The following is a 57,671-nucleotide window of genomic DNA, read 5'->3' on the forward strand; positions in this document are numbered from 1 at the left end:
TGATCCGTATTCTGCCGATCGAGTCACAGCTCTAGGAAGGCGGCGCCGCCGATACACGATTTGCCGTTCGTTTACCGACGTCATCGAACCCTGTGTGAAATGCTCGGTCGCGGCGGCTTGCGGCGCGCATGTCGGCGAAAAAAGGTTCTATTGACAACCATGTGTGGAGGAGCGCCGAACTTCGCAGCAAAGGGCGCTTCGATTAAGCTTATCGAAGCTTCGCGACTTGAAGTGAAGGGTGTTGACACTCTATGTAGGGACAGAAGGCAAATCCCGTGATTCCCGGCTCGCAAAGGTTTTGCGAGCCCGATTGATGAAGGTTCGATATGAGAAATCCCGTTGATACCGCCCTGGCACTGGTGCCGATGGTTGTTGAACAGACCAACCGCGGTGAACGTTCCTACGATATCTTTTCGCGCCTTCTGAAGGAGCGCATCATCTTCGTCACCGGTCCGGTCGAAGATCAGATGGCGACGCTCGTCTGCGCCCAGCTCCTTTTCCTCGAGGCGGAAAACCCGAAGAAGGAAATTGCGCTCTACATCAATTCCCCGGGTGGCGTCGTCACCTCCGGTATGGCGATCTACGACACGATGCAGTTCATCAAGCCGGCGGTCTCGACGCTTTGCGTCGGCCAGGCGGCCTCGATGGGTTCGCTGCTCCTGGCGGCCGGCCACAAGGACATGCGCTTCGCCACGCCGAATGCGCGCATCATGGTTCATCAGCCCTCCGGCGGTTTCCAGGGCCAGGCTTCCGATATCGAACGCCATGCCCGCGACATCCTCAAGATGAAGCGCCGCCTCAACGAGGTCTATGTCAAGCATTGCGGCCGTACCTACGAGGAAGTCGAGCAGACGCTCGATCGCGACCATTTCATGAGCGCGGACGAAGCTCTGGAGTGGGGTATCGTCGACAAGGTACTGACCTCGCGCGAAGAGATCGAAGGCACCGAGCAGGCCTGATAACGCGCTTTTGTGTCGCGATAGATGTAATTGTGACACAATTGTAATGGCTCAAGGGCTTTATCGTCAGGGTAAAGCCGGTAATATGGACCGTTAATGCTATGTTGGATTCTGAGGGCATAGTGTTCGGATGAGTTGGGAGAGTCGTTGCAGCCGCATCGGGCATGGTCGCCCAGGTGCGGTAAGTACTCCCGGAAGCCCTGCGTGAGGATAGGCTACAGGGCGAATTGAGTGGTCCGCGATACTTCGCTTGAAGTGTCCGGCGTGCTGGAAGGAAGTGGAAATGAGCAAGGTCAGCGGAAGCAACGGCGGTGACTCGAAGAATACGCTTTATTGTTCGTTCTGCGGCAAAAGCCAGCACGAAGTCCGTAAGCTGATTGCCGGACCGACCGTCTTCATCTGCGATGAATGCGTCGAACTGTGCATGGACATCATTCGCGAAGAGAACAAGACCTCGATGGTCAAGTCCCGCGACGGTGTGCCGACCCCTCAGGAAATCATCAAGGTCCTCGACGAATACGTCATCGGCCAGCAGCAGGCGAAGCGCATCCTCTCGGTGGCCGTGCACAACCACTACAAGCGCCTGGCGCATGCCGCCAAGGGCAGCGACGTCGAACTGGCGAAGTCCAACATCATGCTCGTCGGCCCGACCGGCTGCGGCAAAACCTATCTCGCCCAGACGCTCGCCCGCATCATCGACGTGCCGTTTACCATGGCCGACGCCACGACGCTGACCGAAGCCGGTTACGTCGGTGAAGACGTCGAAAACATCATCCTCAAGCTGCTCCAGGCCGCCGACTACAACGTCGAGCGCGCGCAGCGCGGCATCGTCTACATCGACGAAGTCGACAAGATTTCCCGCAAGTCCGACAACCCGTCGATCACCCGCGATGTTTCGGGCGAGGGCGTGCAGCAGGCGCTGCTCAAGATCATGGAAGGCACTGTTGCTTCGGTTCCGCCACAGGGTGGTCGCAAGCATCCGCAGCAGGAATTCCTGCAGGTCGACACCACCAACATCCTGTTCATCTGCGGCGGCGCATTCGCCGGCCTCGACAAGATCATCTCCGCCCGTGGCGAGAAGACCTCGATCGGTTTCGGCGCGACGGTCCGCTCGCCGGAAGATCGCCGCGTCGGCGAGGTTCTGCGCGAACTCGAGCCGGAAGATCTGGTCAAGTTCGGTCTCATTCCGGAATTCATTGGCCGCCTGCCGGTTCTGGCGACGCTCGAAGATCTCGATGAAGATGCGCTGATCCAGATCCTGTCCGAGCCGAAGAACGCTCTGATCAAGCAGTATCAGCGCCTGTTCGAGATGGAAGACGTCGAGTTGACCTTCCACGAGGACGCGCTGCGCGAGATTGCCCGCCGGGCGATCGTGCGCAAGACCGGCGCCCGCGGCCTCCGTTCGATCATGGAGAAGATCCTGCTCGACACGATGTTCGAGCTGCCAACGCTCGAAGGCGTGCGCGAAGTGGTCATCTCCGACGAGGTGGTCAAGGGCGCGGCGCGGCCGCTCTACATCTACTCCGAGCGGTCGGACGAAAAGACCAACGTTTCGGCCTGATAACGCCGAATTATCGTTTGAGAAGCCCGCCTTGTGCGGGCTTTTTCATGTTCGCGCACTTAGCTGTTGAGACAAAGGCGCCCGAGCGCAGATTTCACAATTCGATTGTTGCTAAAGTGTCTCAAACAACGCAATGATGTCACGATTCAATGAAGGACCTTTATCGTTGCGCGTCCTTGAGCCTCGTTCTCCGTCGCAAGGCCCGCAACAGAAATGATGCGTAGTCAGAAGGACCCGGCCACGGTTGGTGGGTGTCGCGTCCAGCCTTGAAATGGACGCGGTGGCACTCCACTTTGATGTGGAAAATATGACAACCGGGAGTGCCTGCGGGGCTCCCGGGAACGGGCCCGAAATCGGGACGGAAAGGAAATGACATGACGAACAAAACGTCACCGGCGACTGAAAGCGCGACCTACCCGGTCCTGCCGCTCCGCGACATCGTAGTCTTCCCGCACATGATCGTGCCGCTCTTCGTCGGCCGCGAAAAGTCGATCCGTGCGCTTGAGGAAGTCATGGGCACCGACAAGCAGATCATGCTTGCCACCCAGATCAACGCCACCGACGACGATCCGGAACCGTCCGCGATCTATGAAGTCGGCACCATCGCCAATGTCCTCCAACTGCTGAAGCTGCCCGACGGCACCGTCAAGGTGCTGGTCGAAGGCCGCGCGCGCGCCAAGATTGACGGCTACACGCCGCGCGACGAATTCTATGAGGCATCAGCGCACACGCTGAGCGAGCCGGAAGAAGATCCGGTCGAAATCGAAGCGCTGAGCCGCTCGGTCGTTTCCGAGTTCGAGAGCTATGTGAAGCTCAACAAGAAGATCTCCCCCGAGGTCGTCGGTGTCGCCAGCCAGATCGAAGACTATTCGAAGCTGGCCGATACGGTCGCCTCGCACCTGTCGATCAAGATCGTCGAGAAGCAGGAAATGCTGGAGACCACCAGCGTGAAGATGCGTCTGGAAAAGGCGCTCGGCTTCATGGAAGGTGAGATTTCCGTCCTGCAGGTCGAAAAGCGCATCCGCTCGCGCGTCAAGCGCCAGATGGAAAAGACCCAGCGCGAGTACTACCTCAACGAACAGATGAAGGCGATCCAGAAGGAACTCGGCGACGGCGAGGATGGCCGTGACGAGATGGCCGAGATCGAGGAGCGCATCGCCAAGACGAAGCTCTCCAAGGAAGCGCGCGAAAAGGCTGACGCTGAACTGAAGAAGCTGCGCCAGATGAGCCCGATGTCCGCGGAAGCGACCGTGGTTCGCAACTATCTGGATTGGCTGCTCGGTCTGCCCTGGGGCAAGAAGTCGAAGATCAAGACCGACCTGAACCATGCCGAAAACGTGCTCAACACGGATCATTTCGGTCTCGATAAGGTCAAGGAACGCATCGTCGAGTATCTCGCCGTGCAGGCGCGTTCGTCGAAGATCAAGGGCCCGATCCTGTGCCTCGTCGGCCCTCCGGGCGTCGGCAAGACCTCGCTCGCCAAGTCGATCGCCAAGGCGACCGGCCGCGAATATGTGCGCATGGCGCTCGGCGGCGTTCGTGACGAAGCCGAGATCCGCGGTCACCGCCGCACTTATATCGGCTCCATGCCGGGCAAGGTGGTGCAGTCGATGAAGAAGGCGAAGCGGTCCAACCCGCTGTTCCTGCTCGACGAAATCGACAAGATGGGCCAGGACTTCCGCGGCGATCCGTCGTCGGCTCTGCTCGAGGTGCTGGATCCGGAACAGAACTCGACCTTCATGGACCACTACCTGGAAGTCGAATACGACCTGTCCAACGTGATGTTCATCACCACGGCCAACACGCTGAACATTCCGGCGCCGTTGATGGACCGTATGGAAGTGATCCGCATCGCCGGCTACACCGAAGAGGAAAAGCTGGAGATCGCCAAGCGGCATCTGCTGCCGAAGGCGATCCGCGACCACGCGCTGCAGCCGAAGGAGTTCTCCGTGACTGACGGAGCCCTGATGGCGGTCATCCAGACCTACACGCGGGAAGCCGGTGTTCGTAACTTCGAGCGCGAATTGATGAAGCTCGCCCGCAAGGCGGTGACCGAGATCATCAAGGGCAAGACGAAGACGGTCGAAGTCACGGCGGACAACATCAACGACTACCTTGGTGTTCCGCGCTTCCGTCACGGCGAAGCCGAACGCGACGATCAGATCGGCGTGGTCACGGGTCTTGCCTGGACCGAGGTCGGCGGCGAACTGCTGACGATCGAAGGCGTCATGATGCCCGGCAAGGGCCGCATGACGGTCACCGGCAACCTGCGTGACGTGATGAAGGAATCGATTTCGGCGGCGGCGTCCTATGTCCGCTCGCGGGCGATCGATTTCGGCATCGAGCCTCCGATGTTCGACAAGAGCGACATCCACGTGCACGTGCCGGAAGGTGCGACGCCGAAGGATGGTCCGTCGGCCGGTGTCGCCATGGCAACCGCGATCGTGTCGATCATGACCGGCATCCCGATCTCCAAGGACGTCGCGATGACCGGCGAGATCACGCTGCGCGGCCGCGTGCTGCCGATCGGCGGTCTCAAGGAGAAGCTGCTGGCAGCGCTCCGGGGAGGCATCAAGAAGGTGCTGATCCCCGAAGAGAACGCGAAGGATCTCGCCGAGATCCCGGATAACGTGAAGAACGCGCTCGAAATCATCCCGGTTTCGCGGATGGGCGAGGTGCTTGTACACGCCCTGGCGCGCATGCCGGAACCGATCGAATGGGACCCGGCAAGGGAGCCGGCAACCGTCGCAGTGGTTGATTCGCAGGACGAAGCAGGCACCTCGATCGCCCACTAAAAAGTGCCGGTGAATGGGCGCAGCGACCTCACGCGGCGCCCATTCTGCAGAAAAATTGGGAAGACCGGCCTCTGGCCGGTCTTTTTTGTTGTAAAAGCGCCCTGCAAGCCTTGCATTCCAAGGGATTAGGCGCAATTGGGAAAGGCAAGACGCGGGCGATGCGCAAGCCGCCGCGGCTTAAAACACAGTCGTTTCGAACCAATCTGAAAGGGGTGGAAACATGAACAAAAATGAGCTCGTGTCTGCCGTTGCTGAGAAGGCCGGACTTTCCAAGACCGACGCATCTTCTGCAGTTGATGCAGTTTTCGAGACCATCCAGGGCGAGCTGAAGAGCGGCGGCGACATTCGCCTGGTCGGCTTCGGCAACTTCTCGGTTTCGCGCCGCGAAGCCTCGAAGGGCCGCAACCCGTCCACGGGTGCGGAAGTTGACATCCCGGCTCGTAATGTGCCGAAGTTCACGGCCGGCAAGGGCCTGAAGGACGCCGTCAACGGCTGATCAGATTTGCTTGGCGGTCGGACACGAGGCCGGCAGTCCAGGTATTCGAGGGTTCGGCGAAAGCCGGACCCTTTCGCATTCCGGGGGGCTGCCCTTGCGGCCTCCTGCCATTTGCTCTACGGCTTGCCCATTCTCAGGGCGGGGTGAAAGTCCCCACCGGCGGTAAGGGCGCTGCAATATCATGCGGTGACCCAAGCCCGCGAGCGCCTTTCTCCTGAAGCGGGGAAGGGGTCAGCAGATCCGGTGCAATTCCGGAGCCGACGGTCATAGTCCGGATGAAAGAGAATGGTCGTCGGCACGAAGAGCAGGGCTGCCCGGCGTCGTGCCGTGCGCTCATGCGTCCTGATTTGTGTTTGTCCATTTCTCAGGATGCGTGACATGAATCAGACTTCCCTCGGTTTGTCCTCCTCGCGCGCCATGGCCGGTGCCGGCTTCATGGTGCTGGCCGGTATTGCCTTCGCCGGGCTCAATGTCGTTACCCAATGGCTGACGATGAAACTCGGCTTTCCCGCTGCCGCCACGGCCTTCTGGCAATATGCCTTCGCCCTTCTCTTTTCTTTGCCGTTCCTGCGGCGCGTCGGACTTTCGGCGATGCGCACCGATTACCCGTGGCGCCACGTCGTGCGCGTGGCCCTCGCGGCCTTCGGCGTCGGGGCCTGGGTCTCCAGCCTTGCGCATGTGCCGATCTGGCAGGCGATTGCCCTGGTGATGACCTCGCCGTTCTTCATCATCCTTGGCGCTCGCCTGTTTCTCGGCGAACGCGTCGGTCCGGCCCGCTGGACCGCGACCGCGGTCGGATTTGCCGGTGCGATGATCATTCTTGAACCCTGGTCGGACAGCTTCACCTGGGCAGCGCTGCTGCCGATCCTCTCCGCCTTGCTCTGGGGCGCCTCGTCGCTCATCACCAAGAGCCTGACGAGCAGCGAGCGTCCCGAAACCATCACCATCTGGCTGCTTGTCCTTTTGACCCCGATCAATGGCGCCATTGCGCTCACGGCCGGTTTCGCGGTGCCGCAGGGCATGGCGCTCGGCCTTCTCGTGCTCGCCGGGGTCATGACAGTGTTCGCGCAATATTTGCTGACGCTCGCCTATACGGTTGCCGACGCCGCCTATGTGCAGCCCTTCGATGATTTGAAGCTGCCGCTCAATGTCTTTGCCGGCTGGCTGGTCTTCGGTTACGCACCGACAGGCTATCTCTGGTTCGGTGCGGTCCTGATCCTTGGCGCGTCACTGTTCATCATGCGCAACGAGAGTCGGCGCGAACGGGAGGCTGTTGCAACCTGAACGGTGTAAAACCCGGCCGGTGTCATTCGGCTGTCATCGCAGTCGCGCAGAACCCCCATGTTTTCAGTATTCTCCATGGGGGATTTCAATGATCATTACTTCGCGCGTGACCGCCTTCGCGGCCGTCCTTCTTGCTTCCGCGGCATTTCCTGCGGCGGCTGAACCTGTATTCAATCGTATTGCGTCCTTTGCCGTTGCCGACAATCTGCCCGATGGTGACGCGCGCAAAGCGCCGACGTCCGCCGAGATCATCACGGCCAGCGAAGACGGCAATACGCTGATCTACTCCGACAGCCCGGGCAAGCGCGTCGGCCTGATCGACATCACCGATGCCAAGGCGCCGAAGGCAGCCGGCACAATCTCTTTCGACGGTGAGCCGACCTCCGTTACTGTTGCCGGCGCCAAGGCGCTCGTTGCGGTCAACACGCGCGAAAGCTTCGTCAAGCCTTCCGGACTTCTGGCAATCGTCGACCTGGCGTCGAAGAAGGTGGATGCGACCTGCGATCTCGGCGGTCAGCCGGATTCGGTGGCCGTCAACAAGGACCGCACGCTTGCGGCCATCGCCATTGAAAACGAGCGCGACGAGGAAGTGAACGACGGCAAGATCCCGCAGATGCCGGCCGGCGATCTGGTGATCCTGTCCTTGAAGGACGGCGTTGCCGATTGCGGCTCGCTGAAGCGCGTGACGCTGACGGGTCTTGCCGAAATCGCTGGCGAAGATCCGGAGCCGGAGTTCGTCTCCTTCAACGGCAAGGACGAGATTGCGCTGACGCTGCAGGAGAACAACCACATCGTCATCATCGACGGCAAGACTGCGACGGTGAAGACGCACTTCTCTGCTGGCACCGTCGACCTCAATGATATCGACATCAAGCGCAACGGCGCCATCGCCTTCAAGGACGAGCAGCCGGGCCGCAAGCGCGAGCCCGATGCCGTGAAGTGGCTCGACGATAACCGCATCGTCGTTGCCAACGAAGGTGACTACGAAGGCGGCTCGCGCGGCTTCACGATCTTCGACACCAGCGGCAAGGTGCTCTACGAATCAGGCGCCAGCTTCGAGCATGCCGTTGCCGCGATCGGCCACTACCCGGAAAAGCGCTCGTCGGCCAAGGGCGTGGAGCCCGAAGGTCTGGAAGCGGCCAAGTTTGGCGACGACAACCTGTTCTTCCTGCTCGCCGAACGGGCTTCCGTCGTCGGCGTCTACAAGGACACGGGTGCGGAGCCCGAACTGCTGCAGCTGCTGCCGTCGGGCATCTCGCCGGAAGGCGCCGTCGCGATCTCGTCGCGCAACCTGCTTGCGACCGCCAATGAAGTCGACCTAGGCGAGGACGGCGGCGCACGTTCGCATGTGATGATCTATGAGCGCGCTGAGGGCGAAGCCGCCTATCCGCAGATCCGGTCCGCCGAGAAAGACGGGCTGCCGATCGGCTTCGGTGCACTCTCCGGTCTTGCTGCCGTCTCGGACAAGCCGGGCTTCCTGCGCGCCGTCAACGACTCGGTCTTGTCGTCGCAGCCGACGATCTTCACCATCGACGCCACCCAGAAGCCGGCGCTGATCACCGAGACGCTCGCCATCACCCGTGACGGCGCACCTGCTCAGAAACTCGACATCGAGGGTATCGCCAATGACGGGGAAGGGGGCTTCTGGCTCGCATCCGAAGGCAATTCCGACAAGCTCTACAGCCACGCGCTCTTCCACGTGAACAAGAAGGGCGAGATCAAGAAGGAAATCGCTTTGCCTGAGGCGCTGCGTGCCGGCGAAACCCGCTTCGGCTTCGAAGGCATCACCGTCGTTGGCGAAGGCGACGACCAGACGCTGTGGATGGCTGTTCAGCGCGAATGGAAGGACGACGAGAAGGGCTTCGTCAAACTCGTCTCCTACAAGCCGAAGAGCGAAGAGTGGGGCGCGGTGCGCTATCCGCTCGAAAAGGCCGGTGGCGGCTGGGTCGGCCTGTCGGAAATCTCCGTTCATGGTGACTACGCCTACATCATCGAGCGCGACAACCTGATCGGCCAGGCAGCCAAGCTCAAGAAGATCTATCGCGTCGCGCTGACGGAACTGAAGCCGGCAGGACTCGGTGGCGAACTGCCCGTCGTCAAGAAGGAAGAGGTTCGTGACCTCATTCCGGACCTGAAGGCGCTCAACGGCTACGTCGTCGACAAGGTCGAGGGCTTCACCGTCGATGCAGCCGGCAATGGCTACGTCGTCACCGACAATGACGGTGTCGACGACTCCTCCGGCGAAACCCTGTTCTTCTCCATTGGCGCCATCAACGCGATGTAAGCGTTAACGCCCGGAGAAAACGGAAGAGGCCGGGACATGATGTCCCGGCCTCTTTCTGTTTCGGACTGGCAGGAAATAAATAGCACGATCCCGAATAGCGGGCGCCGACTAGCGGGCGACAGCGACCTGCGCTGCCTCTTCGGCCTCATCCTTGCGCTTGCGGATCTCATCCGTCCTGTCGACCAGCTTGCCGACGATGCCGTAGAGGGCATCGAGTTCCTCGTCGTCGAGCGCCGAGAAAATCTCCTCGAGCAGCTGCTTGCGTGGATGCTCTGCGGCTTCAAGCACGACGCGACCCGTTTCGGTAATCGAGACGATCTTGGCGCGCCGGTCCTCGGGATCGGGCTTGCGCATCACCAGGCGGTCGCGTTCCAGACCGTCGATGGCCTCGGTGACCGTGCGCGGCGCGAAGTTCAGCGCACAGGCGATATCTGTCGAGCGACAGGGACCGAGCTTGCTCAGGAAGAAGAGGAACTTGCTGCGTGCCAGCGACACGCCTTCTTCGGTCATCGATTCGTTCACCAGCCGGTGGACCCGGTGGTAGAGCTCGAACAGTCTATCGGAAACTTCAAATGTCTTCTTCATGATCGTCGCTGGAATTTCATGAGGTGCCATGTGAAATGGCAGTAACATTAGTGATAGTTACAATTGCCACCTTTGTCGACAGAAACCTCTGAGACTTCACGGTAAGCACTTGGAGGCAAAGAAACGGCCGCCGTTTCCGGCGGCCGTTTCTGTTGGTTTGTCAAGAATTTCGTGTCTCGAACCCGCCCGCGAAAAACCAAGCACGGGCGTGCGTCGTGGTTATGCCGCCCGGCGTGTCGAGCCGGCCGACGGCGCGTAGCCGTAGGCCTGAGCCTCTTCCAGCGTGAAGCGGGCGATCAGCTCGCGCAGGCGGCCGGCTTCCTGGGCAAGCGTGGCGCTTGCGGCATTGGCTTCCTCGACCATGGCTGCGTTCTGCTGCGTCACCTGATCCATCTGGTTCACGGCGGTGTTGACCTCCGACAGTCCGGCGGACTGCTCCTGCGCCGAGATGGCGATCGCATCCATGTGCTGGTTGATCGTGACGATGAAGCCTTCGATGGTGCGCAGAGCCTCGCCGGTTTCGCGCACGAGCCGGACGCCGCTTTCGACTTCGACGGCGGAGTTGCGGATCAGGTCCTTGATCTCCTTGGCCGCATTGGCCGAGCGCTGGGCAAGTTCGCGGACTTCCTGAGCGACGACGGCGAAACCCTTGCCGGCATCACCGGCGCGGGCTGCTTCGACGCCGGCGTTCAGCGCCAGAAGGTTCGTCTGGAAGGCAATTTCATCGATGACGCCGATGATGTTCGAGATCTGGCTCGACGAATGCTCGATGCGGCCCATGGCATCGACGGCGCCCGAGACGATGGCGCCGGATTTGCGGGCGCTTTCGTTTGCCTGGCTGGCGACGGCACGGGCCTCGTTGGTGCGCTTCGACGAATTGCCGACATTGACGGTGATCTGGTCGAGTGCTGCTGCGGTTTCTTCCAGTGAGGCCGCCTGCTGCTCGGTTCGGCGCGACAGGTCGTCGGCACTCTGGCTGACTTCGCGCGCACCGCTGTCGATGCTGCCGGAGCTGGCCGAAACGGCAGCAAGCGTATCGGCCAACTGAGCGACGGCCTGGTTCAGGTCGTGGCGGAGCTGCTCGAAGTCCGGCGCAAAGGGTTCGTCGAGCTGGAAGGCGAGATCGCCGGAGGCAAGCCTGCGCAGGCCACCAGCAAGACCGGCCGTCGCTTCCTGGAGGCGGTGCTGAGCCGCAGTTTCGGCTTCCTCGGTCAGACGCAGGCGATCGGCCTCAGCCTGGGCGCGCTGTGCCTGGGCATCCGCTTCGAGCTGCTGGTTGGTGATTGCCGCCTGACGGAAGACTTCGACGGCACGGGCCATCTCGCCGATTTCGTCCTTGCGGGCGCCGTAGGGGATGCTGCTGTCCGTGTCGCCTTCCGCAAGGCGCGCCATCGAACGGGTGATGATCTGGATCGGGCGGGCGATACCGCGCACGGCATAGAGAATGGCGCCGAGCACGATGATCGCCGCGACGGCGATGACGGCCATTTCGATCATGCGGATCTGGTCGTGCGTTGCCGAGCTTGCTGCAACCGCGGCGTCGGCGCCGGCGACGTTGAGCGCGCGCACTTCCTTGATCGCCTCGTCGACCTTCTGTTCGGTCTCCCGCATCTCGACCTTGAAGACGCTCTGCGCCTTCATGTTCTCAAGGTTGTTCGAGAGCTTGACCATGCCATCGGCGATGGCGAGGTAGGCCTGATAGGCAGCGCGTACCTTTTCCAGCGCGGCCTTGTCGGCGTCCGTTACCATCAGCGCCGCATAGTCGTCGGCGAGCTTGTTGAAGCCTTCGACGGTCTGGCCGATGACTTTTTCCGCGGCCTTCTTTTCGAAGGGCGTCAGCGAGATCAGGTGGCGCGCAAAGGCCATGCGCGTATCGGAAAGCTGGGTTTCGAGCGCGCGGGAAAGCGAGACACGCGGCAGCCAGGTGGTGGCGATCTCGTTGTTGCGCTCGTTCATCATCTTGATGCCGCCGAGCGACGAGACGGCAAGCGCCGCGACGATGACGGCGACCACGAGGAAAAGGGCAATGAGCGTATGTGAAATCTTGAGCCGTGACATAGGTTCCCCCCGGAAGGACGGCCGTCCATAAAAGCTGTACTTGATGAAGTCGTTCCGGCTCTTGATCGTCATGACGGAGCGGATGCCGAAGCAGGAATCATTCCGGTGCCTGGATGCGCTGGGAGCGCAGCCGGCGGAAACCTAGCGAACAAGATGTTACAAAAGCCCTAATCGATTAAAGTGAGTATAATCTGATATTTGCAGGTACTCCGGCGGTGCTGTTGACCATTCGTTTTCGGCAAATCCTGCGGGGATGTTCTGTATTAGTCTTGGCTTTACTTGGCTGGTCTGAAATATGCTCGTCTGCAGCAGGCCAATCTCCCACCGTGGATGAAGGGTCGACGCTGATTGACGGGCGGCGGCCTGCCGGGCCATGGTCGGCCATGCCCTTCCGCTTCGTCCATACCGCAGATCTTCATCTCGATTCGCCCCTCCGCAGCCTCGCCCTTAGAAACGCCGACCTCGCTGAGATCGTGCGCGGCGCGTCCAGGCGCGCCTTCGTCAAGATCGTCGATCTCTGCATTGCCGAAAAGGTCGATGCGCTGCTGATCGCAGGCGACCTCTATGACGGCAGCCAGACGTCGATGAACACGGCGCTGTTTCTCGGGAGGGAGTTGCGCCGGCTGGATGAGGCGGGGATCCGGGCGTTCATCATCCGTGGCAACCACGATGCCCAGTCGCAGGTCACCAACGAGCTCACTTTGCCGCCTTCGGCGCATGTGTTCAAAGGCAGAGCGAAGGCCGTTCTTGCCAAGACCTTGGCAAGCGGGCGCGACGTCTATGTGCACGGGGTGAGTTTCGCCAGCCCGCACGCGCCGGAAAGCCTGCTGCCGGCCTTTCAGCCGCCGATGTCGGGGGCGCTCAACATCGGCATGCTGCACACAAGCCTTGCCGGTGCGGCCGGCCATGATCTCTACGCGCCCTGCAGCGCCGCCGACCTCGTGGCACATGGTTTTGACTACTGGGCTCTCGGCCACATCCATCAACGCCAGATCCATGCAACGGCCCCCTTCGTCGTCATGCCCGGCATACCGCAGGGCCGCGATGTCAACGAAGCCGGTGTGAAGAGCGTGACGCTGGTGGCGATCGATGACGACGGCCGGATCGAGATTAACGAGCTGCCGATCGGCATCGCCAGTTTCGAGCGCCTGTCAGTCGATATTGCCGGCCTCTCCGAGTGGCGCGACGTGCTCGATGCGGTCAGGCAGGCGCTTGTGCGGACATCTGTGGATACGCCGGCGGAAAATGTGATCCTGCGCGTAACGCTGACGGGCGCAACACCGCTGGCCTGGCGCCTTCGCCGCGACACGGATTTGCTGCGCGCCGAGATCGACAACATCGCGGCCGGCATCGTCGGTTGCTGGATCGAGAAGCTGGAACTCGCCTGCGGCAATCCCCTGGTGGAAAAAGCGGGTGCAATGCTGGATCCGGTCGATGAGCTGGTGGCCCTCGTCGAGGCCGATGTTCTGCCGGCTCACGGATTTCGCCAGGAAGTCCGGGCAGCCGTGGAAGATCTGCTGCAACAACTGCCTCCTGAGCTGCGCCAGGCGTTGGCACCCGATGAAGACGCGATCGAGCGCCTCGCTTTCGAGGCCAGCGCGTCGGGAGGCACGGAAGTGCTTGCCCATCTTCATGGCAGCGGTTCCGGCGAGGGCATCCACTGATGCGGCTCAGCGCGCTCGATCTCGTCCGCTATGGCAAATTCACCGATCGCCGCCTCGACTTCGGTGAGAGCGTGGCCGGCGTGCCCGACCTGCACATCGTCTACGGGCCGAACGAGGCGGGCAAGTCAACGATGTTCTCGGGCTTCCTCGATCTGCTCTTCGGGATCGAGCACTCGAGCCCCTATGGGTTCCTGCATCCCTATCCGACAATGCGGGTCGGTGGCACCATCGAGGCGGCTGATCGGACGCACCGCGTGTTCCGGGTCAAACGCAAGTCGAACTCGCTGGTCGGCCCCGACGATCAACCCTTGCCCGACAATCTCTTCTCCGGTGTGCTGGGCGCGATCGACCGCGACACCTATCAGACGATGTTTTCGCTCGATGACGAGAGCATCGAGAAGGGCGGCGAGGCGATCCTGAAGAGCGAGGGAGAGCTTGGGTCGCTGTTGTTTTCCGCAAGCTCCGGCCTGCCGGACAGTACGGCGATCCTTGCCGCCTTGCGCGGCCAGGCCGACGCCTTCTACCGGCCACAGGCGCGCAAGCATCAGCTTGCAGAGCTGAAGGCGCAGCTTGACGCCCTGAGGGCGGAGCGAAATGCCCTCGACATCAACGCACGCGAATATGCGGCGCTGCGCAAGACGCTGGCGCAAGCACGCGACCGGCATGAGGAAGCGATCACACGTCGCGCCGAACTTCGGGTCGCGCAGTCTCGCCTGAAGGCGGAGATCGAGGCCCTGCCGCACTTTGGCCGGCTGCGTGCGCTTCGCATGGAACTGGCGAGCGCGCCGGTACTGCCGGTCCCGCCGACCGAGTGGGCAGCCGAGCTGCCGGCGCTTCGCCGCCAGGAAGCGGAGATCGAGGTCAGGCTTCGGCAGAACCAAAGCGAGATGCAGCACCGCCGCAATGCGTTGGAAGAGCTTCCGCTCGACAAAAAAGGGCTGTGCCTGGCCGAACGGCTGACGGCGCTGCAGGAGACGGCCCTCGATGCGCGCTATGTCACGGCCGCGCGCGATATGCCGTCGCGATTGGAAGAGTTGGCGAGAACGTCGACGGAGATCGTCGGTTGCCTGCTGCGGCTCGGTGAACCGGCAGACCGCGACCCTGCCGATCTGCTGCTGCCGGCAGGTGTCGGTGCGCGACTGCAGGATCTGGCGCGCCGACATTCTGCACTGGCCGAACGGTGCGCTTCGGCTCACCACGAAGTGCAAGCCGCGGTCGAGGAAAAACGGATCGCTGAATGTGAGCTGGTGCGGATTGATGGAGAAGGGGGGCTGGCGGACACCTCCGGTCTTTCGGGGCGACTGACGCTGCTGCGTCGCAGTGACTGCCTGCTTCGGAAACAGGCCGCGGCGCAATCTCTGGATCGGCTGGAAGCGGAACTTGCCGACAAGCTGCTGCAGCTGAAGCCTTTCGCTGGAAGCGCCGACGATCTGCTGGCGCTCAGCGTTCCAGCGCCCGGAGCGCTTGAGGCGTTGCGTAGGGCCGCAGCCACTTTGGAAGAGCGGCAAGCGCGCGTATCCGATCGCGTTGCCGGCGAGCAGGAGCTGCTTGTGGGCGAGGAGGCGCGGCTGGCCGCGCAGTCCGCCGTTGGCGGCACTCTGGACGATGTTTCGGCCGCGGCACTGCGTCGCCGTCGTGACGAGGCCTGGGAGCGGCACAAGGGCCGGCTTCTTCAGGAAACGGCTGTCGCTTTCGAAGAGGCGATGGGTAGGGATGACGAAGTTACCGCGCTGCGCCTCGCCGAAACGGCGCGGCTTGCCGATATGCGCGGCCTGTCTCTTTCGATCGCCGAGAGACGCGCCCGCCTTGCGGCGCTGCGCGAGCAGCAGCAGCGATGCAGCGAGGAGGTGGCGCTCCAGGCGCAGTCTCTGGAAGTCGTCGTCACGTCCTGCGGCTTGCCGAGCGTCACGGGCTTGCTCCAACTGGAAGCCTGGCTCGCTATCCGGAGTTCGGCGCTCGAACTTCGCGCGCAATTGCGCCCTGTCCGTCTGGAGTTCGACCGGGCGCATGCCGAGGAGGCCGAAGCGATTCGCGGGCTCAGCGACGAACTCGCCGGCATCGGCATGGAAGGAGGGCTGTCGGAGCGACTCGACGATCTCCTGCAGATCGCAGAGCGCGTCGTATCGCAGGCACAGACCTCAGCCGCCGCCCGCAACACAGCCCGCGAGGCGGCAAAGCGCAGCGCGATGGTTCTTGAAGGCCGACGCTCGACCCTTGATCTTGCTGAAACCGAAATGACTACCTGGCAGGAGCAGTGGAATACGCTTCTTGCCAAGAGCTGGCTTGCGGAACGCAGCGAACAGCTTGTTCCGGAGCAGATTGGTGCGATGCTTGCGATCCTGCAGGACCTGGACAAGCTCGTACAGCGCAAGGCCGATCTCGAGTATCGTGTCGCCGGGATGCGCAAGGATCAGGCGGCTTTCGAACGTGCCATCGCCGACCTCGCTGGCGGACCGCTGACAGACGATACGTTCACAACCTTTACGGCGCTCAAGGCGCGTGCCGCCGAGGCCCAGCGGCTTTCCGACCGCCGGGCGACATTCCTGTCGGAACTGGCCCGCTTGGACGACGAGCGACGCGCAATCTGTGCCGAACAAGAGCTCCACATGGCGCGCCGGCGCCTCGTCCTCGCGTTTTTCGACTGTGAAACGGTCGACGATGCCATGCAGCAGCTCGAAGCCGCGCGCGAGCAGGGGCGCCTGCGCCAGCGAATCGCCGAACTGGAAGCGGATATCGCCTCCCGATTGGGCGTTGCCACCTGCGAGCAGGCCGAGGCGTTGCTTGCGGAGCTCGATGAGGCCGCGGTCCTGTTGGAGTTGGCGCGGCTCGATGCGGCGCTCGAAGACGGAGACCGCGATGTCAGCGAGTTGCACACGGATATGCGCGGCAAGGAGAAGGCGCTTGCCGATGTCGAAGGCGGGGACACGGTTGCCGAGCTCGATCAGAAGCGGCGAACGCTGCTGCTCGACATCGAGAACAGGGCGCTTGCCTATCTTCGGCTCCGGGCCGGCGTCATCGCAGCGGAGACGGCGCTTCGGCTTTTCCGCGAGCGCCACCGCAGCGCGATGATGCGCCGCGCCTCCGAAACTTTCAGCCGGATCAGTGGCGGCGAATATTCCGGCCTGTCGGCGCAGTCCGACAAGGGGCAGGAGTTCCTGATCGCAAATGCCGCGGGTGGTGGATCGAAACTTGCCAAGGATCTCTCCAAGGGCACCCGATTCCAACTCTATCTGGCGCTCAGGATCGCCGGCTATCACGAAATCGCGGCAGCACGCGAATCGCTGCCCTTTATCGCCGACGACATCATGGAGACCTTCGACGACGGGCGTGCTGGCCGCGCTTTCGAGCAAATGGCCGAAATGGCGCGCGTGGGCCAGGTGATCTACCTGACGCATCACGAACATCTTTGCGAGATCGCCCGCAGTGCCTGCCCGACTGTGACAATCCACAGGTTATGATAGGCTCGCGGGCGTGGCGGTGCCTGTTGGCCGTGACGCGCTTTCGCTGAAAAGAAGCGCCGCAAACGAAAAACCCGGAGGAACGAGAGATGGACATCATACCCGGTGGGTCGAGACCTTCGACGCGCGCGCCGGCTGAGTATTTCACCGGTACGGTGCGGCAGGATCCGGTCATCGAGACCGCAGATCCGGCGCGGATCCGCGCCGTAAGCGTTACCTTCGAGCCGGGCGCCCGCACGGCCTGGCACACCCATCCACTCGGTCAGACATTGATCGTGACTGCCGGCCGCGGCCTCGCGCAAAGCTGGGGCGGCCCGGTGCGCGAGATTCGCGTCGGCGACGTGGTCTGGTTCCCGCCGGGCGAAAAACACTGGCACGGTGCCGCACCCGATACCGCAATGGTTCATCTTGCGATTCAGGAAGCGCTCGACGGCAAGGCTGTGGATTGGCTGGAGCATGTGACCGACGAACAGTATCGCGGGGCGTAGAGCCACGCGACAGAATCAGCTGACCGACAGGAACGGCCGGTCACGTCGATGGTGGGGAGTGCATGGCTGACGGCGGCTGTCAGGCACAGCCGCTTCTGTCCCCGACAGGCGCCGCTCAACATCAGCGCTATCGTGGCACAGATAGGCGTCGCCGGAGCGAACGCATTCTCGGCCTATGAACAGTCACGAACGCAACAAGGTTCTAACGCCGCGAGGTCGCTATCTTATGCGATGAATTGGGAGGAGAAGGAAAATGGTGGGCGATGAGAGACTCGAACTCCCGACATCCTCGGTGTAAACGAGGCGCTCTACCAACTGAGCTAATCGCCCTTCCGCGTTTGGACCGGATCAGTCCGCCGCGTCGGTGGCCGTGATCTAGGCGTAACCGAAAAAAACCGCAAGAGCATTTGTATCGTTTTTATGATTTTTTTTGTCTTGGATCGCGCGATGCCCTGAATTGCCGGGGTTCCTGGTTGTGGACAAGAAAGCGTGTCTTTGGCCGTCACCCGTGGCAGGGGAGGGCGAGAGATAAAGATTTGCCGTTCGGGATCACTGCACGGGATGGAAGAGGCGATCGGAGTGGGCATGTGGCTGCGTCGTGCGCATGATCCGGCCTCTTGAACTTTGTCATCACCTTACCCTCTGGATCAATTTTCATTCCGTCACGGATTTGTCTTCAAACACGCTTGACACCCAAATGCGAACCGCTTAGTTAGCCGCTCATCGAACGGGCAAGCCCGCTCGGTGCCGGGGCGGAAACGCTCCAACCAAGTCAAGATGATGCGGGTGTAGCTCAGTCGGTTAGAGTGCCGGCCTGTCACGCCGGAGGTCGCGGGTTCGAGCCCCGTCACTCGCGCCACTCTTGATCTGGAATTGCCTAGGCATTCTCAGGAAGCGCCGATGGTGGTAATAATGATCGTTCGCGGTCATCATGCGCGGGTGTAGCTCAGTCGGTTAGAGTGCCGGCCTGTCACGCCGGAGGTCGCGGGTTCGAGCCCCGTCACTCGCGCCATTTCTTCTTCTTAAACTCATCCTGTTTTCGCGTGCGCTAGCCCTGATTTGTGCACTGCGGCAATCTGTCTCTCCTTGCCGCTGTTTACGGTAAAGTCGGTCACGGCTTGCGATTCCGAGCTTTGTCGTCTCCACCCATTCGATCCTGTGTCGCGAACCGGTTTAATTGACCCTTGAAGGCTTGCGCACGGGCGCGGGCTGCGCTAACCACTCTGGCGTTGCAACATATTTTTCGGCCTGCGAGATCTGTTGTTCTGGTGCTCTCCCATGCGCCCTCCCGCAGGCAGGGACGGATAACAATGACTGAACTTCTCGGTTCCTACGTTCCGATCGCGATTTTCATTGGAATCGCATTGGTGATCGGTGTGGCGCTTCTGATTGCTCCCTTCGCCATCGCCTTCAAGGCTCCTGATTCGGAAAAACTGTCGGCCTACGAGTGCGGCTTCAATGCGTTCGATGACGCCCGCATGAAGTTCGACATCCGCTTCTATCTCGTGTCGATCCTCTTCATCATCTTCGACCTCGAAGTGGCCTTCCTCTTCCCCTGGGCGGTTTCGTTCCATGAGCTGGGCTGGTTCGGCTTCTGGTCGATGATGGTCTTCCTCGGTGTGCTGACGATCGGCTTTATCTATGAATGGAAGAAGGGAGCGCTGGAATGGAACTAGCAGCATCCGGCACCACGCTCGTTGCGCCCAAGCCGAAGGGGATCATCGATCCCTCCACCGGCAAGCCGATTGGCAGCAATGATGCATTCTTCGGCGAGATCAACAATGAACTCGCTGACAAGGGTTTTCTCGTCACCTCGACGGATGAGCTCATCAACTGGGCCCGTACCGGCTCGCTGATGTGGATGACCTTCGGTCTCGCCTGCTGCGCGGTCGAGATGATGCAGATGTCGATGCCGCGTTATGATGCCGAGCGTTTCGGTTTCGCGCCGCGCGCCTCACCGCGTCAGTCCGACGTCATGATCGTCGCCGGTACGCTGACCAACAAGATGGCGCCTGCGCTCCGCAAGGTCTACGACCAGATGCCGGAGCCGCGCTACGTCATCTCGATGGGCTCCTGCGCCAATGGCGGCGGCTACTACCATTATTCCTATTCGGTTGTTCGCGGCTGCGACCGCGTCGTTCCCGTCGACATCTATGTGCCAGGCTGTCCTCCCACGGCAGAAGCGCTGCTTTACGGCGTGCTTTTGCTGCAGAAGAAGATTCGCCGGACCGGCACGATCGAGCGCTAAGGCAGGGGGTCTTTGATATGAGTGAAGCCCTGAACGAGCTTGCGTCCTACCTGCGCGAAACACGCGGTGCGCTGATCTCCGACGCGTCGCTGAACTATGGTGAACTGACGCTGACGACGACGTCTGCGAACCTCATCGCGCTGCTCACCTTCCTGCGCGATGACGTGCACTGCGCTTTCATCAACTTCGTTGACGTCTGCGGCGTCGACTGGCCGCAGCGTCCCGACCGTTTCGATGTCGTCTATCACCTGCTGTCGCCGCGCCAGAACCTGCGCGTGCGCATTAAGGTCCAGACCGGCGAGAACGAGCCTGTGCCGTCGGCGACGCCGGTCTATCCCGGCGCCGACTGGTTCGAGCGTGAAGCCTACGACATGTACGGCATCCTGTTCACCGGCCATCCGGACCTGCGCCGCATCCTGACGGACTACGGTTTCGAAGGACATCCGCTGCGCAAGGACTTTCCGGTCACCGGTTTTGTCGAGGTCCGTTACGACGACGAAGCCAAGCGCGTCGTCTACGAACCCGTCGAGCTGAAGCAGGAATTCCGCAACTTCGACTTCCTCTCTCCCTGGGAAGGCACGGATTACGTCCTGCCCGGCGACGAGAAAGCGAAAGCACGGTGAGACTAAATGGCCCGCGGTAGCCGTTGAACGGCTACCGTCCGGCCTGGAGCAATCGGTATGACCGAACATAACGTCCGCAATTTCAACATCAACTTTGGTCCGCAGCATCCGGCGGCGCACGGCGTTCTTCGTCTGGTGCTCGAGCTTGATGGCGAAATCGTCGAGCGCGTCGATCCGCATATCGGCCTGCTGCATCGCGGCACCGAGAAGCTGATCGAGACCAAGACCTATCTGCAGGCCGTGCCCTATTTCGACCGCCTCGACTACGTGGCGCCGATGAACCAGGAGCACGCCTTTGCGCTGGCGATCGAGAAGCTGACGGCGACGGAAGTGCCGATCCGCGGCCAGCTCATCCGCGTCCTCTACTCGGAAATCGGCCGCATCCTCTCGCACCTGCTGAACGTGACCACGCAGGCCATGGACGTCGGTGCGTTGACGCCGCCGCTCTGGGGTTTCGAAGAGCGCGAAAAGCTGATGGTGTTCTATGAGCGTGCCTGCGGCGCGCGCATGCACTCGGCCTATTTCCGTCCGGGCGGTGTCCATCAGGATCTGCCGCACGAACTGGTCGAAGACATCGGCAAATGGATCGATCCGTTCCTCAAGACTGTCGACGACATCGACGAACTGTTGACCGGCAACCGCATCTTCAAGCAGCGCAACGTCGATATCGGCGTCGTCAAACTCGATGACGCCTGGGCCTGGGGATTCTCGGGCGTGATGGTGCGTGGCTCGGGTGCTGCCTGGGACCTTCGCCGCTCGCAGCCCTACGAATGCTATTCCGAAATGGAATTCGACATTCCGATCGGCAAGAACGGCGACTGCTTCGACCGTTACCTGATCCGCATGATCGAAATGCGCCAGTCGGCGCGCATCATGCGCCAGTGCGTCGATCGCCTGCTCGGCGATGCCAAGGTCGGTCCGGTTTCGTCGCTCGACGGCAAGATCGTTCCGCCGAAGCGCGGCGAGATGAAGCGCTCGATGGAAGCGCTGATCCACCACTTCAAACTCTACACCGAAGGCTATCACGTGCCGGCCGGCGAAGTTTACGCCGCCGTCGAAGCGCCGAAGGGCGAGTTCGGCGTCTATCTTGTCTCCGACGGCACCAACAAGCCCTATCGCTGCAAGATCCGTGCGCCGGGTTACGCGCATCTCCAGGCGATGGATTTCCTCTGTCGGGGACACCAGCTTGCCGACGTTTCGGCCGTGCTGGGCTCCCTCGATATCGTGTTCGGTGAGGTGGACCGTTGATGCGTCTCGTGCCCCTGGCCACGCTTGCTCTGCTCGCCTTCGCATCGGCCGCTTCCGCACAGGAATCGGTCGATAGCGGTGCGACGTCGGGCGGCATGCGGGGGGGCTCGATGGCCGACCTCGTGGCCAAGGGCTACGAGATCAAGGCCGCGGTCGCCAACGGCACGCGCTACATCGTATTTTTGCAGAAAGACCAGTCAGCCTATGCCTGCGAATTCGTCTCGGTGACGAAATCGCGGTGCGGTTCGATTAACTGATAAGGTGTCCACTAGAATGTCCGTTCGTCGACTAGCCGAAGACACCGTCCAGCCAGCGAGCTTTGCCTTCAGCAAGGAGAACGCCGCCTGGGCGAAGGAAACGATCAAGAAATACCCCAAGGGTCGTGAGCAGTCCGCCGTCATCCCGCTTTTGATGCGCGCTCAGGACCAGGACGGCTGGGTAACGAAGGCCGCCATCGAGTCGATCGCCGACATGCTCGGCATGGCCTATATCCGCGCGCTCGAAGTCGCGACCTTCTACACCCAGTTCCAGCTGAAGCCTGTCGGTACGCGTGCGCACGTTCAGGTTTGCGGCACGACGCCGTGCATGCTGCGCGGCGCCGAAGACCTGATCAAGGTCTGCAAGAGCAAGATCGCCCACGATCCCTTCACGCTCAACGAGAGCGGCACGCTCTCCTGGGAAGAAGTCGAATGTCAGGGCGCCTGCGTCAACGCGCCGATGGTCATGATCTTCAAGGATACCTTCGAAGACCTGACGCCCGAGCAACTCGAGCAGATCATCGACCGTTTCGAAGCAGGCAAGGGTGCCGAAGTCACCCCCGGTCCGCAGATCGACCGTATCTATTCCGCACCGGAAGGCGGTCTGACGTCGCTGATGTTGGCTGATCCGGCTCCGGCCAAGGCGGCGACCAGCGCCAAGAAGGTCAGCGACGCGCCGGCCGTTTCCGTGCCGCCGTCCAACGCCGGCCGTGTCAAGACGGCTGCCAGTGAGACCAATGCCTCCCTGAAGACGCCAGCGACGGCAAAGGCGGAAGCCGCCGCCAACGCCAAGGTCGAAGGCGACACCGTCGACAAGTCGAAGCCGGTCAAGGCTGCCGCCGTTTCCGGCAAGCCGTCGCTTGAGGACAAGAACCGTCCGGCCGGCATCGAAAAACCGTCTGCCGTCGACGACCTCAAGCTGATCTCGGGCGTCGGTCCGAAGATCGAGGGCACGCTGAACGAACTGGGCATCTACACCTACGCGCAAGTTGCTTCGTGGAAGAAGGCGGAGCGCGAGTGGGTCGACGGATACCTGAATTTCAAGGGCCGCATCGAACGCGACGACTGGGTCAAGCAGGCCAAGGCGCTCGCCAAGGGCGGCGAAGCCGAATACATCAAGGTCTTCGGCAAGAAGCCGCGGTAAAGAGGTGAATTATGCTCAGAGATGAAGACCGCATCTTTACCAACATCTACGGCCTCAAGGACAAGTCCCTGAAGGGCGCCATGGCGCGCGGCCACTGGGACGGCACCAAGCAGCTGCTCGAAAAGGGCCGCGACTGGATCGTCAACGAAGTGAAGGCTTCCGGCCTTCGCGGTCGTGGCGGCGCCGGCTTCCCGACGGGCCTCAAGTGGTCCTTCATGCCGAAGGAAAGCGACGGCCGTCCGCACTATCTCGTCGTCAACGCCGACGAGTCCGAGCCCGGCACCTGCAAGGACCGTGACATCATGCGTCACGATCCGCACACACTGATCGAAGGCTGCGTCATCGCCAGCTTCGCCATGGGTGCGCATGTCGCCTATATCTATGTGCGCGGTGAGTTCGTCCGCGAGCGCGAGGCGCTGCAGGCGGCGATCGACGAGTGCTACGCCTACGGCCTGCTCGGCAAGAACAACAAGCTCGGCTACGACATCGACATCTATGTGCACCACGGCGCCGGCGCCTATATCTGTGGCGAAGAGACGGCCCTGCTCGAAAGCCTCGAAGGCAAGAAGGGCCAGCCGCGCCTGAAGCCGCCGTTCCCGGCCAACATGGGCCTCTACGGCTGCCCGACCACCGTCAATAACGTCGAGTCGATCGCCGTCACGCCGACCATCCTGCGCCGCGGCGCCGGCTGGTATACGAGCTTCGGCCGTCCGAACAACCACGGTACCAAACTCTATTCGGTTTCCGGCCACGTCAATCGTCCGTGCACGGTCGAAGACGCGATGTCGATCCCGTTCCATGAGCTGATCGAAAAGCATTGTGGTGGCATTCGCGGCGGCTGGGACAACCTGCTCGCGGTCATCCCCGGCGGTTCGTCCGTTCCCTGCGTGCCCGGCGCGCAGATGAAGGACGCGATCATGGATTTCGACGGGCTGCGCGAAGTCGGTTCCAGTCTTGGAACCGCCGCCGTCATCGTCATGGACAGGTCGACAGACATCATCAAGGCGATCTGGCGCCTCTCGGCCTTCTACAAGCACGAGAGCTGCGGTCAGTGCACGCCGTGCCGCGAAGGTACCGGCTGGATGATGCGTGTCATGGAACGCATGGTTCAGGGTCGCGCCCAGAAGCGCGAGATCGACATGCTGTTCGACGTCACCAAGCAGGTGGAAGGCCACACGATCTGCGCGCTTGGCGACGCAGCCGCCTGGCCGATCCAGGGTCTGATCAAGCACTTCCGTCCGGAAATGGAAAAGCGCATCGACGAATACACGCGCAATGCCTCGTCGCACGGCGCGGTTCTGGAAGCGGCGGAGTAACAGGCGATGGCCGGTGCACGCGAGGAGGGACAGATGAAAGGGCAGGCCGAAACAGGCATTCCATTCGCGCGTCCGCTCGGCGGTGATCCGGCCGATCCGTTCGGCATGGCCGAATGGATGAAGGGCCTGCCGCAGGTGTCGCTGCACCCGCTGATGGTTCACCCGGCTGCCGCTGTGGCGGCGGTAACAGCCATCGGTTTCGGTCTGACCAGCCACTTTGCTGGCGCCATGTTCGGCGCGATGCAGGGTGCGGTCGAGGCGGCTCAGAAGCGGGTGGAACCGGCAGAGCAGGACGTTACCGCCGTTGTCGCCGAGACGGCGCTCCCGGCAGAAGCAGAAGCGAAAACGGTCGTGAAGCCCGCCGCTTCGCCAAATCGTATTGCGGCAAAACCGGTCGATGAGAAGGTCGCCGTCGAGAAGCCGGTCAAGGTTCGCGCGGCGCGCGCCAAGGCGCAAGCTGCTGACGACCTCAAGCGGATTTCCGGTATCGGCCCGAAGCTGGAGCAGGTGCTCAACGCGAAGGGCATTCGCGGTTTTGCCGATATCGCCGGCTGGAGCGAGGCGGACGTTGTTCGCTTTGACGACGAGTTCGGTTTCGGTGGCCGCATCAAGCGGGACGATTGGGTTGGACAGGCCAAGGCGCTGAAGGGCGCGTGAGACAATAGGGGCGGGAACCTGAGACGGTCATCGCCCGCAAGCAGCAAGGCTGTGTTGGAATTGTCCGTCGCCGGAAGGCCGATGGACGGAAGACAGGATTGAGTACGAAGATGGCAAAGCTGAAAGTCGACGGAAAAGAGATCGAGGTACCGGATCATTTCACGCTGCTTCAGGCGTGCGAAGAGGCCGGAGCCGAGGTTCCGCGCTTCTGTTTCCATGAGCGGCTGTCGGTCGCCGGCAACTGCCGCATGTGTCTGATCGAAGTGAAGGGAGGGCCGCCAAAGCCCGCCGCTTCCTGCGCCATGGGCGTGCGCGACCTCCGTCCGGGCCCGAACGGCGAGACGCCGGAAGTCTTCACGACCACGCCGATGGTCAAGAAGGCCCGCGAAGGCGTGATGGAATTCCTGCTGATCAACCACCCGCTCGACTGCCCGATCTGCGACCAGGGCGGCGAATGCGACCTGCAGGACCAGGCGATGGCCTTCGGTATCGACAGCTCGCGTTATCAGGAAAACAAGCGCGCCGTCGAAGACAAGTATATCGGCCCGCTGGTCAAGACCGTGATGAACCGCTGCATTCACTGCACGCGTTGCGTCCGTTTCACGACCGAAGTCGCCGGTATTGCCGAGCTTGGCCTGATTGGCCGCGGCGAAGACGCCGAGATCACCACCTATCTCGAGCAGGCGATGACGTCCGAACTGCAGGGCAACGTCGTTGACCTCTGCCCGGTCGGCGCGCTGACCTCGAAGCCATTTGCCTTCACTGCTCGTCCGTGGGAGCTGAACAAGACCGAATCCATCGACGTGATGGATGCACTCGGTTCTGCGATCCGCGTCGACACCCGCGGTCGCGAAGTCATGCGCATCATGCCGCGCGTCAATGAGGACATCAACGAAGAGTGGATCTCCGACAAGAGCCGCTTCATCTGGGACGGCCTGAAGACGCAGCGTCTCGATCGTCCCTATGTCAAGAAGGACGGCCGACTGCAGCCGGCGACCTGGGGCGAAGCCTTCCAGGCGGTCAAGGCTGCCGTTGCCAAGACCTCCGGCGACAAGATCGGCGCCATCGCCGGCGACCTCGCTTCGGTCGAAGAAATGTACGCGCTGAAGCAGTTGATCGCAGCACTCGGCTCCGAGAGCGTCGATTGCCGCCAGGACGGCGCCGCACTCGACCCGTCGCTTGGCCGCGCCAGCTACCTTTTCAACCCGACCATCGCCGGCATCGAAAGCGCTGATGCGCTGCTGATCATCGGCTCCAACCCGCGCTTCGAGGCTTCGGTCCTCAACGCCCGTATCCGCAAGCGCTACCGCATGGGCAACTTCCCGATCGCCGTGATCGGGGAGCCCGGCGAGCTGCGCTACGAATACGAATATCTCGGCGCCGGCACCGAAACGCTCGCCGAACTCGTCTCCGGCAAGGGCAAGTTTGCCGCGACGCTCAAGAAGGCGCAGCGCCCGATGATCCTCATCGGGCAGGGCGCGATTGCAGGGGAGGGCGGTGCTGCGGTTCTTGCTGCCGCCGCCAAGCTCGCGGGCGCCGTCGGTGCGGTCACTGCCGAGTGGAACGGCTTTGCCGTTCTGCACACGGCCTCTTCCCGCGTCGGTGGTCTCGACCTCGGCTTCGTACCGGGTGCGAACGGCAAGACGGCGGCCGAAATGGTCACCGCTTCCGACGTTCTCTTCCTGCTCGGCGCCGATGAGATCGACCTTGCCGGTCGCAAGTCCGGCTTCACCGTCTATATCGGTTCGCACGGCGACAACGGCGCGCATGCCGCCGACGTCATTCTGCCGGGTGCGACCTACACCGAAAAGTCCGGCACCTGGGTCAACACGGAAGGTCGCGTTCAGGTCGGCAACCGTGCCGGCTTCGCACCGGGTGATGCGCGTGAGGACTGGGCGATCATTCGCGCACTCTCCGACGTTCTCGGCAAGAAGCTGCCCTTTGATTCGCTTGGCGAATTGCGCTCGAAGCTCTATGCGGCTCACCCGCATTTCGCGGATGTCGACGCGATCGCGACCGGCAACGGCGACGAAATTGCCGCACTTGCTCAAAAAGCCGGTGAGATGGGCAAATCCGTGTTTGCGTCTCCGGTCAAAGACTTCTATTTGACGAACCCGATAGCGCGCGCATCCGCCGTCATGGCCGAATGCTCGGCTTTGGCACGCAACAACTTCAAAGCTGCGGCGGAATGAGCGCGAGGGAATAGAGTATCATGGACGCTTTCGTTTCGACCTATGTCTGGCCCACGATCATCATGGTCGCCCAGTCGCTGCTGCTCCTGGTCGCGCTGCTGCTTTTCATCGCCTACATTCTGCTTGCCGACCGTAAGATCTGGGCTGCAGTTCAGCTCCGCCGTGGTCCGAATGTGGTAGGCCCGTGGGGACTTTTCCAGTCCTTCGCCGACCTTTTGAAGTTCGTCTTCAAGGAGCCGGTGATTCCGGCTGGCGCCAACAAGGCGATCTTCCTGCTCGCACCGCTCGTTTCCGTGACGCTGGCGCTTGCCGCCTGGGCGGTGATCCCACTCAACGCCGGCTGGGTCATCGCGAACGTCAACGTCGGCATCCTCTTCGTGTTCGCCATATCTTCTCTTGAAGTTTATGGCATCATCATGGGCGGCTGGGCGTCGAATTCCAAATATCCCTTCCTCGGCGCGCTCCGCTCCGCGGCACAGATGGTCTCCTACGAAGTCTCTATCGGCTTCGTCATCGTTACCGTCCTGCTCTGCGTCGGCTCGCTGAACCTGACGGACATCGTCAACGCTCAGTCCACGGGCATCGGCACGAATCTCGGCCTGCCGGCGTCGTTCCTCGACTGGCATTGGCTGGCGCTGTTCCCGATGTTCATCGTGTTCTTCATTTCGGCACTTGCCGAAACGAACCGCCCGCCCTTCGACCTGCCGGAAGCCGAATCCGAACTCGTCGCCGGCTTCATGGTCGAGTACGGCTCGACCCCGTACATGATGTTCATGCTCGGCGAATATGCCGCCATCTGCCTGATGTGCGCGCTGACGACGATCCTGTTCCTCGGCGGCTGGCTGCCCCCGGTTGACGTCTGGTTCTTGAACTGGGTTCCCGGCATCATCTGGTTCGTTCTGAAGGCGTCCTTCGTGTTCTTCATGTTCGCAATGGTGAAGGCTTTCGTTCCGCGCTACCGCTACGACCAGCTGATGCGTCTCGGCTGGAAGGTCTTCCTGCCGATCTCTCTTGCAATGGTCGTGATCACTGCATTCGTTCTCAAGCTGACGGGAGCCGCATGACGATGGCTCACGTTTGGCAGCATACCGCCGGTCGCTCCCAGGCCGGCAATTCTGGAGGTAAATGATGGCCGGTCTTTCGCAAGCCGTCAGCTCGCTGTTCCTGAAGGAATTCGTCGGCGCGTTCTTTCTGTCGATGCGCTATTTCTTCAAGCCGAAGGCGACGTTGAACTACCCCTTTGAAAAAGGGCCGGTCAGCCCGCGCTTCCGTGGCGAGCATGCGCTGCGCCGCTACCCGAATGGTGAAGAGCGTTGCATCGCCTGCAAGCTCTGCGAGGCGATCTGTCCTGCACAGGCCATCACCATCGAAGCTGGACCGCGCCGCAATGACGGCACCCGCCGCACCGTGCGCTACGACATCGACATGGTGAAATGCATCTATTGCGGTTTCTGCCAGGAAGCCTGTCCGGTTGATGCCATCGTCGAGGGCCCGAACTTCGAGTTCGCCACCGAGACGCGCGAAGAGCTTTACTACGACAAGGACAAGCTCCTCGCCAACGGCGACCGTTGGGAGCGCGAAATCGCCCGCAACATCGCAATGGACTCGCCCTATCGCTGAGGCCAGAGCGTCGCGCCGCCCCGGGGAGGGCGGTGCATGTGACATAGGTTTGGGCAACGGCCGGACGCGTGTCCGGCTTTGCCTGTGGAGTGGGGCCTGAAGCGCCTCACGCCGTGCAAGACGAAGAAGGCACCGATCATGGGTCTGCAGGTTCTTTTTTTCTATCTCTTTGCCTTCATCGCGGTGGCGTCGGCATTTATGGTCATTGCGGCCAGGAACCCGGTTTATTCGGTTCTGTTCCTGATCCTGACCTTCTTTAACTCGGCAGGCCTGTTCCTGCTGACCGGCGCCGAGTTCCTGGCGATGATCCTGCTGGTCGTCTATGTCGGTGCGGTCGCGGTGTTGTTTCTGTTCGTCGTCATGATGCTCGACATCGACTTCGCGGAATTGCGGGCGGGCGTGCTCGAATACGCGCCGATCGGCGCGCTGATCGGCCTGATCCTGGCTGCCGAGCTTATCATCGTGGTCGGCGGCGCAACGTTCTCGCCTGAGATCGCCAAGGCGATTTCGATGCCGATCCCGGCCGTCACCGAGCGGACGAACACGGCAGCCCTCGGCGACGTGCTCTATACCCACTACGTCTACTTCTTCCAGATCGCCGGCCTTGTGCTGCTCGTCGCCATGATCGGCGCCATCGTGCTGACCCTGCGCCACCGCGAAAACATCAAGCGCCAGAATATCCCGCAGCAGGTTGCCCGTACGCCCGAGACCGCCGTCGAAGTGGTCACGGTCAAGCCGGGCCAGGGCATCTAAGTCGGACGCGAGATCGAGGAACATAAAATGGAAATCGGAATTTCCCACTATCTCACCGTCAGCGCCATCCTGTTCACGCTGGGCGTCTTCGGCATCTTCCTGAACCGGAAGAACGTCATCGTTATCCTGATGTCGGTCGAACTCATTCTTCTCGCGGTCAACATCAACATGGTCGCCTTCTCGGCGTTCCTGAATGACATCACTGGCCAGGTCTTTGCCCTGTTCATCCTGACCGTCGCGGCTGCGGAAGCGGCTATCGGACTTGCAATTCTCGTCGTCTTCTACCGCAACCGCGGCTCGATCGCTGTTGAAGACGTCAACATGATGAAGGGCTGATTGGGCTATGGATACCATCATCAAGGCTATCGTCTTCCTGCCTTTGATCGGCTTTCTGATCGCCGGCCTCTTCGGTACTTCGATCGGCGCCAAGGCATCGGAATACGTCACCAGCGGTCTGATGATCATCGCCGCTGCGCTGTCCTGGTACGTCTTCTTCGACGTCGCCTTGGGCCACCAGGAGATGATCAAGGTTTCGGTGCTGCGCTGGATCCAATCCGGCAGCTTCGATGTCGAATGGGCGTTCCGCGTCGATACGCTGACATCGGTCATGTTCGTCGTCGTCAACACGGTGTCGACGCTCGTGCATGTCTATTCGATCGGATACATGCACCATGATCCGCATCGTCCGCGCTTCTTTGCCTATCTGTCGCTCTTCACCTTCGCGATGCTCATGCTCATCACGTCGGACAACCTGGTGCAGATGTTCTTCGGCTGGGAAGGCGTGGGTCTCGCGTCCTACCTGCTCATCGGCTTCTGGTACAAGAAGCCGTCGGCGAATGCTGCCGCGATGAAGGCCTTCATCGTCAACCGCGTCGGCGACTTCGGCTTCTCGCTCGGCATCTTCCTCGTCTTCGTGCTGTTCGGCTCGGTCAACTTCGAGACGATCTTCGCCGCCGCCCAGACCTACCTGCCGGCCGAAGGCGCTGCAGCAGGGGAGGCGGTTGTCACCCTGTTCGGTATGCACCTCGACAAGGCTGACGCGATCACTGCGGCCTGCTTGCTGCTCTTCATGGGCGCGATGGGTAAGTCGGCGCAGTTCCTGCTGCACACCTGGCTTCCGGACGCGATGGAGGGCCCGACCCCGGTTTCGGCTCTTATCCATGCCGCAACCATGGTTACCGCCGGCGTCTTCCTCGTCGCCCGCATGTCGCCGCTCTTCGAACTGTCGCCGGACGCACTGACCGTCGTGACGATCATCGGTGCCATCACCGCCTTCTTCGCCGCGACCGTTGGTCTCGTCCAGAACGACATCAAGCGCGTGATCGCCTATTCGACCTGCTCGCAGCTCGGCTACATGTTTGTGGCGCTCGGCGTCGGCGCCTATGGCGCAGCGATCTTCCACCTGTTCACGCACGCCTTCTTCAAGGCTCTCCTGTTCTTGGGTGCCGGTTCGGTCATTCACGCCGTCGATGGCGAGCAGGACATGCGCTACATGGGTGGCCTCAGGAAGCACATCCCGGTCACCTACTGGATGATGTTCATCGGTACGATCGCGCTGACCGGTGTCGGTATTCCCGGTACGCTCTTCGGTACGGCTGGCTTCTTCTCGAAGGACGCGATCATCGAGTCGACGTTTGCCGCGCACAGCTCGGTATCCGGTTTCGCCTTCGCCCTGCTGGTGGTCGCCGCGCTCTTCACCAGCTTCTATTCGTGGCGCCTGGCCTTCATGACGTTCCACGGCAAGCCCCGTGCGTCGTCGGATGTCATGCATCACGTGCACGAGTCGCCGCAGGTCATGCTGGTGCCGCTCTACATTCTCGCCGCCGGCGCACTGATCGCAGGTTTCCTCTTCCACGACCACTTCTTCGGCGAAGGCTATGCCGAGTTCTGGAAGGGTGCGCTGTTCACATCGGCTGAAAACGAAGTCCTGCATGAGTACCACCACGTACCGCTGTGGGTTAAGTGGAGCCCGTTCTGCGCCATGGCGCTCGGCCTCTTCACCGCCTGGTACATGTATATCCGCCGGCCGGAACTGCCGAATTATCTGGCAGACCAGCACCGTGGCCTCTACCAGTTCCTGCTCAACAAGTGGTACTTCGACGAGCTCTACGACCTGCTGTTCGTGCGCTCCGCCAAGTGGCTCGGCACCTTCCTCTGGAAGGAAGGCGACGGCCGCGTGATCGATGGCTACGGCCCGAACGGCATTGCTGCACGTGTGCTCAACGTTACTGACCGCGTTGTCCGCCTGCAGACTGGTTACCTCTATCACTACGCGTTCGCGATGCTGATCGGCATTGCCGCGCTTGTTACTTGGATGATGTTCAGGAGTTCCTTCTGATGACCGATTGGCCCGTACTTTCCGCGGTCACCTTCATGCCGCTCGTCGGCGTACTGCTTCTCTTGCTCACAAGGGAAGACAGCGCCTACGGCCGCCGGAACATCCTGAACGTTTCGCTGCTGACGACGATCTTCACCTTCGCGGTGTCGGTCTACATCTGGTACCAGTTCGACGCGTCGAACCCCGGCTTCCAGATGCTCGAAAAGCACGAGTGGCTCGGCACCGGCATTTCCTACCATCTCGGAGTCGATGGCATCTCGGTGCTCTTCGTCGTGCTCTCGGCCTTCCTCATGCCGTTCTGCGTGCTCGCAAGCTGGCTGTCGATCGAGAAGCGTCTCAAGGCATACATGATCGCGTTTCTGGTCTTGGAAACGTTCATGATCGGCGTCTTCGTGTCGCTCGATATCGTGCTGTTCTACGTGTTCTTCGAAGCTGGCCTGATCCCGATGTTCCTCATCATCGGCGTCTGGGGTGGCAAGGACCGCGTTTACGCCAGCTACAAGTTCTTCCTCTACACGCTGCTCGGCTCGGTGCTGATGCTGCTCGCGATCATGGCGATGTACTGGCAGGCCGGTACCACCGACATCACGCAGCTGCTCGCCTACAACTTCCCGCGCCAGATGCAGACCTGGTTGTGGCTGGCCTTCTTCGCCTCCTTCGCGGTGAAGATGCCGATGTGGCCAGTCCATACCTGGCTTCCGGATGCGCACGTTCAGGCGCCGACGGCGGGCTCGGTCATCCTGGCCGGTATCCTCCTGAAGCTCGGCGGTTACGGCTTCCTGCGCTTCTCGCTGCCGATGTTCCCGCTGGCATCCGATTACTTCGCGCCGTTCGTCTTCACGCTCTCGGTCGTTGCCATCATCTACACCTCGCTGGTGGCGATGATGCAGACCGACATCAAGAAGCTGATCGCCTATTCGTCGGTCGCGCATATGGGCTATGTGACGATGGGCATCTTCGCCGCCAATGTTCAGGGCGTTCAGGGCGCGATCTTCCAGATGCTGTCGCACGGCATCGTCTCCGGCGCACTCTTCCTTTGCGTCGGCGTCGTCTATGACCGTTTGCACACCCGCGAGATCGCGGCCTATGGCGGTCTCGTCAACAATATGCCGAAATACGCCGTCGCCTTCATGGTGTTCACCATGGCCAACGTTGGCTTGCCGGGCACGTCTAGCTTCGTCGGTGAAGTGCTGACCTTGGTCGGCGCCTTCCGCGCCAACACCTGGGTGGCGCTCTTCGCCACGTCCGGTGTGATCCTTTCGGCCGCCTATGCGCTCTGGCTCTACCGACGAGTGATCTTCGGTGCGCTGGAGAAGGAAAGCCTGAAGTCTCTGCTCGATCTTTCCGGTCGTGAAAAGGCGATCCTCTATCCGCTGGTGATCCTGACGATCTTTTTCGGCGTCTATCCGGCACCGATCTTCGATGCGACCGCGGCTTCCGTGGATCTGCTCGTCAACAACTACTCCGCAGCCCTGCAGGCAGCGCAAAACGTTGCGCTTTCGGTGCAATGACCACAGGACGTGATTGGACATGACTGCTGAAACCCTCCTTGCAAGCCTGCAACTCTCGATCCCCGAGTTGATCCTCGCGGTCGGCGCGATGGCATTGCTGATGATCGGCGTGTTTGCCGGCGAAAAATCGGCGTCGACGGTCACCGGCCTTGCGGTTGCCGTTCTGATCATCGCCGGTCTCTGGCTCGTGCTAAAGACCGGCGAAGGCTCGGCCTATGGCGGCGCCTTCCTGTCGGATCCCTTCGCCAAGTTCATGAAGGTGCTGGCGTTGATCGGTTCGATCACGGCACTGGTGATGACAGTCGGTCACGCGCGTTCCGCCCAGATTGATCGCTTCGAGTTCCCGGTGCTTCTGGTGCTGGCAACGCTCGGCATGCTGTTGATGATCTCGGCCAACGACCTGATGTCGCTGTACCTGTCGCTGGAACTGCAGTCGCTGGCGCTCTACGTCGTCGCTGCGATCAACCGCGACAGCATCCGCTCGACCGAGGCCGGCCTCAAGTACTTCGTGCTCGGTGCGCTTTCCTCGGGCATGCTGCTCTATGGCATGTCGCTGATCTACGGCTTCACTGGCCACACCGGCTTTACCCAGATCGCCGCTGCACTGACGGCGGAGGGACGTTCGCTCGGCCTGATCTTCGGTCTCGTCTTCGTGCTCGCCGGTCTCGCCTTCAAGATCTCGGCCGTGCCGTTCCACATGTGGACGCCGGATGTTTACGAAGGTGCGCCAACGCCGGTCACCGCCTTCTTCGCGGCAGCGCCGAAGGTTGCGGCCATGGCGATCCTTGTGCGTATCGTCATCAATGCCTTTGAACCCGTTGTTGCCGACTGGCAGCAGATCATCGTCTTCATCTCGATCGCTTCGATGCTGCTCGGCTCCTTCGCGGCGATCGGCCAGAAGAACATCAAGCGTCTGATGGCCTATTCCTCGATCGGCCACATGGGCTATGCGCTTGTCGGCCTTGCCGCCGGCTCGATGGCGGGCGTTCGCGGCGTGCTGCTCTACATGCTCATTTACATGGTCATGACGCTCGGCACCTTCGCCTGCATCCTGGCGATGCGGCGTAAGGAAGGTGAAAACGTTGAAAACGTCGACGATCTCGCTGGTCTCTCGCAGACGAACCCCTTCATGGCGACCGTCCTGACCGTCCTGATGTTCTCGCTCGCCGGCATTCCGCCGATGGCAGGCTTCTTCGGGAAGTACTTCGTGTTCATGGCCGCAATCGAAGCGCAGCTCTATGCACTCGCCATCATCGGCGTCCTCGCATCCGTTGTCGGCGCCTATTACTACCTGCGCGTCATCAAAGTGATGTGGTTCGATGACGCCAAGGGCGAGTTCGCCCGTACGGCTGGCGAACTGAAACTGGTGTTCGGTCTCTCGGGTCTGTTCGTCCTTGGATACGTCCTGATCGGCGGTCCGCTTGGAAGCGCTGCCGAGGCCGCGGCGCGGACCTTCTTTTGATCGCCCTTGAAAGCGGCGGCCGGATATCGCCCGACGATTTCCGGCACGTCGCTCTCGATGCGGTCGGATCGACAAACAGCGAATGCCTGGCGCGTGCGCGCCAGGGCGACCCGGGCAATCTCTGGGTCACGGCTGTCAGGCAGACCGGTGGCCGGGGACGCCGCGGTCGCGCTTGGTTTTCAGAACCCGGCAATCTCTACGCATCGCTTCTCCTGATTGATCCAGCGCCGATCGAGCATCTGCATTCCCTGCCGCTCGCGGTTGCTGTTGCCGTGCACCGGGCAATCCGCCAGGTGATGCCGCCGGGCGCTGCACCGGTCGAGATCAAATGGCCGAATGATATCCTCATCGATGGGAAGAAGACCTGCGGCATCCTGCTCGAAGGTGAGGCGCTTGCAGATGGGCGCCAGGCACTGGTCATTGGCTGTGGCATCAACATTGCCGTCCAGCCGGACGAGGCCCTCTATCCCGTTACCTCGTTGAGGAAGGAAGGCGCTTCGGTTTCTCCGGACGAACTTTTCGCGCGGCTGTTCATGACGATGGCGGAGACGTTGTCGCTGTGGGAGCGCGGCGCAGGTATTGCAAAGACCATAGAACAGTGGCGATCCGCCGCCCGCGGCATCGGTGAGACGATAACTGTGAACCTGCCGGACCGGTCGCTTTCGGGTCGCTTTGCCGGTATTGATGAGACCGGGCGGTTGATGCTCGATACCGGGTCAGGCACGATGCACGCGATTGCCGCCGGCGACGTATTTTTCGGATAATTCCTAGAACAAGGGCGCATTACAATATGGCGCAAGAAGAAGAACTGGTGTTCTTGCCGCTCGGCGGCGTCGGCGAAATCGGCATGAATCTTGGCCTATACGGCTACGGGCGGCCCGGAAGCCGCCAGTGGATCATGGTCGATTGCGGCGTCACCTTTCCGGGGCCGGACCTTCCGGGCGTGGATCTGGTTCTCGCAGATATCAGCTTCCTGGCGGAAGAGCGCCGCAATCTCAAGGGCATCATCATTACCCACGCCCACGAGGACCATTATGGCGGCCTGAACGATCTCTGGCCGGGCCTCAACGTTCCGGTCTATGCCTCGCCGTTCACGGCAGGCATGCTGGAAGCCAAGCGCGATTTCGAGAGAAGCCGCAGTGAGATCCCGGTGACGATCTTCAAACAGGGCGACCGCATCAATGTTGGCCCGTTCGAGATCGAGGCGGTCGGTGTCAACCATTCGATCCCCGAGCCGATGTCGCTGATCATCCGCACGCCGGTCGGCACTGTCGTTCACACCGGCGACTGGAAGATCGACCTGCATCCGTCGCTTGGGCCCCTGACCGACGAGACGCGCTTCCGCCAGATTGGTGACGAAGGCGTCTTGGCGCTTATCTGCGATTCCACCAATGCTATGCGTGATGGTGTTTCGCCGTCGGAACAGGAAGTCTCCGAGAGCCTGACGAAGATCATCGCCAACGCCGAGGGCCGGGTCGCGATAACGACTTTCTCCTCGAATGTCGGGCGCATTCGCTCGATCGCCGAGGCGGCGGAAGAGGCGGGCAGGGATGTGCTGCTGCTCGGCAGTTCGATGAAGCGGGTCGTCGCCGTGGCCGCGGATCTCGGCCTGATGGAAGGGATCAAGCCTTTCCTTGCCGAAGACGAGTTCGGCTACGTGCCGCGCGACAAGGTCGTGGTCATCCTGACCGGTAGCCAGGGTGAGCCTCGGGCAGCACTCGCCAAGATTGCCCGCGACGAGATGCGCAACGTGGCTTTTTCCGCCGGCGATACGGTCGTTTTCTCCTCGCGCACCATCCCCGGCAACGAGAAGGCGATCAACGACATCAAGAATGGCCTGGTCGAGCAAGGCATACACATCATCACCGACAGTGAGGCGCTGGTGCATGTGTCCGGTCACCCGCGCCGCACCGAGCTGCAGCAGATGTATCAATGGCTGCGCCCGCAGATTCTCGTTCCGGTTCATGGCGAAGCCGCGCATCTGACGGCCCATGCCGAACTTGGTCAGCAGTCGGGCATCGCCAGCGTTCCGCGCCTTCGGAACGGTCAAATGCTGCGTCTTGCACCAGGCCCGGCCGAGGTCATCGACGAAGCGCCGCATGGCCGCATCTACAAGGACGGCAACCTCATCGGCGATTTCGAAGAGATGGGCATCGGCGAACGCCGCAAGCTCTCCTTCGCAGGGCACGTCGCCGTCAACGTCGTTCTTGATGGCCGCTACGATTTCCTTGGCGACCCGGACATCGTTGCGATCGGTCTGCCGGAATTCGATGACGAGGGCGAAGACATGGAGGATACGCTCTATGACGCGATCCTCGGTGCGGTCGAGAGCATTCCGCGGGCAAAGCGCAAGGATCTGGCCATGCTGCAGGAGGCGGTGCGCCGCGCCGTTCGCAGCACAGCCAACCAGACGTGGGGCAAGAAGCCGATTGTGACGGTGTTCGTCACCAAAGTCTGATTGGCGGTCGCCTCGCGGCAGTGTAAGCGGGGCCGGTACAGGACGCGGGAGGATCGCAATGCTGGGAAGAGTGAACCATATCGCCATCGCCGTGCCGGATCTTGCCTCCGCCGCCGAAAGCTACCGCTCGACGCTTGGTGCATCCGTCACCGAGCCGCAGACGTTGCCGGAACACGGCGTAACCGTGGTGTTCGTCACGCTGGCCAACACCAAGGTCGAGCTGTTGGAGCCGATCGGCGAGACCTCGCCGATCGCCGCTTTCCTGGCGAAGAACCCTTCGGGCGGGATGCATCACATCTGCTACGAGGTGGACAATATCCTCGCCGCGCGCGACGCGCTGCGTGCGGCCGGCGCTCGCGTTCTGGGGGACGGCGAGCCGAAAATCGGTGCGCATGGCAAGCCGGTGCTTTTCCTGCACCCCAAGGATTTCCAGGGTACGCTGATCGAACTCGAAGAGGTGTGACAGTTGACCGCGCGATGCGCATTTGTCTGATCGGGCAGGCGGCGCTATAAGGCGGACAGAATGTCGCGGAAGTCGCGGCGAAACGGCCTGCGGTCGTTGCGTCGATCGCCTTCACCGGGAGCCGGAAATGCCACTGTTTTCAACTTTTGCTATTTACTTCATCATTTGGTGGATCACGCTGTTTGCCGTTCTTCCCTTGGGAGTGCGCACGCAAGCGGAAGAAAACAGCGTCGTCCCGGGAAGCGTCGAAAGCGCGCCGGCCAAGTTCAATGCGAAACGGGTCGTGCTTTTGACCACGGCCATCGCGGCTGTCATCCAACTCGCCTGGTATATCGTCTCCGTCAAACTTGGCTACGGGATCGATTCTATTCCGCGGTTTTACCCGAAATTCTATTGAGAATTTCGGCAAGGCGGATGGGCTGAGCCGAACCGCAAGGCAATCGGAGAGTTTTCAGGATGCCGAGTGCTGGATTTCTGCGTCATGATGACGCCGCGCGCGATGCTGTGGGTGGAACCAGCGCAATTGCAGGATTGACCGCCGCCGAATTGACATAGTTCAATTTCTATACCTGCTTCGTGCTCGCGACGGAGTCGAGAAAAGCAAAAAAAAACAAGGCTAAAAGCCTTGTTTTTCAAGTTTCGCGTGATCCTAATCCGTTTCCGGCGGCAGCGACGAGGCGCGCCTAAGATCTTATCCTCCCAAGACTTGACCGCGAAAGTCGGCAAGAATTTAGTCTTCATGCCTGTTTTGTGAGCCGAAATTAGCCCAAACATTAAGCTGTGTCATCCTGTTTTTTTGCATTTTTGCTACAGTTGGGTAAAATATTCCCGTTGACAACTCCTGTCGTAATCTTGTTACTAGCGTGCTCTTTGACGCAGGCTTTTCCGGTCTTTTCCCCTCAAAATCAGTGGCTCCGATCTTTCCGGCGATGGCCTGAGAGTAGGGTTTTCTTCCGCCTGCGAAGCAGCTATGAACGCAAGGCTCATAAAGGTTCACGTTGGCTTTGCCGGCGATGGATAATGGAGAGCTCGACCCCGAGAAGCAACGGTCGCCCTTGCCAGTCTACCGGCGAAGAAGGCACCCGAGCTCAACGTCATTTCGCCCGAATCCGCCGATAGTGCGACGTTCATCAAGTTCTGGAACCCGTCATGCGCCTGTCCCGCTTTTTCATGCCCATCCTGAAGGAAAATCCTAAGGAAGCGGAAATCGTTTCCCACCGCCTCATGCTCCGTACCGGCATGATCCGGCAGCAGTCCTCGGGCATCTATACCTGGCTGCCACTGGGCAAGCGGGTTCTCGACAAGGTCAATGCGATCATCCGCGAAGAGCAGAACCGCTCAGGCGCAATCGAACTCTTGATGCCGACGCTGCAGTCCGCAGAGCTCTGGCAGGAAAGCGGCCGCTACGACGCCTATGGCAAGGAGATGCTGCGCATCAAGGATCGCCAGGACCGGCCGATGCTTTACGGCCCGACGAACGAGGAAATGGTCACGGACGTCTTCCGGTCCTACGTGAAGTCCTATCGTGACCTGCCGCTCAACCTCTACCATATCCAGCTGAAGTTCCGCGACGAGATCCGTCCGCGCTTCGGCACCATGCGTTCGCGCGAGTTCCTGATGAAGGACGCCTATTCCTTCGATCTCGATCGCGAGGGGGCAGAACACGCCTATAACCGCATGTTCGCGGCCTACTTGCGCACGTTTGCGCGCATGGGTCTTCGCGCCATTCCGATGCGTGCCGACACCGGCCCGATCGGCGGTAACCTCAGCCACGAATTCATCATCCTCGCCGACACCGGCGAATCTGAAGTCTACTGCCACAAGGACTTCCTCGGCTTCGATATTCCGGGCGAAGAAACCAACTTCGAGGACGTCGCCGGCCTGAAGGCGATCTTCGACAAGTGGACCTCGCGTTACGCCGCAACATCGGAAATGCACGACGAGGCCGCCTTCAATGCGGTTGCCGAAGGCGACCGCCTGTCGGCCCGCGGCATTGAGGTCGGCCACATCTTCTACTTTGGCACCAAGTATTCCGAAGCCATGGGCGCCAAGGTTCTCGGCCCCGACGGCAAGGAGCATGCCGTGCACATGGGCTCCTACGGCATCGGCCCGACCCGCCTCGTGCCGGCGATCATCGAAGCGTCGCATGACGACAACGGCGTCATCTGGCCGAAGTCGATCTCGCCGTTCGATGGCGTCATCATCAACATGAAAGCGGGCGATGCCGCTTGCGACGGCGCCTGCGAGACGCTCTACTCCGAACTCGGCAAGGCGGGATTCGACGCACTGCTCGACGACACGGACGACCGCGCCGGTGCAAAGTTCGCGACTGCGGACCTGATCGGTGTCCCGGTCCAGATCATCGTCGGCCCGCGTTCGATCGCCAACGGCGAAGTCGAGGTCAAGGATCGCAAGACCGGCGAGCGCGAGACCATGACCGTCGAAGCTGCGATCAACAAGCTGATCGCAACGAAGTGAAGAGGCGAGGGAAGGCAGGATGACCGCCGTGACTGAAGATCAGGTGCAGGCCGCAACGCAGCCTGAAAAGTCCTCCAGCCGTCCCTTTTCCGCCTTTGAGCGCATGGTGGCGTGGCGCTACCTGCGTTCCAGGCGCAAGGAAGCCTTCATTTCGGTTATCGCCGGCTTCTCCTTCATCGGCATCATGCTCGGCGTTGCGACGCTAATCATCGTCATGGCCGTGATGAACGGGTTCCGCACCGAGCTCATTTCCCGCATTCTCGGCATCAACGGTCACATGATCGTGCAGCCGATCGACGGGCCACTCAACAACTATGCGGAGCTGGCGACCAAGTTCTCGGGCGTCAAGGGCGTCACCATGGCAATCCCGTTGGTCGAGGGCCAGGTTCTGGCGCAAGGCATCGGCGACAGTTCTACTGGTGCTCTGGTGCGCGGCATCCGCGCCGACGATCTCGGCAAGATGAAGTCGGTCTCCGACCATATCCAGTCCGGCGACATGGTCGGCTTTGCCTCCGGCTCCGGTGTCGCGATCGGCTCCCGCATGGCCGAGCAACTCGGCATTCGCGTCGGCGGAACAATCACGCTGACCTCGCCCAATGGCGACGTGACGCCGCTTGGCATGAATCCGCGCGTCAAGGCTTACACCGTCTCGGCGATCTACGAGATCGGCATGTCGGAATACGACTCGACGATCATCTTCATGCCGCTTGAAGAGGCGCAGCTTTTCTTCAACGCGGAGGGGCTTGCGCAGTCGATCGAGATCTTCGTCGAGCATCCTGATGTCGTCGACGAACTGCGCCAGCCGATCGAGGATGCCGCGGGCCGACAGATCTTCATTACTGACTGGCGCGACCGCAACAAGACCTTCTTCTCAGCGCTCGAAGTCGAGCGCAACGTCATGTTCATGATCCTGACGCTGATCGTGCTCGTCGCCGCGCTGAACATCATTTCCGGCCTGATCATGCTGGTGAAGGACAAGGGCAGCGACATCGCGATCCTCAGAACGATGGGCGCGACCTCCGGCTCGGTGATGCGTATCTTCTTCATGACGGGTGCCGCGATCGGCGCGGCGGGAACGGTCGCCGGCGTGGCGCTCGGCGTCGTCGTCTGCCTCAACATCGAATCCATTCGGCAGTTCTTCTCCTGGATCTCTGGAACCACACTTTTCAGCCCAGAGCTCTATTTCCTGAGCCAGCTTCCGGCCGACATGAATGCCGATGAGACCGCGCTCGTCATCGTCATGGCACTCACCCTTTCTTTCCTCGCCACAATCTTCCCGGCCTGGCGTGCTTCGCGCCTCGATCCGGTGCAGGCCCTGCGTTACGAATGACAAGGACATCAACTGAATGAATGCGCGCGTGGCACTGCAGCTTTCCGGCGTCGAGCGACACTACGGGGAAGGCGAAACGTTCCTGTCCATCCTCAAGGGTGCGGATTTTACCCTGAGAAGTGGCGAGACGGTTGCGCTGGTTGCGCCTTCGGGAACCGGCAAGTCGACGCTTCTGCATGTCGCCGGACTGCTGGAGCGCCCGGATGGCGGCGAAGTGCTGGTCAACGGCGTCTCCTGTGGTGGCCTCAACGACGATCGGCGCACGGCGATCCGCCGCAACGAGATCGGCTTCGTCTACCAGTTTCACCATCTGCTTCCCGAGTTCTCGGCACTTGAGAACATCATGATGCCACAGCTGATCGCCGGCTTGCCCAAGGCTGAGGCCGCCGATCGGGCAAGGGCGCTGCTCGACTACATGCGCATCGGTCACCGTGCCGATCATCGCCCGACGGAGCTCTCCGGCGGCGAGCAGCAGCGCGTCGCGATCGCGCGCGCCGTCGCCAACGCGCCGCTCGTGCTTCTTGCGGACGAGCCGACAGGCAATCTCGATCCGGAAACCGCCGGTTATGTCTTTGAAGCGCTGGAGGCGCTCGCGCGCCAGTCGGGCCTCGCGGCCTTGATCGCCACGCACAATCATGAACTCGCCGGGCTGATGGATCGGCGCGTGACGATCGAGGACGGCAAGGTCGTCGAGATGAACTGATGGCGCCGGCCGCGCGGGCGCGTTGATCGCCCAGCGCCGTTGCCTCCAACTGTCTTTGGCCAGCGCGGAAGAAACGTCTCACAGTTCAGTCCCAGACCGCCCTGGGCGCGGCGTACGCGTCTTCTGGCGCCGCTTTTAACGCCGGATCAGCCCGCCACGATAGTCGAGTTCGTAAGCTTCCTCGCCATCGACGAAGATGACCTCGCGGCCGGAAAAATGTTCGGTGTCGCCGCGGCTGCTATCGATGTAGTAGCCATGTGCATGCCGAAACTCCATACCGCCGAGGAAGTGCCGCTTCTCACGATACATCGCCTGTAGCGCAGCCTTGATGACCTGACCTGCCTTCTCTCCAGTTATGAGCTCGGGGCGCATAATCCGGCCGAAGTAGTTCATCGCCCAGCGCGGTTCGCCATCCTGCCAGACCGTTTCCTGTCCTGCAAAATCGGTTCCGCCGTAATAGCTGTCGAGATAGCGCCAACTGCCCGTTTCGTAGCCGATGTCATGGGAGCCTTGGCGAGAGGAAGGCCGCGGCACGCCGCCGCCGACATAGGTTTTCGATTTGGCTTCGACGATAAAGTCCTTCAGTTGTTCGAGCGCGGCCATGTGGGTTCCTCATATGTTCTGGCCGAGGATGCCGTGGTCCGTGTTGGTTGTAAAGAACAAATAGAGAACAATCACCTGATTACTGAACGCCGCAAGCCTTCTGGCCGCGATCGTCGTTCCAGTCCTTGAGCAGGACGAGTTCGCCCTTGGTGGCTATGGCCTTGTCGTTGGATTTGCCCTTGCCTGTCAGAACGTTGAGGTCGCACTTCAACGTGTTGTCTAGATCGAGTGTATCGTAGGATGAGTAGGTATAGCCGGCGACCACGAACTCGAAATTGCGGTAGGCGACCGTCAGTTTCTGTTCCCAGCGGTCACGTCCGATGGAATCGTTGTGGCTGGAGATGAGCAAAGAACCGCTCGGCAGCGCCTCGACCCACGGCGCCTGTCCGGCAAAGTCAAAGTCGCCCCAAATCTTGTTCGGGATCGCCGCCTTCAGCTCAAGAGCGCCATTCTCACCGGTCAGATAGAGATAGACACCGTTGTCATCGTCGCTTCCATCTGCGGGGCGCACGATCAGGGCGAGGTCCGCGTCACCGTCCTTGTTCCAGTCGCCGGTCGCCGCGGAGACGATGCGGGCAGGGTCGATCGTTTCGGCCGCGGAGGCGACGGCCGGAACCAGAAACAGCAATGGCAGAATCAGGCGTGCATGCATGTCGGAACGCTCCGCTTGGTTGTTCCTCTTGATATGCGGGCGCGGCGCTTTCCTCAAGCGGCTTCCTGGCAGTTAACCTGCATTCGACTGCCGTGTTAACCATCGTCAACAGAACGTCTGTGCTCGGCTTGACGCGTGAACAAAAATAGAACAAAGTAAAAACATAACGGAAAAGGAGCCATGTTATGACTGATTTTGTTCGTGACCTCGCCGCCTTCGCTTCGATGAGCCTGTTCATCGCAAGCATCTCTTTCATCGCGCTCGGCCTCTGAGGAGCGTCGATATTTCCTCTCAAGCACCTCCCGAAATGCGCCCCCTGGATTGAATAAGGGGGACGACGTGTCAGGTGAAACTGGACATGTCGGGTGATAAACGGGATATCCTGCCGACCAGACAGGAATCAGGGTGCGAATAATGGCAGACGACGGCAAAGCAGCATCGAGCGAGGCGCTTGGTTCGGACCCGCAGTTTGTGCATCTGCGCGTCCACTCGGCCTTCTCCCTGCTCGAAGGCGCGCTGCCGCTGAAGAAGGTCATCGGCAAGGCGGTTGCCGATAATCAGCCGGCGATCGGGATCGCCGACACCAACAATCTCTTTGCCGCGCTCGAGTTTTCGCAGAAAGCAGCCGACGACGGACTGCAACCGATTACCGGCTGCCAGCTTTCCATCGACATGGAAGACGAGGCGGATGGCGAACGGCGCGGCCACGCGCAACATCTCGCGAAGCTGCCCGCGATCGTCCTGATCGCCGCGACCGATGATGGTTACACCCGGCTCGTGGATCTGGTGAGCCGTGCCTATCTCAGCGGCGAGGGCAGCCAGGCGACTCGGATCACGCGCTCCTGGCTTGCCGAAAACGGTACGGACGGATTGATCGCGCTGACCGGTGCGTCGGGCGGCCCGGTGGACCTGGCCCTGAAGGCGGGCTCGACGGCACTGGCCGAAGCGCGTCTCGAGGCGCTGCATGATCTCTTCGGCGACCGGCTCTATATCGAGCTGCAGCGGCACGGCGGATTTGACCGCCGCCATGAGAGCCGGATTATCGACCTTGCATACAAGTTCGACATTCCGCTGGTTGCCACCAACGAAGCCTTCTTTCCGTCACCGTCCGACTATGACGCCCATGACGCCCTGATGGCGGTCGCGCACAACGCGATGGTTTCGGACGACAGCCGCTTCCGCCTGACGCCGGACCACTACCTCAAGAGCCGCAAGGAGATGGCTGCGCTTTTTGCCGATCTGCCGGAGGCGCTGGAAAACACTGTCGAGATCGCACGGCGCTGCTCTTTCATGCTGAAGACCCGCGGACCGATCCTGCCGCGCTTTACCGGCGCCACCGCAGATCCGGAAGAGGCGGAGCGCGCCGAGGCGGACGAACTGCGCCGCCAGGCGGAGGAGGGGCTCGAAGAGCGTCTCGCCAGGCTCGGCATGGCGCCCGGCTATAGCGAAGAGGAGTATCGCGAGCGCCTGGCCTTCGAACTCGGCGTTATCGAGCGCATGAAGTTCCCCGGCTACTTCCTGATCGTTGCCGACTTCATCAAATGGGCGAAGCAGCACGATATTCCCGTTGGGCCGGGCCGTGGTTCGGGTGCAGGGTCGCTCGTTGCCTATGCGCTGACGATCACCGACGTCGATCCGATGCGCTTCTCGCTGCTGTTCGAGCGCTTCCTCAATCCCGAGCGCGTCTCGATGCCCGACTTCGACATCGACTTCTGCCAGGACCGGCGCGAAGAGGTGATCCGCTACGTGCAGCGCAAGTATGGTCGCGAGCAGGTGGCGCAGATCATCACCTTCGGTTCGCTGCAGGCGCGTGCCGCACTGCGCGACGTCGGCCGCGTGCTCGAAATGCCCTATGGCCAGGTCGACAAGATCTGCAAGCTGGTGCCGAACAACCCGGCCAATCCGACGCCGCTCTCCAAGGCGATCGAGGAAGAGCCACGCCTGCAGGAGGAAGCCGAGAAGGAGCCAGTCGTCGCGCGGCTTCTCGACATCGCCCAGAAGATCGAAGGCCTCTATCGCCACGCCTCGACCCACGCCGCCGGTATCGTGATCGGCGACCGTCCGCTGTCTCAGCTCGTGCCGATGTATCGCGATCCGCGCTCCGACATGCCGGTCACCCAGTTCAACATGAAATGGGTGGAGCAGGCGGGCCTCGTCAAGTTCGACTTCCTCGGCCTGAAGACCCTGACCGTATTGAAGGTCGCGGTCGATTTCGTGAAGCAGCGCGGCATCGAGGTTGATCTGGCGAGCATCCCGCTCGACGACCCGAAGACCTATGAGATGCTGTCGCGCGGCGAAACGGTTGGTGTGTTCCAGGTGGAAAGTGCCGGCATGCGCAAGGCGCTGATCGGCATGCGGCCCGACTGCATCGAGGACATCATCGCGCTGGTGGCGCTCTATCGCCCGGGCCCGATGGAGAACATTCCGGTCTACAATGCCCGCAAGCATGGCGAGGAAGAAGTCGAGTCGATCCATCCGAAGATCGATCATCTGCTCAAGGAAACGCAGGGCGTTATCGTCTACCAGGAGCAGGTGATGCAGATCGCCCAGGTGCTCTCGGGCTACTCGCTCGGCGAGGCCGATCTTCTGCGCCGCGCCATGGGTAAGAAGATCAAGGAGGAGATGGACAAGCAGCGCGCCCGCTTCGTCGACGGCGCCGTGAAGAACGAGGTGTCGAAGCCGCAAGCGGACCTGATCTTCGACCTGCTCGCCAAGTTCGCCAACTACGGCTTCAACAAGTCGCACGCAGCGGCCTACGCCATCGTCTCCTACCAGACCGCCTATATGAAGGCGCACTATCCGGTGGAGTTCCTGGCGGCGTCGATGACGCTCGACATGTCCAACACGGAAAAGGTCAACGACTTCCGTCAGGACGCAAAGCGCCTGGGCATCGAGGTGATTGCACCGTCGGTGCAGTCCTCATTCCGACATTTCCAGACGGGCGAAAACCGCATCTATTATTCGCTTGCCGCAATCAAGGGCGTGGGCGAATCCGCGGTTGAGCATATCGTCGAAGTGCGCGGCGACCGGACCTTCGTGAGCCTTGAGGATTTCTGCCTCAGGATCGACCCCAAGCTTCTCAACCGTCGCGTCTTCGAAAGCCTGATCGCTGCCGGCGCGTTCGAATGCTTCGGCTATGACCGTGCGGAACTGGTCGGCGGGCTCGACCGCATCCTCGGCTTCGCCCAGCGTGCGCAGGAGAACAAGACGAGCGGCCAGAGCGACATGTTCGGGGCAGGGGCGGCAACCGGGCCGGAGCGTATTGCGCTCCCGACCTACACGCCCTGGCTCGCTTCGGAGAAGCTGCATCGCGAATTCCAGGTGCTGGGTTTCTACCTCTCCGCCCACCCGCTCGACACCTACAATGCGCTGCTCGCCAAGATGCGCGTGCAGACCTTCGGCGATTTCGCCGGCGCGGTGAAGAAGGGGGCAACCGCCGGCCGGCTTGCCGGCACAGTGACCTCGAAGCAGGAGCGCAAGACGCGCACCGGCAACAAGATGGGAATCGTCGCCTTCTCGGATTCTTCGGGCCAATTCGAGGCCGTGCTGTTCTCCGAAATGCTGCACCAGTATCGCGACCTCTTGGAGCCGGGCAAATCGCTGGTCATGACCGTTGCCGCCGAGGAGCGGCCGGAAGGCATCGGGCTGCGCATCCAGACCCTGCGCTCGCTCGAGGAAGAATCGCTGCAACTGCAGAAGGCGCTGCGCGTCTATGTGCGCGATTCCGGCCCACTGAAATCGATCGCCTCGCACCTCAACACCAGGGGCGACGGTCTCGTCTCCTTCGTCGTCATCAAGGACAACGGTCAGCGCGAGATCGAGGTGGAACTGAGCGAGAAGTTCCGGATCTCGCCCGAGATCGCTGCGGCGCTGCGCTCGGCGCCGGGCGTGGTCGACGTCGAGTTGGTTTGATCGGCAGGTTTCTCCGTTTCGTTCGAAGCGAAGAAATCACACCGATCACCTTGAGGGTGGGCAGCTGGGACAGAAAGCGCACATTGTGCTTTCCTGCGGTTCCCCGGGATCAGTCACCCGGACGCGATCGGGTGACGGTGATGAAATCGGTTCCCTGGCCGGTCTCCAGCCCGCTTTCCGTGTCGGCGATCGAGAGCGAAGAGCCCTCGGCCAGCAGTCCTTCAACCCGCTTGCGAACGTCGTCGGATATCGTCATTCGCGCCAGCGTGCGCTGTATGCCGTTATAAGCGAAGGGGTCCGCCTCAATGGAAATGCCGAGCCGCTTCTTCATCGAGGCGGACAGGTGGTTTTCAAGCGAAACGCCGAACCATTTGCCTTCGGCGCCTTCTTCTTCATTGTGCCGGAACTGGAGGAAATGCGTCCCAAGGGCCTCTTCCGGTTTGTCGATGGTGAGGCCGGCTTCGAAAAGCGGCTTGAAACCTTGCCGCACGAGGATCTTGCCGTTCTGCGGCGGCGTTCGGCCGGCCTTACGCAGGAGCTTGTCGGTCAGTTCCGGCGTCAGCTTGCCATCGCTCTCGAGACCTTCGCCCGTCTGGAAGGCGCGGAGCGCCGCAGTGGTTGCCGTGCCCGCATGGCCGTCGATCGAGCCGGGCGCGTATCCGAGGAATTCCAACGAGGTTTGAACCTCGCGCATGGTGTCGCGCGCGTCGCTGCGCGTGATCAGGATGCGGATCGGTTCTTCCATGGATCTGGAGGTGCCGGCACCGCCGGTCGGCTCTCTCATCGCCACTTCCACCGGCGTATCTCCGGCCTGACTGATCGCCGGTCTGAGCGGAACATCGGAAAGCGGCGGCTGGATATTTACCGGAACCGGACGGAAGAGGAGGGCGCTTTTAACCTCTGCGGGCGATATCTGCCGGTCCGAGATCAGCACATGCACGCCGCGCTCGGTCATCTTGTAGAGCGACGCGGCGAAAGCGCTTGGCAGGCGCACACATCCGTGTGAGGCGGGGTAGTCGGGCACGTGGTTGGAGCCGTGCAGCGCAATACCCGACCAGGTGAGCCGCTGCATGAACGGCATCGGCGCATTCGAATAGATGTTCGACTTATGATGGCGCCGCTTTTCGAGGATAGAGAAGATTCCGGTCGGCGTCGCATGGCCGGCCTTGCCGGTCGACACCGGTGACGTCGCAATCACGGCATCGCCGTCATAGACCACGAGCGATTGCTGGTCTTTCGAGACAATGATTTGCAGCGGCCCGCGACTGCCTGCAAAGCCGGTGGCCGGCGACAAAAGCAGAGCGACGAAGCTGGCGGTGAGAGCGAAACGCGATACCATACACTCAACCCAACACGTGACTTGGCGAACGAGCCTAGCCGGCAATCTTTAAGGAATTCATCCAGTCCGTGTGTCGGCCACATCAAGGTTGCGTGATCGCCGCACGTTTACGTTCAGTGATCGCGTTTCCGGGTACCGAAGGTATAGCCGGTCTCGACGCTCTCCTTGCCGAACTTGTCGCGCAGCTTGTTCATGGCGTCTTCGGCCGCTGCCCGGCGGGTTGCCGCCGGATCGACAAGGTCCGGAGGGTCGGCCAGATCTGGGGCGGATAGATCGCTGACGCCAATCCCGATCAGGCGATACTTCGTGCCATCCGCCTCTTTCTCCAAAAGCTGAAGCCCGGTGCGGAAAATGCGGTCGGCAAGCCGGGTGGGGCTGTCGAGCCGCCGGTTGCGGGTGCGAAGCTTGAAGTCGGTGGTTTTGAGCTTCAGAACGACGGTCTGACCCGCGAGTTCGGACTTTCGCAGCCGGTGGGCCACCTGCTCGCTCAGGCGCCTAAGGTGCGTGACCAGGTCGTCGTAGCGTGCGATGTCGTCATTGAACGTCGTCTCCGCGGAAACGCTCTTCGCCTCGCCGTCGATTTCGACCGCTCTCTCGTCGAGCCCGCGCGACAGCCGATAGAGCCGCTGCCCCATGGTGCCATAACGGCGCATGAGGTCGGCTTCCTCCATGGTCTGCAATTGCCCGATCGTGCGCACGCCGTCGCGTTCCAGGGTGGCGGCGAAGGCCTTGCCGACCCCCCAGATCAGAGTGACCGGTTTTTCCCTCAGGAACTCCAGCGCCTCGGTCTGACCGATGACGGAAAAGCCGCGCGGCTTTTGCAGATCGGAAGCTACCTTGGCGAGGAACTTGCAATAGGAGAGGCCGACCGAAACGGTGATACCGATCTCCTGCTCGACACGGCGGGCAAAGCGCGCGAGTGTGCGCGCCGGCGGATCGTGGTGCAGTCGCTCGGTGCCTTTGAGCTCAAGAAAAGCTTCGTCGATCGACAGTGGCTGCACCAGCGGCGTCAACTCCTGCATCAGCGTCCGCACCTCGCGGCCGACGCGCGCATATTTCTCCATGTTGGGTTTGATGACCACGGCCTGCGGGCAGGCCTCCAGCGCCGTGAACATCGGCATTGCCGAGCGTACGCCGTGAATGCGGGCGATGTAGCAGGCTGTGGACACCACGCCGCGCTTGCCGCCGCCGATGATCACCGGCTTGTCGGCAAGCTCCGGATCGTCGCGTTTCTCGATCGACGCGTAGAACGCGTCGCAATCGATATGCGCCAAGGTCAGATCGTAGAGCTCGCTATGGCGCAGCAGGCGCGGACTGCCGCAGGCCGTGCAGCGCCGCGCGCTAGCGGCCTGTTCCTTGAGGCAGTCGCGGCAGAAGCCTGGAGATTGAGCAGCGCTGTCGGGCATATCAGGAACAAATATTGAACATCGCGACCTTACGCTCTACGCTAGTGAGTCTCAAGGGAGGCTCTGTTGGAAATCACACTCCAGTTCTCACCTGTCACGGCAGATAGTTGGGCGGATTTCGAGCAGCTTTTTGGGCCGAACGGTGCCTATGGCGGTTGCTGGTGCACCGCGTTGCGCCTGCCGCATTCCGTTCGAACGGCGATGCCGGCAAGGGAGCGCAAGGCCTTTATCAAGGCTCGTATCGATACCGCGCCGTCGCCCGGTATCCTCGGCTATTTCGAGGGAACGCCGGTGGCCTGGGTTCAGGTTGGTCCGCGCCAGGATGTTCCGCAGTTCAATTCGCCGCGCACGGTCGCGCGACCGCTGGAGGACCGTGAGGCGACCGATCCGACGATCTGGGCGCTGAGCTGTCTGTTCATGCAGTCGAAGCTGCGGGGCAGGGGCTTGAGCCATCAAATCGTGCGCGCCGCGATCGACCACGCCAGGGCGGGCGGCGCGCGCTATCTCGATGCTTGTCCGATCGATCGTGCCAAACAGTCCAAGTCAGTCGCCCTTTGGGTCGGCGCGACGACGGTCTTCGAGGCTGCAGGATTCGACATCGTGGCGCGCCGCAAGGATGGTAGACCGCTGATGCGATTGGCTTTGCACTGATGGGAACCGGCGCTGAACTAGCCCTCGAAATGCGCGCGGATGGTGGCCGCCGCTTCCGGCCAGTCGGCCACAGCGCGGATGCCGGCGTCCGGCTTTGGTGCAAGCGCGCGAAACTCCGCGTTAACCATCAGGTTGATCAGCAGGCAGGACGGCGTGTGATGCTGGACCGACTGCAGGTTGCGAAGAATGTCATCCACGAAGACCAGCGGAACCGGACGTCCGCCGTGCAAATTTTGGACGATCGGTCCCTTCGGTTCCTCGGAGGCAAGCAGCGGATAGGGAAGGCCAAGCCGGTCGAGCAAGGCACGGCGGATCGCGGCGTGATGCGGCGGCATGGCCGTCAGGAAAACGATGTCCGCCTCCTCCGACAGAGCAGCCAAGGTCTCGACGACCTGTGCAGCCGGCGTCTGCCAGCGATCCTGCGTCCCGTAGAAGGAATCAAGCAGGGCTTTGACCTCCGCCTCCGCCAGCGGTTGTTCGTTCGCGCGATCGATGATGTTGCCGGTCAGGCGGAACGATCGGGGCAGCAGCACGTGGCCGCAGCTATCGAGAAAGGCTTTGAAGGGATTGATGAATTCGAGCACGACTTCATCGACGTCACTGACGATCAGCGGGCGCTCTCGAAGCTGAATGCGGTCGCTTGTGGACGTGCCTCGCACGCTCAATCCTCAAAACCCGAATGGTCAGAAAGCGCCGCATGGGCGCGCACTACATCTTCCGGTGCCGTGCCGGTTGCCTGGCAGAATGCCATCAGCGTCGGCTCGTGGTCCATGAGAAAGGCGATGAGACCGCCCATGAAGCCGGGTTCGGCAATGGCATTGCGCAACGCCGTTGGATCGGTGCCCGTCAGTGCCAGGAAACGGGACAAAAGCTCAGGCTCGCCCGCGAGCCAGGCAAGGATGTCGATGGCGATTTCGTCAGCGCTCTTCAATGCTTCGTCCCCGTATGGTTTTTACGCGCGGAGTTACCTATTTTTCAACCAAATAGGCCTATCTCTGAAGTTGAGGAAATGGGTCGAGTCGTCGGTTCTGCAAGTTAAATGTCCTGAGGATACTTGCAAGACGATGATGGACAGCAAGGGATCGACATGCCCAAACAGGTAATGATTGTTGAAGACAACGAGCTGAACATGAAACTGTTCCGCGACCTGATTGAGGCTTCCGGCTACGCGACGATCCAGACGCGCAACGGCATGGAGGCGCTAGAGCTCGCGCGCAAGCACCGGCCCGATCTCATTCTCATGGATATCCAGTTGCCGGAAGTATCCGGTCTGGAAGTGACGAAATGGCTGAAGGAAGATGACGAGCTTCACGTCATTCCGGTCATTGCTGTCACCGCATTTGCGATGAAGGGCGACGAGGAACGGATCCGCCAGGGTGGATGCGAAGCCTATGTTTCCAAGCCGATTTCCGTACCGAAGTTCATAGAAACGATCAAAACCTACCTGGGCGATGCCTGAGCGGCGGGAAAATTGATATGACTGCGCGTATTCTTGTCGTCGATGATGTTCCGGCCAATGTGAAGTTGCTCGAAGCCCGGCTTCTCGCCGAGTATTTCGATGTGCTGACGGCCAATGACGGCTATTCGGCGCTGGCGCTTTGCGAGAAGACGCCCATCGATCTCGTGCTTCTCGACATCATGATGCCCGGCCTCGACGGCTTCGAGGTCTGCGAACGGCTGAAGGCCAATCCGCGCACGGCGCATATTCCGGTCGTCATGGTGACGGCGCTCGACCAGCCGTCAGATCGCGTGCGCGGCCTGAAGGCCGGCGCCGACGACTTCCTGACCAAGCCCGTCAACGATCTCCAGCTAATGTCGCGCGTGAAGAGCCTGGTGCGGCTGAAGAATGTCAGCGATGAATTGCGCCTGCGCGCCCAGACGGCGCAGACCATCGGCCTCGAAGACGTCGGCCGTGCGGATCGTCCGGACGAGCCGGGCAATGTTCTGCTTGTCGATGGCCGCGGCTCGTCACAGGAGCGGCTGCAACGCGCCCTCAAGCCGATCGCCGATGTTTCGGTGATTTCCGATCCGCAGGCGGCGCTCTTCGAAGCGGCCGAGAACAATTTCGACTTGGTCATCGTCAACGCGAATTTCGACGATTACGATCCGCTGCGCCTTTGCTCGCAATTGCGCTCGCTGGAGCGCACCCGTTTCATCCCGATCCTCTTGATTGCGGAGCAGGGCAGCGACGAGATGGTTGTGCGTGCACTCGATCTCGGCGTGACGGACTATCTGATGCGGCCGGTTGATCCCAATGAGTTGATTGCCCGCTCGATGACCCAGATCCGGCGCAAGCATTGCAATGACAGGCTGCGTTCGAGCGTACAGCAGACCATCGAACTTGCCGTTACCGATGGCCTGACCGGCTTGCACAACCGCCGCTATTTCGACACCCACCTGAAACTGCTGATGGATCGGGCTGCGGCGCGCGGCCGGCCGCTCTCCATCTGCATGACCGACATCGACCGTTTCAAACAGGTCAACGATACCTACGGCCATGATGCCGGTGACGAAGTGCTGCGGGAGTTCGCCAACCGCATTCGCACCACCGTGCGCGGCGCTGATCTTGCCTGCCGTTTCGGCGGAGAGGAATTCGTCGTCGTGATGCCGGATACGTCGGCTGAAATGGCGGCGGGCGTCGCCGAGCGCTTGCGCATGATTATCGAAAGCCTGCCGTTCCCGGTTCCGCAGGCGGACGGCGTTTTGAAGGTCACGGCGTCGATGGGAATAGCGACGCTCAGGCCGGGTGCTGACACGGCCGAAGCTCTGTTAAAGCGCGCAGATACGGCGCTCTACCAGGCCAAGCACGAGGGCCGCAACCGCGTGGTGGCCGCCGCCGCCTGAGGATTTGCCCGTCCAGTCCGGGCGCTCCGCGACCCAGTGATTTTCTTGAGTCACCTCTTGCGGGTCGCATTTAAAGTTGTATTCTCGCCACAGCCGATGCTACCGGGGAGTTTGGGTAGCCGCGGCGCCCATGCGCGTGCCTGTCTTACTCTGGTACAGAATTAACCATGCGCTTAGCGGCACCGCTTCGCGCATTAAGAATTCGTTGATTTTTTTCCATTTTCAGGTGATGCTGATGAACAAGTAGGCATCGCCTACCAACATTTTGCTTACCCCATGATGCTCAGGTCCGCCGCATCTCCTGGGTCGTGGGGTCGGTCGGTTGGCTTTTGACTTCTGCGGAATCCTCGTGCCGCAGTCAGACGCCAGCCGACCCCCTTTTCCGAAGCGCCGTCCCATCTTGGGGCGGCGTTTTTGCTTTCTCGGTACCGGGCGAGGGGGCGCCGAGTCGGCATGTCTTTCAAGCATCCTTTGACCTGTCAGCGAGGCCAGCGGTGCCTTGCGTGCCATTTCCCGGACGTCCAAAAGGAAAGGGCGCCTGACCTTGCGGTCGGCGCCCTAAATCCCCGAGAAACGGTCGATCTTACTTGATCTTGGTTTCCTTGAACTCGACGTGCTTCTTGACGACCGGGTCGTACTTGGTCTTGGTCATCTTTTCCGTCATCGTACGGCTGTTCTTGGTCGTGACGTAGAAGAAACCCGTGTCGGCTGTCGAAAGCAGCTTGATCTTGATGGTGGTGGCTTTTGCCATGGTCGTCCTGCCTTTGTAACAATGAAAGCCGTGGACAACCGGTTGCGGGCCACGGGCAAGGTTGGCGCGAAACTACAAATCGCGGCCGAAAAGTCAAGGCCGTTTTGGATTCAAAACGATCCTGACCACCGAAAGCGCGACATAGAGGCCGAAAAATCCGGCGATCGCCCAGGCAAAGCCATTGTTGCCGGTGGCATCCATTGAAGCACCGATGGCCTGCGGCCCCGCAACGGTGCCGACGGCATAGGAGAACACGAAAGCGGCGTTGGCGGCGGCAAGATCGGCGCCCTGCAGCCGCGAGCCAAGGTGGCTGAGGCCGACCGTGTAGAGCCCGGAGACGCAGCCGCCCCAGAACAGCAACACGATCGCCATCAGGAACCAGCTTTCGACCAGAAGCGGCAGGAACAGCGCGCCAACAAGGCCGATAACAGTCATGGCCGAGAGCAGGGTGCGCCGGTCTTTGACGCGGTCGGACAACATGCCGACCGGGATCTGGAAGATGAAATTTCCGACCCCCATGACCGTCAGCAGGAGGGCCGCCTGCGATTCGCTGAAACCGGCTCTCGTTCCGAAGATGAGGAACAGCGAAAGACCGCCTGATTCGACCGCGCCGAAGATGAACACGGCGGCGGTTGCGGTGGGCACGAGGAAGACGTAGCGCAGGAAATGCCGCTCCGGCTTCTCGTCGATGACGGGGCTTTCGTCGCGTGCGAGGAATATCGGCACCGAGGCAAGCAGGATGACGCCGGCGCCAACCATGAAAGGAAGGATGCCTTCACTGCCGAGGATTGAAAACAACAGCGGCCCGGTCAGGAAGCCCAGCGACAGGAACGTGCCATAGATGCCGAGTACGAAGCCGCGCTTTGCCGGCGGCGCCGTGGCGTTGATCCAGAACTCGGAGAGAATGAAGAGGACGGTGATCGCCCCATGGAAAACGATCCGCAGCGGGAACCAGAGCCAGAAGTTGGTGATGTAGTAAAAGCCGAACGAACTCGTTGCTGCGATCAGGACGGCCCACAGCATTGTCGGCGCGACGCCGTGTCTATGAGCGAACTTGGTCGTGAACGGGGCGGCAACCATCGATGCCACGCCAGCCATGGCGGAGTTCAAGCCGATCAGCGTCGAGGAGATCCCGCGCTTCTCCATGATGATCGACAGGAGCGGCAGACCGAGACCAATTGCAATGCCGACCGCACTGATGGCGGCAACGGCGGCGATCAGCGACCGCCAGTGAATTTCCTCAACCGGTGCAACTGTACCGGGCGACGGCTGTGACATGCGACGAGGGTCCTTAGAGCAACGTGCGGACGAGGCGCCCACGGCGCGCGGCATAAAGTGGCACCTCTCGTTCACAGGGGAGCGACGGATCGGTGTCGAGACTGCTTCTGAGGTCAGCAAGTATGATGGCGGTGATGTCGGGTATCCGTAGAGACGGAGAATCGTTCACATCGATCCACTGCAAATCCTGAAGCTCCCGGCTGTCCAGGAAGCGTGTCGGATCGATTTTGGCCTCGTCCGCAAACAATGCGAAGAAGCGCGTATCGAACCGCCGCGCGTGGCCCGGAGGGGTAATGGCCCGAGCCATATAGCGCAACTTTGCGAGATCGGGAAGAAATGGAACCGGCGCTGTGGCAGAGGGAGCCGGTTGCCCGACGGCGATGCCGGCCTCTTCGTAAAGTTCGCGCAGTGCGGCAAGGGCGAGCGCGCGTGCGCGCGCATCCGTCAGCTCGCGCGTGCCGGCCGCCTTCAGCGCATGCAGGACGGAAGGGTGCAGGTCGGAGCCGAAGCCGATTCGGTGATCGCCGGCATCACGCCGCCCACCGGGGAAGACATAGAGATCCGGCATGAAGACATGGGCGCTGTGCCGTTTGCCCATCAGGACGCGCACGCACCCCCCTTGGCGGTCGAGCAGCATGACGGAGGCCGCATCGCGTGGCCTGACGGCAGCGGAACGTTGGCGTTCGACCTCGCCGCCCGGGCCCCGCGCAGACGTCATGCCCTGTCGTCTCGCGGCGGCAGGACATCTTCCGGTGCGTCTTCGTGGCCGCCGAAACCGTGCATCCTGAGCGCCCATTGCAGGCCAATGACGGCACCCTTGACCGGCTGCAGCAGCGCCAGCGAACTGATCACGGTGATCGGTGCCCAGATCGCCAGATGCTGCCACGTTGTCAGCGGCAGGATGAGATCGGTCATCATGTAGCCCGCAAGCACGACGTGGCCGACGATCGTCACGACGATATAGGGCGGGAAGTCATCGGCGCGGTGATGGTCCATGCGTTCGCCGCAGGCGGCGCAGGCATCGACGGACTTGACGTAGCTGCGAAACAGCTTGCCGCTGCCACAGGCCGGGCAACGGCCGAGAAAGCCGCGCTTCATCGAAAGGCCAACGGAGCGCTTGTCGCTTTCGCTACCGCCCAGTTGAAGTGTTTCGCCTGCCGCTGCTTTCATGCCTATTCCTCTGCCTTACGGGAGTTCTAACGCCTGCCTCGCGGCGGCCGCGTTCCCGGCGTCTTACGTGCTCCGGTGCGATCGCGCCGGCCGGACTTGTGGAAGGAGCGCGTTGCCGTCGGCATCTTGCGCCCCTCGCTTTGCATCTCGAACCTGAGCGCACCCGCAAGCGGCACAGCTTCCACGAGCTTGACGCGCACGGGATCGCCGAGGCGATAGCCGAGCCCGGTCTTTTCGCCGGAAAGCGCCTGGTGCGCCTCATCATAGATGAAGTAATCGCGTCCGAGCGTAGATATAGGAACGAAGCCATCGGCGCCATAGGCGGGCAGGGTGACAAAGAGTCCCGCCTTGGTGACGCCGGAGACGCGGCCTTCGAATTCCTCGCCGACACGGCCATTCAGATGGTGTGCGATCAGCCGGTCGACGGTGTCGCGCTCCGCCGCCATGGCGCGACGCTCGAAGGTCGAGATCTCGGCGGCGATGTCGTCGAGCACGCCCTCTTCCTGCGGCGTCAGTCCGCCTTCGCCCAGACCGAGCGAGGCAACCAGCGCCCGATGCACGATCAGGTCGGCATAGCGTCGGATCGGCGAGGTGAAATGCGCGTACTTCAAAAGGTTCAGGCCGAAGTGCCC

At 61.4% G+C, this 57,671-nt stretch carries 50 protein-coding genes, 3 tRNA genes and 1 riboswitch (2 of these 54 running past the window's edge); of the genes, 39 read left to right on the forward strand and 14 right to left on the reverse strand.

All coding sequences use genetic code 11. The features are described from left to right. The 7 genes from IB265_RS06270 to IB265_RS06300 all read left to right on the forward strand — a co-directional run. Positions 1-35, forward strand: partial view of a phospholipase D family protein gene (locus tag IB265_RS06270; RefSeq protein ID WP_057252358.1) — the 3' portion only. Its footprint begins 1,525 nt before the window's first position; only the last 35 of its 1,560 coding nucleotides appear in the window; its start codon lies beyond the left edge, outside the window; it ends in the stop codon at positions 33-35. A 291-nt stretch (positions 36-326) separates the two neighbouring features. After that, complete coding sequence (locus IB265_RS06275) at positions 327-959, forward strand: ATP-dependent Clp protease proteolytic subunit (RefSeq protein ID WP_057252356.1); 633 nt, start codon at positions 327-329, stop codon at positions 957-959. Between the two features lie 283 nt (positions 960-1,242). Next, a complete protein-coding gene (gene clpX / locus IB265_RS06280) occupies positions 1,243-2,520 on the forward strand; it encodes an ATP-dependent Clp protease ATP-binding subunit ClpX (RefSeq protein ID WP_034803621.1) in 1,278 nt (425 codons plus the stop codon). Positions 2,521-2,894: 374 nt separating this feature from the next. Next, the gene (lon, locus tag IB265_RS06285; protein ID WP_057252354.1) at positions 2,895-5,315 is read left to right on the forward strand and encodes an endopeptidase La; all 2,421 of its coding nucleotides are present in this window, start codon (positions 2,895-2,897) and stop codon (positions 5,313-5,315) included. Positions 5,316-5,535: 220 nt separating this feature from the next. Further along, entirely contained in the window at positions 5,536-5,811 is a 276-nt protein-coding gene (gene hupB, locus IB265_RS06290) for a DNA-binding protein HupB (RefSeq protein WP_057252351.1), read from the forward strand. Positions 5,812-5,936: 125 nt separating this feature from the next. Further along, a riboswitch (FMN riboswitch) is annotated at positions 5,937-6,102 on the forward strand. A 78-nt stretch (positions 6,103-6,180) separates the two neighbouring features. Next, positions 6,181-7,095: a DMT family transporter gene (locus tag IB265_RS06295; RefSeq protein WP_192494661.1), complete on the forward strand. Its 915-nt coding sequence runs from the start codon at positions 6,181-6,183 to the stop codon at positions 7,093-7,095. 88 nt (positions 7,096-7,183) lie between these two features. Further along, positions 7,184-9,379 carry an esterase-like activity of phytase family protein gene (locus tag IB265_RS06300; RefSeq protein WP_057252347.1) on the forward strand — a complete coding sequence of 732 codons (2,196 nt, stop codon included), beginning with the start codon at positions 7,184-7,186 and terminating at the stop codon, positions 9,377-9,379. Positions 9,380-9,487: 108 nt separating this feature from the next. Here IB265_RS06300 and IB265_RS06305 read toward each other — a convergent pair whose 3' ends face one another. Beyond that, positions 9,488-9,964, reverse strand: coding sequence for a MarR family winged helix-turn-helix transcriptional regulator (locus IB265_RS06305; protein WP_057252345.1), 477 nt, complete (start codon positions 9,962-9,964; stop codon positions 9,488-9,490). 219 nt (positions 9,965-10,183) lie between these two features. Next, positions 10,184-12,022, reverse strand: a complete 1,839-nt coding sequence (locus tag IB265_RS06310) for a methyl-accepting chemotaxis protein (protein WP_162728064.1) — start codon at positions 12,020-12,022, stop codon at positions 10,184-10,186. A gap of 383 nt (positions 12,023-12,405) precedes the next feature. Here IB265_RS06310 and IB265_RS06315 point away from each other — a divergent pair, with 383 nt between their 5' ends. The 3 genes from IB265_RS06315 to IB265_RS06325 all read left to right on the forward strand — a co-directional run bounded on the left by IB265_RS06315 (position 12,406) and on the right by IB265_RS06325 (position 17,632). Further along, positions 12,406-13,686: an exonuclease SbcCD subunit D gene (locus tag IB265_RS06315; RefSeq protein WP_057252872.1), complete on the forward strand. Its 1,281-nt coding sequence runs from the start codon at positions 12,406-12,408 to the stop codon at positions 13,684-13,686. After that, positions 13,686-17,144 (forward strand): AAA family ATPase, encoded by a 3,459-nt coding sequence (locus IB265_RS06320; RefSeq protein ID WP_057252342.1) that lies wholly within the window; start codon positions 13,686-13,688, stop codon positions 17,142-17,144. Before IB265_RS06315 ends, IB265_RS06320 begins: the two co-directional genes overlap by 1 nt. 89 nt (positions 17,145-17,233) lie before the next feature. Next, complete coding sequence (locus IB265_RS06325) at positions 17,234-17,632, forward strand: cupin domain-containing protein (protein WP_057252339.1); 399 nt, start codon at positions 17,234-17,236, stop codon at positions 17,630-17,632. A 254-nt stretch (positions 17,633-17,886) separates the two neighbouring features. Here the strand turns inward: IB265_RS06325 and IB265_RS06330 are convergent. Continuing rightward, a tRNA-Val gene (locus IB265_RS06330) sits at positions 17,887-17,962 on the reverse strand. Positions 17,963-18,414: 452 nt separating this feature from the next. On the opposite strand from IB265_RS06330, the gene IB265_RS06335 reads away from it, so the two are divergent. From IB265_RS06335 to IB265_RS06455, 25 genes are all read left to right on the forward strand, one after another. Further along, positions 18,415-18,491: transfer RNA gene (locus IB265_RS06335), tRNA-Asp, on the forward strand. Positions 18,492-18,567: 76 nt separating this feature from the next. After that, positions 18,568-18,644, forward strand: a tRNA-Asp gene (locus tag IB265_RS06340). A gap of 298 nt (positions 18,645-18,942) precedes the next feature. Further along, on the forward strand, positions 18,943-19,308 hold the full coding sequence (locus IB265_RS06345; RefSeq protein WP_057252337.1) for an NADH-quinone oxidoreductase subunit A: 366 nt from the start codon (positions 18,943-18,945) through the stop codon (positions 19,306-19,308). After that, positions 19,299-19,880: an NADH-quinone oxidoreductase subunit B family protein gene (locus IB265_RS06350; RefSeq protein WP_057252335.1), complete on the forward strand. Its 582-nt coding sequence runs from the start codon at positions 19,299-19,301 to the stop codon at positions 19,878-19,880. Before IB265_RS06345 ends, IB265_RS06350 begins: the two co-directional genes overlap by 10 nt. A 17-nt stretch (positions 19,881-19,897) precedes the next feature. Continuing rightward, complete coding sequence (locus IB265_RS06355; protein WP_057252333.1) at positions 19,898-20,503, forward strand: NADH-quinone oxidoreductase subunit C; 606 nt, start codon at positions 19,898-19,900, stop codon at positions 20,501-20,503. A gap of 57 nt (positions 20,504-20,560) precedes the next feature. Continuing rightward, positions 20,561-21,751: an NADH-quinone oxidoreductase subunit D gene (locus tag IB265_RS06360; protein WP_057252331.1), complete on the forward strand. Its 1,191-nt coding sequence runs from the start codon at positions 20,561-20,563 to the stop codon at positions 21,749-21,751. Further along, the gene (locus tag IB265_RS06365) at positions 21,751-22,008 is read left to right on the forward strand and encodes a hypothetical protein (RefSeq protein WP_057252329.1); all 258 of its coding nucleotides are present in this window, start codon (positions 21,751-21,753) and stop codon (positions 22,006-22,008) included. Before IB265_RS06360 ends, IB265_RS06365 begins: the two co-directional genes overlap by 1 nt. A gap of 16 nt (positions 22,009-22,024) precedes the next feature. Beyond that, positions 22,025-23,152, forward strand: a complete 1,128-nt coding sequence (locus IB265_RS06370; RefSeq protein ID WP_057252327.1) for an NADH-quinone oxidoreductase subunit E — start codon at positions 22,025-22,027, stop codon at positions 23,150-23,152. An 11-nt stretch (positions 23,153-23,163) separates the two neighbouring features. After that, on the forward strand, positions 23,164-24,468 hold the full coding sequence (nuoF, locus tag IB265_RS06375; RefSeq protein ID WP_057252325.1) for an NADH-quinone oxidoreductase subunit NuoF: 1,305 nt from the start codon (positions 23,164-23,166) through the stop codon (positions 24,466-24,468). 6 nt (positions 24,469-24,474) lie between these two features. Continuing rightward, a complete protein-coding gene (locus tag IB265_RS06380; protein WP_192494662.1) occupies positions 24,475-25,125 on the forward strand; it encodes an NADH:ubiquinone oxidoreductase in 651 nt (216 codons plus the stop codon). A 110-nt stretch (positions 25,126-25,235) separates the two neighbouring features. Continuing rightward, positions 25,236-27,317, forward strand: coding sequence for an NADH-quinone oxidoreductase subunit NuoG (nuoG, locus tag IB265_RS06385; RefSeq protein ID WP_113479296.1), 2,082 nt, complete (start codon positions 25,236-25,238; stop codon positions 27,315-27,317). A gap of 20 nt (positions 27,318-27,337) precedes the next feature. Continuing rightward, positions 27,338-28,381 carry an NADH-quinone oxidoreductase subunit NuoH gene (nuoH, locus tag IB265_RS06390; protein ID WP_057252316.1) on the forward strand — a complete coding sequence of 348 codons (1,044 nt, stop codon included), beginning with the start codon at positions 27,338-27,340 and terminating at the stop codon, positions 28,379-28,381. Between the two features lie 64 nt (positions 28,382-28,445). Further along, the gene (gene nuoI, locus IB265_RS06395) at positions 28,446-28,937 is read left to right on the forward strand and encodes an NADH-quinone oxidoreductase subunit NuoI (protein ID WP_025426590.1); all 492 of its coding nucleotides are present in this window, start codon (positions 28,446-28,448) and stop codon (positions 28,935-28,937) included. A 138-nt stretch (positions 28,938-29,075) separates the two neighbouring features. Next, positions 29,076-29,690, forward strand: a complete 615-nt coding sequence (locus IB265_RS06400; protein WP_057252871.1) for an NADH-quinone oxidoreductase subunit J — start codon at positions 29,076-29,078, stop codon at positions 29,688-29,690. A gap of 27 nt (positions 29,691-29,717) precedes the next feature. Further along, positions 29,718-30,026 (forward strand): NADH-quinone oxidoreductase subunit NuoK, encoded by a 309-nt coding sequence (nuoK, locus tag IB265_RS06405; RefSeq protein WP_034803568.1) that lies wholly within the window; start codon positions 29,718-29,720, stop codon positions 30,024-30,026. Positions 30,027-30,033: 7 nt separating this feature from the next. Further along, entirely contained in the window at positions 30,034-32,028 is a 1,995-nt protein-coding gene (gene nuoL / locus IB265_RS06410; RefSeq protein ID WP_192494663.1) for an NADH-quinone oxidoreductase subunit L, read from the forward strand. Continuing rightward, on the forward strand, positions 32,028-33,539 hold the full coding sequence (locus IB265_RS06415; RefSeq protein WP_113479294.1) for an NADH-quinone oxidoreductase subunit M: 1,512 nt from the start codon (positions 32,028-32,030) through the stop codon (positions 33,537-33,539). Before nuoL ends, IB265_RS06415 begins: the two co-directional genes overlap by 1 nt. Positions 33,540-33,558: 19 nt before the next feature. Beyond that, positions 33,559-35,001, forward strand: coding sequence for an NADH-quinone oxidoreductase subunit NuoN (gene nuoN, locus IB265_RS06420; RefSeq protein WP_057252312.1), 1,443 nt, complete (start codon positions 33,559-33,561; stop codon positions 34,999-35,001). Beyond that, entirely contained in the window at positions 35,001-35,765 is a 765-nt protein-coding gene (locus tag IB265_RS06425) for a biotin--[acetyl-CoA-carboxylase] ligase (protein ID WP_058321535.1), read from the forward strand. Before nuoN ends, IB265_RS06425 begins: the two co-directional genes overlap by 1 nt. 26 nt (positions 35,766-35,791) lie before the next feature. Beyond that, positions 35,792-37,459 carry a ribonuclease J gene (locus IB265_RS06430; protein ID WP_058321490.1) on the forward strand — a complete coding sequence of 556 codons (1,668 nt, stop codon included), beginning with the start codon at positions 35,792-35,794 and terminating at the stop codon, positions 37,457-37,459. A 58-nt stretch (positions 37,460-37,517) separates the two neighbouring features. Then, entirely contained in the window at positions 37,518-37,922 is a 405-nt protein-coding gene (mce, locus tag IB265_RS06435; protein WP_058321489.1) for a methylmalonyl-CoA epimerase, read from the forward strand. Between the two features lie 127 nt (positions 37,923-38,049). Continuing rightward, on the forward strand, positions 38,050-38,319 hold the full coding sequence (locus IB265_RS06440; protein WP_057252306.1) for a DUF1467 family protein: 270 nt from the start codon (positions 38,050-38,052) through the stop codon (positions 38,317-38,319). 752 nt (positions 38,320-39,071) lie between these two features. After that, positions 39,072-40,400 carry a proline--tRNA ligase gene (proS, locus tag IB265_RS06445; protein WP_192494664.1) on the forward strand — a complete coding sequence of 443 codons (1,329 nt, stop codon included), beginning with the start codon at positions 39,072-39,074 and terminating at the stop codon, positions 40,398-40,400. 19 nt (positions 40,401-40,419) lie between these two features. Further along, positions 40,420-41,730 carry a lipoprotein-releasing ABC transporter permease subunit gene (locus IB265_RS06450; RefSeq protein WP_057252301.1) on the forward strand — a complete coding sequence of 437 codons (1,311 nt, stop codon included), beginning with the start codon at positions 40,420-40,422 and terminating at the stop codon, positions 41,728-41,730. Between the two features lie 16 nt (positions 41,731-41,746). Beyond that, a complete protein-coding gene (locus IB265_RS06455) occupies positions 41,747-42,433 on the forward strand; it encodes an ABC transporter ATP-binding protein (protein WP_057252300.1) in 687 nt (228 codons plus the stop codon). 135 nt (positions 42,434-42,568) lie between these two features. On the opposite strand, the gene IB265_RS06460 is transcribed toward IB265_RS06455, so the two are convergent. Both IB265_RS06460 and IB265_RS06465 read right to left on the reverse strand, forming a co-directional pair. Beyond that, on the reverse strand, positions 42,569-43,036 hold the full coding sequence (locus tag IB265_RS06460) for a DUF5680 domain-containing protein (protein WP_192494665.1): 468 nt from the start codon (positions 43,034-43,036) through the stop codon (positions 42,569-42,571). Between the two features lie 79 nt (positions 43,037-43,115). Then, positions 43,116-43,688 carry an FG-GAP repeat protein gene (locus tag IB265_RS06465; protein ID WP_057252297.1) on the reverse strand — a complete coding sequence of 191 codons (573 nt, stop codon included), beginning with the start codon at positions 43,686-43,688 and terminating at the stop codon, positions 43,116-43,118. A gap of 414 nt (positions 43,689-44,102) precedes the next feature. Between IB265_RS06465 and dnaE the strand changes: the two genes are divergently transcribed. Continuing rightward, positions 44,103-47,600, forward strand: a complete 3,498-nt coding sequence (gene dnaE / locus IB265_RS06470) for a DNA polymerase III subunit alpha (protein WP_112995493.1) — start codon at positions 44,103-44,105, stop codon at positions 47,598-47,600. Between the two features lie 109 nt (positions 47,601-47,709). On the opposite strand, the gene IB265_RS06475 is transcribed toward dnaE, so the two are convergent. Together IB265_RS06475 and IB265_RS06480 are read right to left on the reverse strand one after the other, a co-directional pair. Then, a complete protein-coding gene (locus IB265_RS06475) occupies positions 47,710-48,939 on the reverse strand; it encodes a L,D-transpeptidase family protein (protein ID WP_192494666.1) in 1,230 nt (409 codons plus the stop codon). Between the two features lie 113 nt (positions 48,940-49,052). Then, positions 49,053-50,345 (reverse strand): DNA polymerase IV, encoded by a 1,293-nt coding sequence (locus tag IB265_RS06480; protein WP_192494667.1) that lies wholly within the window; start codon positions 50,343-50,345, stop codon positions 49,053-49,055. Positions 50,346-50,411: 66 nt separating this feature from the next. Here IB265_RS06480 and IB265_RS06485 point away from each other — a divergent pair, with 66 nt between their 5' ends. Then, positions 50,412-50,996 carry a GNAT family N-acetyltransferase gene (locus IB265_RS06485; RefSeq protein ID WP_192494668.1) on the forward strand — a complete coding sequence of 195 codons (585 nt, stop codon included), beginning with the start codon at positions 50,412-50,414 and terminating at the stop codon, positions 50,994-50,996. A 17-nt stretch (positions 50,997-51,013) separates the two neighbouring features. Here IB265_RS06485 and IB265_RS06490 read toward each other — a convergent pair whose 3' ends face one another. After that, on the reverse strand, positions 51,014-51,655 hold the full coding sequence (locus IB265_RS06490) for a hypothetical protein (RefSeq protein ID WP_113512923.1): 642 nt from the start codon (positions 51,653-51,655) through the stop codon (positions 51,014-51,016). Positions 51,656-51,657: 2 nt separating this feature from the next. Continuing rightward, entirely contained in the window at positions 51,658-51,927 is a 270-nt protein-coding gene (locus IB265_RS06495; RefSeq protein ID WP_058329343.1) for a DUF3572 domain-containing protein, read from the reverse strand. Between the two features lie 156 nt (positions 51,928-52,083). Here IB265_RS06495 and IB265_RS06500 point away from each other — a divergent pair, with 156 nt between their 5' ends. Together IB265_RS06500 and IB265_RS06505 are read left to right on the forward strand one after the other, a co-directional pair. Next, complete coding sequence (locus IB265_RS06500) at positions 52,084-52,455, forward strand: response regulator (RefSeq protein ID WP_003537642.1); 372 nt, start codon at positions 52,084-52,086, stop codon at positions 52,453-52,455. A gap of 17 nt (positions 52,456-52,472) precedes the next feature. Next, the gene (locus IB265_RS06505; RefSeq protein WP_192494669.1) at positions 52,473-53,840 is read left to right on the forward strand and encodes a PleD family two-component system response regulator; all 1,368 of its coding nucleotides are present in this window, start codon (positions 52,473-52,475) and stop codon (positions 53,838-53,840) included. 583 nt (positions 53,841-54,423) lie between these two features. Here the strand turns inward: IB265_RS06505 and rpmG are convergent. From rpmG to rnr, 5 genes are all read right to left on the reverse strand, one after another. After that, on the reverse strand, positions 54,424-54,591 hold the full coding sequence (gene rpmG, locus IB265_RS06510; RefSeq protein WP_034795357.1) for a 50S ribosomal protein L33: 168 nt from the start codon (positions 54,589-54,591) through the stop codon (positions 54,424-54,426). 93 nt (positions 54,592-54,684) lie between these two features. Further along, complete coding sequence (locus IB265_RS06515) at positions 54,685-55,869, reverse strand: MFS transporter (RefSeq protein WP_057252289.1); 1,185 nt, start codon at positions 55,867-55,869, stop codon at positions 54,685-54,687. 13 nt (positions 55,870-55,882) lie between these two features. Beyond that, positions 55,883-56,587 (reverse strand): NUDIX hydrolase, encoded by a 705-nt coding sequence (locus tag IB265_RS06520; protein ID WP_112947638.1) that lies wholly within the window; start codon positions 56,585-56,587, stop codon positions 55,883-55,885. Beyond that, positions 56,584-57,039 (reverse strand): DUF983 domain-containing protein, encoded by a 456-nt coding sequence (locus IB265_RS06525; protein WP_192494670.1) that lies wholly within the window; start codon positions 57,037-57,039, stop codon positions 56,584-56,586. Before IB265_RS06525 ends, IB265_RS06520 begins: the two co-directional genes overlap by 4 nt. A gap of 26 nt (positions 57,040-57,065) precedes the next feature. Continuing rightward, on the reverse strand, positions 57,066-57,671 hold the 3' portion of the coding sequence (gene rnr, locus IB265_RS06530) for a ribonuclease R (RefSeq protein ID WP_192494671.1). 1,767 nt of this gene lie beyond the right edge of the window; only the last 606 of its 2,373 coding nucleotides appear in the window; its start codon lies beyond the right edge, outside the window — the gene reads right to left on this strand; it ends in the stop codon at positions 57,066-57,068.

The sequence above is a fragment of the Ensifer sp. ENS10 genome (assembly GCF_014852025.1).
In the GTDB taxonomy this organism is placed as follows: domain Bacteria; phylum Pseudomonadota; class Alphaproteobacteria; order Rhizobiales; family Rhizobiaceae; genus Ensifer.

Excerpts from the sequence above, each read along its gene's own strand:
- IB265_RS06275 (WP_057252356.1), top strand. The coding sequence starts at position 327 with ATGAGAAATCCCGTTGATACCGCCCTGGCACTGGTGCCGATGGTTGTT.
- clpX (WP_034803621.1), top strand. The coding sequence starts at position 1,243 with ATGAGCAAGGTCAGCGGAAGCAACGGCGGTGACTCGAAGAATACGCTT.
- lon (WP_057252354.1), top strand. The coding sequence starts at position 2,895 with ATGACGAACAAAACGTCACCGGCGACTGAAAGCGCGACCTACCCGGTC.
- hupB (WP_057252351.1), top strand. The coding sequence starts at position 5,536 with ATGAACAAAAATGAGCTCGTGTCTGCCGTTGCTGAGAAGGCCGGACTT.
- IB265_RS06295 (WP_192494661.1), top strand. The coding sequence starts at position 6,181 with ATGCGTGACATGAATCAGACTTCCCTCGGTTTGTCCTCCTCGCGCGCC.
- IB265_RS06300 (WP_057252347.1), top strand. The coding sequence starts at position 7,184 with ATGATCATTACTTCGCGCGTGACCGCCTTCGCGGCCGTCCTTCTTGCT.
- IB265_RS06305 (WP_057252345.1), bottom strand. The coding sequence starts at position 9,964 with ATGAAGAAGACATTTGAAGTTTCCGATAGACTGTTCGAGCTCTACCAC.
- IB265_RS06310 (WP_162728064.1), bottom strand. The coding sequence starts at position 12,022 with ATGTCACGGCTCAAGATTTCACATACGCTCATTGCCCTTTTCCTCGTG.
- IB265_RS06315 (WP_057252872.1), top strand. The coding sequence starts at position 12,406 with ATGCCCTTCCGCTTCGTCCATACCGCAGATCTTCATCTCGATTCGCCC.
- IB265_RS06320 (WP_057252342.1), top strand. The coding sequence starts at position 13,686 with ATGCGGCTCAGCGCGCTCGATCTCGTCCGCTATGGCAAATTCACCGAT.
- IB265_RS06325 (WP_057252339.1), top strand. The coding sequence starts at position 17,234 with ATGGACATCATACCCGGTGGGTCGAGACCTTCGACGCGCGCGCCGGCT.
- IB265_RS06345 (WP_057252337.1), top strand. The coding sequence starts at position 18,943 with ATGACTGAACTTCTCGGTTCCTACGTTCCGATCGCGATTTTCATTGGA.
- IB265_RS06350 (WP_057252335.1), top strand. The coding sequence starts at position 19,299 with ATGGAACTAGCAGCATCCGGCACCACGCTCGTTGCGCCCAAGCCGAAG.
- IB265_RS06355 (WP_057252333.1), top strand. The coding sequence starts at position 19,898 with ATGAGTGAAGCCCTGAACGAGCTTGCGTCCTACCTGCGCGAAACACGC.
- IB265_RS06360 (WP_057252331.1), top strand. The coding sequence starts at position 20,561 with ATGACCGAACATAACGTCCGCAATTTCAACATCAACTTTGGTCCGCAG.
- IB265_RS06365 (WP_057252329.1), top strand. The coding sequence starts at position 21,751 with ATGCGTCTCGTGCCCCTGGCCACGCTTGCTCTGCTCGCCTTCGCATCG.
- IB265_RS06370 (WP_057252327.1), top strand. The coding sequence starts at position 22,025 with ATGTCCGTTCGTCGACTAGCCGAAGACACCGTCCAGCCAGCGAGCTTT.
- nuoF (WP_057252325.1), top strand. The coding sequence starts at position 23,164 with ATGCTCAGAGATGAAGACCGCATCTTTACCAACATCTACGGCCTCAAG.
- IB265_RS06380 (WP_192494662.1), top strand. The coding sequence starts at position 24,475 with ATGGCCGGTGCACGCGAGGAGGGACAGATGAAAGGGCAGGCCGAAACA.
- nuoG (WP_113479296.1), top strand. The coding sequence starts at position 25,236 with ATGGCAAAGCTGAAAGTCGACGGAAAAGAGATCGAGGTACCGGATCAT.
- nuoH (WP_057252316.1), top strand. The coding sequence starts at position 27,338 with ATGGACGCTTTCGTTTCGACCTATGTCTGGCCCACGATCATCATGGTC.
- nuoI (WP_025426590.1), top strand. The coding sequence starts at position 28,446 with ATGGCCGGTCTTTCGCAAGCCGTCAGCTCGCTGTTCCTGAAGGAATTC.
- IB265_RS06400 (WP_057252871.1), top strand. The coding sequence starts at position 29,076 with ATGGGTCTGCAGGTTCTTTTTTTCTATCTCTTTGCCTTCATCGCGGTG.
- nuoK (WP_034803568.1), top strand. The coding sequence starts at position 29,718 with ATGGAAATCGGAATTTCCCACTATCTCACCGTCAGCGCCATCCTGTTC.
- nuoL (WP_192494663.1), top strand. The coding sequence starts at position 30,034 with ATGGATACCATCATCAAGGCTATCGTCTTCCTGCCTTTGATCGGCTTT.
- IB265_RS06415 (WP_113479294.1), top strand. The coding sequence starts at position 32,028 with ATGACCGATTGGCCCGTACTTTCCGCGGTCACCTTCATGCCGCTCGTC.
- nuoN (WP_057252312.1), top strand. The coding sequence starts at position 33,559 with ATGACTGCTGAAACCCTCCTTGCAAGCCTGCAACTCTCGATCCCCGAG.
- IB265_RS06430 (WP_058321490.1), top strand. The coding sequence starts at position 35,792 with ATGGCGCAAGAAGAAGAACTGGTGTTCTTGCCGCTCGGCGGCGTCGGC.
- mce (WP_058321489.1), top strand. The coding sequence starts at position 37,518 with ATGCTGGGAAGAGTGAACCATATCGCCATCGCCGTGCCGGATCTTGCC.
- IB265_RS06440 (WP_057252306.1), top strand. The coding sequence starts at position 38,050 with ATGCCACTGTTTTCAACTTTTGCTATTTACTTCATCATTTGGTGGATC.
- proS (WP_192494664.1), top strand. The coding sequence starts at position 39,072 with ATGCGCCTGTCCCGCTTTTTCATGCCCATCCTGAAGGAAAATCCTAAG.
- IB265_RS06450 (WP_057252301.1), top strand. The coding sequence starts at position 40,420 with ATGACCGCCGTGACTGAAGATCAGGTGCAGGCCGCAACGCAGCCTGAA.
- IB265_RS06455 (WP_057252300.1), top strand. The coding sequence starts at position 41,747 with ATGAATGCGCGCGTGGCACTGCAGCTTTCCGGCGTCGAGCGACACTAC.
- IB265_RS06460 (WP_192494665.1), bottom strand. The coding sequence starts at position 43,036 with ATGGCCGCGCTCGAACAACTGAAGGACTTTATCGTCGAAGCCAAATCG.
- IB265_RS06465 (WP_057252297.1), bottom strand. The coding sequence starts at position 43,688 with ATGCATGCACGCCTGATTCTGCCATTGCTGTTTCTGGTTCCGGCCGTC.
- dnaE (WP_112995493.1), top strand. The coding sequence starts at position 44,103 with ATGGCAGACGACGGCAAAGCAGCATCGAGCGAGGCGCTTGGTTCGGAC.
- IB265_RS06475 (WP_192494666.1), bottom strand. The coding sequence starts at position 48,939 with ATGGTATCGCGTTTCGCTCTCACCGCCAGCTTCGTCGCTCTGCTTTTG.
- IB265_RS06480 (WP_192494667.1), bottom strand. The coding sequence starts at position 50,345 with ATGCCCGACAGCGCTGCTCAATCTCCAGGCTTCTGCCGCGACTGCCTC.
- IB265_RS06500 (WP_003537642.1), top strand. The coding sequence starts at position 52,084 with ATGCCCAAACAGGTAATGATTGTTGAAGACAACGAGCTGAACATGAAA.
- IB265_RS06505 (WP_192494669.1), top strand. The coding sequence starts at position 52,473 with ATGACTGCGCGTATTCTTGTCGTCGATGATGTTCCGGCCAATGTGAAG.
- rpmG (WP_034795357.1), bottom strand. The coding sequence starts at position 54,591 with ATGGCAAAAGCCACCACCATCAAGATCAAGCTGCTTTCGACAGCCGAC.
- IB265_RS06515 (WP_057252289.1), bottom strand. The coding sequence starts at position 55,869 with ATGTCACAGCCGTCGCCCGGTACAGTTGCACCGGTTGAGGAAATTCAC.
- IB265_RS06520 (WP_112947638.1), bottom strand. The coding sequence starts at position 56,587 with ATGACGTCTGCGCGGGGCCCGGGCGGCGAGGTCGAACGCCAACGTTCC.
- IB265_RS06525 (WP_192494670.1), bottom strand. The coding sequence starts at position 57,039 with ATGAAAGCAGCGGCAGGCGAAACACTTCAACTGGGCGGTAGCGAAAGC.